Origin of the sequence: Tropicimonas isoalkanivorans (genome assembly GCF_900112335.1) — a bacterium.
GTDB lineage: Bacteria > Pseudomonadota > Alphaproteobacteria > Rhodobacterales > Rhodobacteraceae > Tropicimonas > Tropicimonas isoalkanivorans.
Genome location: NZ_FOLG01000007.1, coordinates 1 through 57,671, shown reverse-complemented (window position 1 = coordinate 57,671; position 57,671 = coordinate 1). Strand labels below are relative to the sequence as shown.

Here is a 57,671-nt window from a genome sequence, read left to right as displayed (position 1 = left end):
CGGCGAAGACCGGCAGGTGATTGACGATCCGCTCGATGGTGACGAGTTCGGACGTTCGGATGTTTTCGTCGCTGACCGAGGTGGCGATCATGAGGGCGGCGAGCACATCCTGCGGCGAAAGCGTTTTCGGATCGGGGGACATTCAATGCTCCGTGGCGGTCGTTGCTGGTTGCTGATTTATTGACGCAGGCTCCGCCTAGCAATAGGGAGTGGGCCCGGTCGGGCCGGATGCCCGGACGTAACGCGCGGCATGGGGTCGCGCAAAGACAGGAAAGACCCTCTCATGTCCGAATTGCGCGACGCAGCGATGACCTCCAAGGCCTGGCCCTTTGAAGAGGCGCGCCGAGTGCTGAAACGGTACGAGAAAGCGCCGCCGGAAAAGGGCTATGTGCTGTTCGAGACGGGCTATGGCCCCTCCGGCCTGCCCCATATCGGCACCTTCGGCGAGGTCCTCCGCACGACGATGATCCGGCGCGCCTTCGAGGTGATCTCCGACATTCCCACCCGGCTCATCTGTTTCTCCGACGACATGGACGGGATGCGCAAGGTGCCGGGCAACGTGCCCAACCAGGAGATGCTGCGCGAGCATTTGCAGAAACCGCTGACCTCCGTTCCGGACCCGTTCGGGGAATTCGAGAGCTTCGGCGATCACAACAACGCCATGCTGCGGCGGTTCCTCGACACCTTCGGGTTCGACTACGAATTCTACTCCGCCACGGAGTTCTACAAGTCCGGCCAGTTCGACGAGGTGCTTTTGCGCGCGGCCGAGCGGTATGACGACGTGATGAAGGTCATGTTGAAGTCGCTGCGCGAGGAGCGGCAGCAGACCTACTCGATCTTCCTGCCCATCCACCCGGAGACGGGCCGGGTTCTTTATGTGCCGATCAAGTCCGTCGATGCGTCGGAGGGTACGGTTACGTTCGACGACGAGGACGGCCGCGAGTGGACGCTGCCTGTCACCGGCGGCAACGTGAAGCTGCAGTGGAAGCCCGATTTCGGGGCCCGCTGGGCGGCGCTCGGTGTCGATTTCGAGATGTACGGCAAGGACCATTCAACCAACACGCCGATCTATGACCGGATCTGCGAAATCCTTGGCGAGAAGGCGCCGGAGCATTTCACCTATGAGCTGTTCCTCGACGACAAAGGGCAGAAGATCTCCAAATCCTCTGGCAACGGGATCTCGATCGACGAGTGGCTGACCTATGCCTCCACCGAGTCGCTCAGCTACTTCATGTTCCTCAAACCAAAGACGGCGAAGCGGCTCCATTTCGACGTGATCCCGAAGGCGATGGACGAGTACCACCAGCAGCTCCGCGCCTACGTCGACCAGGATGCCAAGGGCAAACTCTCGAACCCGGTCTACCACATCCACACCGGCGATGTGCCGGCGTCAGATATGGTGGTGAGCTTTTCCATGCTTCTGAATCTGGCGTCCGTCGCCGGGGCGGAGGACAAGGAGGCTCTTTGGGGCTTTATCCGGCGGTATGCGCCGGACGCGACGCCGGAGGCCAATCCGCAACTCGATCAGGCTGCAGGCTTCGCGGTGCGCTATTACAATGACTTCGTGAAGCCGACGAAGACCTTCCGCGCGCCGGACGAAAAGGAGCGCCTGGCGCTGGAGGACCTCGCGGCGCAACTTCGCACGTGGGACGGTGGTCTCGATGCGGAAACGTTGCAAAGCGCGGTGTTCGCCGTGGGTAAGGCGCACGGGTTCGAGCCGCTGCGGGATTGGTTCAAGGCCCTCTACGAAGTGCTGCTCGGCGCGAGCCAGGGCCCGCGTTTCGGTGGCTTCATCGCGCTCTACGGAACTGACGAGACCGTCGCGCTGATCGAAAAAGCATTGGCGGGCGAGTTGGCGACCGCGTGAGTTGATCGGGGTGCCGCCTGGGCTAGAGCGCACAGGCGGTTCCCGTGACGATGGCAGGCGTTGGCATCAGCCGTGCAGCATAGTTGGCCGCCCGCTTACGAGGCCATGTCCCGTTTCACGTGCCAGTATGGCGCGTCGGTTGGCGGGACTCCGGGCACCCGTGTCGAAGCGGGGGCGGGGGTCGCATTCGACTCCCCAAGTTCGGATAGGCCGCGAGCGACGTCCCTGAAGGCCCGGTCTACGGCCCTGCGGGCGTACTCCTCACGTCGTCCGGCCCCGCGAAGCAGTCTGCGCAGCTTCGTGTAATTACGGCGAACCTGATCCACCGTCCTCCGAAGTATCTCGCTGGATGCGTCCGCCGTGCCGTCGTCACGGTCCGTCCGCCTTTGAGCGTTGCAAGAGGGCCTGGCACCAATATTCGTCTCGTTTGTACTATAACCATGTGTCATCGCGCTTCTCCTGCCGGCGGCTGTTGAAATTGGTCACCGGCTCGATGGTATAACGCGTTGCTCTCGCAAATGTTTCACGGCTCGCGCGAAGGCGCCGTTGCACCCGTTTCAGTAATGCGGGGGGCGTTCGTCGCCGAGGACGACACCGCCCGATCCCGCGGCCTCCTCCTCGGCGGCGCGGCGCAGCAGTAGCTCCACCTGCCGCACCAGTCGCTCGATCTCCGCACCCTGTCGGGCGACGATCTCGGACAGGTCGTCCGTCGCCGCCCGCAGGTGCGCCAGTTCCTCTTCGATCCGCTCTACGCCCATTGATTTCCCCTTCTTTCGTTGCGCCTTTTCCCCGTGTCGCTTGCGGGCCACTGCCCCTTCCGCTAGACGCTGCCGCGACGACTTACCCGAGGATCGCCAATATGGCCAAGGACAAGAAGCCCCGTCGCCCCCGGGCCGAAACGCCCAAGGGCTTCCGCGACTATTTCGGCGCGGAAGTGGCAGAACGCAACGAGATGCTGGCTCGGATTGCCGAGGTTTACCATCTCTACGGCTTCGATCCGCTGGAAACCGCCGCAGTCGAAACGGTGGAGGCCCTGGGGAAGTACCTGCCCGACGTGGACCGGCCCAACGCCGGTGTATTCGCTTGGGAGGAGGAAGGCGACTGGCTTGCGTTGCGCTATGACCTTACGGCGCCGTTGGCCCGTGTGGCCGCGCAGTTCCGCAACGATCTGCCGAGCCCCTATCGACGCTATGCCATGGGGCCGGTCTGGCGCAACGAGAAGCCGGGGCCGGGGCGCTTTCGACAGTTCTACCAATGTGATGCCGATACAGTCGGCGCGCCCTCCGTGGCGGCGGATGCCGAGATCTGCGCCATGCTGGCCGATACGCTGGAAGCGGTTGGCATCCCGCGCGGTGATTACCTGGTGCGGATCAACAACCGGAAGGTGCTGAATGGGGTGCTGGAAGCGGTGGGTCTAAACCCGGCGGAGGATCGTGAGACCGCCGACGCCGTGCTTCGGACCATCGACAAGTTCGACAAGGTTGGTCCCGGCGGCGTGCGGGAGCTACTGACAACCGGTCGGGAGGACCAGAGCGGAGCCTTCATCGACGGCGTGGGTCTTGGAAATGACGTGGCCGACACGGTTCTGGCCTTCATGCAGGCCAAGGGTGCGGACGCCGGTGCAACGATCGGGACCCTCCGCGAAGTCGTCTCCGGCTCCAACATCGGTGCCACCGGTGTTGATGAATTGGAGCAGATCGGGGACCTGCTTGCCGCGCAAGGGTACGCGGCGGACCGGACGGAGATCGACCCGTCAGTCGTGCGCGGCCTTGGCTATTACACCGGCCCCGTCTTCGAGGCGGAGCTGACGTTCGAGATCACTGATGAGAAGGGCCGCCCGCGGCAGTTCGGCTCCGTCGCCGGTGGTGGGCGCTACGACGACCTCGTGAAGCGGTTCACCGGGCAGGCCGTGCCAGCAACTGGTATTTCGATCGGTGTCGACCGGCTGCTGGCCGCGTTGCGGGCCAAGGGTCGGCTGGACGGCACCACAAAAGGGCCGGTGATCGTGACCGTCATGGACCGCAACCGTATGGCGGAGTACCAGGCGATGGTCGGCGAACTGCGGCAGGCGGGCATCCGGGCGGAGGTCTACCTCGGCAACCCGAAGAATTTCGGCAACCAGCTCAAGTACGCGGACAAGCGCAATTCGCCGGTCGCCGTGATCGAGGGCGAGGACGAGGCGGCGCGGGGCGTGGTGCAGGTCAAGGATTTGGTGCTTGGCGCCAAGATCGCCGAGAGCGCAAGCCTCGAGGAATGGAAGAGCCAACCGGCGCAGCGCGAGGTGCCGCGGGCCGACCTTGTGACAGAGATCGCCCGGATGATCGGGGCGGGGGACTGAGCCCGTGCAACCCAGCAAGGATCAGGTCCGCGCCGAGGCCGCGCGGCTACAGGCGATATTCTGTGACGCCGGTGCGCGGGCCGTCGACCCAGACATCCTTCAGCCCGCCGAGGTGCTGCTGGACTTGTACGGCGAGGATATCCGCGCCCGCGCCTACGTCACCGCCGACCCACTGAAGGGCGAACAGATGATGCGGCCGGACTTCACGGTGCCGGTCGTGCAGATGCACATGGCCTCCGGTCAGGGGGCGGCGCGCTACACCTACGCGGGCGAGGTGTTTCGCCGGCAGGAAGTGGCCGAGCCGGGGCGCTCCAACGAGTACTTCCAGGTCGGGCTGGAGATCTTCGACGCCGAGGATCCGGAGGAGGCGGAAGCTGAAGTCTTCGCCCGCTTTGCGGATGCCCTCGCGCCGCTCGGATTGCGCGCGGCGATGGGCGATTTCGGCCTCCTTACGGCGGCCGTCGGAGGGCTGAAGGCCAGTCCCGTGCGGAAGGCGGCGCTGATGCGCCATGCCTGGCGGCCGCACAGGTTCCGTGCTCTGTTGGACCGATACTCCGGGCGTACGCCGGTTCCGGCCGCGCGGGCTGACCTCCTCAAGCGGCTGACGCGGCTGACACCCGTGGAGATGATCACCGCCAGTGGGCCGTTGATCGGCCTTCGGACAACGGATGAGATTGCGGGCCGGCTGGAGCGTCTGCGGGCGGATGCGGCGGAAGCGCCGCTGCCCACGGCGCAGGTCACGCTGATCGACGATCTGCTCAGCATTCGGGAGACGCCAGCAAACGCGCTCGCCCGGCTGCGCGATATCGCTGTGGACATGCCCGCGCTGGACCCGGCCCTGCACCGGCTCGAACGTCGCCTGTCCGTCATGCGGAGACACGGCGTGGATCTGGATGCGGTTTCGTTCGAAGCGAGCTATGGCCGCACGACCATGGAATATTACGACGGCTTCGTTTTCGGCTTCTTCGCGGACAGGCGCCCGCATCTGCCGCCCGTCGCGTCTGGGGGCCGGTACGACGCGCTGACTCGGGTGCTCGGGCAGGGCCGGGAGATGCCGGCGGTGGGCGGGATGATCCGTCCCGGTCTGGCTCTCGAACTGGCCGGGGAGGGCGCGGCATGAACCTGAAACTCGGGGTGCCGTCCAAGGGCCGGCTGATGGAAAAGACATTCGCGTGGTTCGGCGCGCGCGGCCTCGACGTTCGACGAGCGGGGTCGGACAGGGAATATGCCGGCCTGGTGGGCGGGATCGACGGCGTGGATCTGGTCCTCCTCTCGGCCGGGGAGATTCCGCGCGAACTGAACGCAGGTCGCATTCATCTTGGTGTCACGGGGTCGGACCTCGTCCGGGAGCGCATCCCCGCATGGCGTGACCGCGTGGAGGAACTGGCCGGCATGGGCTTCGGGCAGGCCGATCTCATCGTGGCCGTGCCGAAGTGCTGGGTCGACGTGGAAACGCTTGAGGACCTTGACGCCGTCGCCGCCGCCTTTCGGGCAACCCACGGGTACCGCCTGCGGATCGCGACCAAGTATCACCGGCTGGTACGTGAGTTCCTGCGCCGTGCCGGCGTGGCGGACTACCAGCTCGTGGACAGCCAGGGCGCGACCGAGGGCACGGTCAAGAACCTGACGGCCGAGGCCGTGGCGGACATCACCTCAACCGGCGACACCCTGCGCGCCAACCACCTGAAGCTGCTGTCCGACGGGCTGATTCACCGCAGCCAGGCGACGTTGTTCCGCTCCAAGTCGGCAGCCTGGACCGCCGAGACGCGGGCCGCGTTCGATGCATTGTCCGATCGGCTGGGCGAGACCGCCGGGCGTTGAAGAGCGCGGTCAGCGGACGCCGATCTCCGCGAGCGCCATCTGAAGGTCGAGCGGCAGGTCGTCGTCTCCGGCGCGGCCCTCGGGCAAGTCGCGCGGCGCGTCCCCCGGCGCGAGGTAGCGCCAGCCCTGGAATGGGCGGCGCGGCGCGGACTCCGTCAGGTGGATCTGCGGGTCCAGCACGATGGCGCAGCGCGTAATCCCGTCTTCGCCGAGCGCCTCGTCCAGCCGCACCACCCGCTGACGGGCGAGGATCACACCGCGGAACACCCAGTAGAGCGAGCCGCCGTTCAGCAATTCCGCCTCCCGACGTGGCCACATACGGGTGACGTGGCGCGGCAAGCCGTCGGACCCGTGCGCCCGCCCGCTCGCCTGCCAGGTCCGCAGATCGTCGACCGAATCGGCGCCGACGCAAAGTTTCACGAGATTGACGTACGTTTCCAAAGAATCCCCCACGGGTATGGCCACATATCGTAGGGTCTTTTCGTGGTAGAGCAAATCCTTGTGGATTCCGCGACGGACCGGTATTCTGCCTTCCTGCCCGAGAACGCCGACGCCCGCGAACACCGAGGACCGCCATGACCCGCTTTGCCGCCCCCATCGCCGAGTCCATCTGGGACATGAAATATCGCCTGAAGCAGTCCGACGGCACGCCGCTCGACCTGACCGTCGAGGACAGCTGGCGGCGGATCGCACGCGCGCTGGCGGAGGGCGAGGCGGACCCGTCGGTATGGGAAGACCGGTTCTACGCCGCGTTGGAGGATTTCAAGTTCCTGCCGGCGGGCCGCATCACGGCCGGCGCGGGAACGGGCCGGGCGGTGACACTCTTCAACTGCTTCGTCATGGGCACTATTCCGGACAGCATGGGCGGCATCTTCGACATGCTGAAGGAGGCCGCGCTGACCATGCAGCAGGGCGGCGGTATCGGCTACGACTTCTCCACCATCCGGCCGCGCGGGGCGGATGTGAAGGGCGTCGCGGCGGACGCCTCCGGGCCGCTCTCCTTCATGGACGTCTGGGACGCCATGTGCCGCACCATCATGTCCGCCGGCTCCCGGCGGGGCGCGATGATGGCGACCATGCGCTGCGACCACCCCGACATCGACGCCTTCATCACCGCCAAGTCGGACCCGGCGCGGCTGCGGATGTTCAACATGTCGGTGCTGGTCACGGACGCCTTCATGGATGCGGTGAAGGCCGACGGGCCGTGGGAACTGGTGTTCGACGGCAAGGTCTATCACACGGTCGAGGCGCGGGACCTGTGGAACCGGATCATGCAGGCAACCTACGACTATGCCGAGCCGGGCGTGATCTTCATCGACCGCATCAACCAGATGAACAACCTCGCCTACTGCGAGACCATCGCGGCCACCAATCCCTGCGGCGAGCAGCCCCTACCGCCCTATGGCGCCTGCCTGCTCGGCTCCATCAACCTGGCGCGGCTGGTGGACCGGCCGTTCGAAGATGCGGCAGAGGTCGACGAGGCGGCGCTGGACGATTTGGTCGCGACCGCCGTCCGGATGATGGACAACGTCGTCGACACGTCCCGCTTCCCGCTGCCGCAGCAGGCGGAGGAGGCGCGCACCAAGCGACGGATCGGCCTGGGGGTGACGGGGCTGGCCGACGCGCTGCTGATGGTGGGGCTGCGCTACGGCTCCGAGGAGGCGGCGCGTCAGACCTCGCGCTGGTTGCACCGGATTGCCCGCGCCGCCTACATGGCGTCGGTGCAATTGGCGAGGGAGAAGGGGGCGTTCCCGCTCTTCGACGCCGAGAAGTACCTGGCGAGCGGCACGCTCCAGCACATGGACGAGGACGTGCGCGAGTCGATCCGCACCCACGGCATCCGCAACGCGCTGCTGACCTCCATTGCACCGACCGGCACGATCAGCCTTTACGCCGGGAACGTGTCCTCGGGGATCGAGCCGGTGTTCGCTTACAGCTACACCCGCAAGGTGCTGCAGAAGGATGGCTCGCGGACCGAGGAGGAGGTGGTCGACTACGCGGTGCAGCTCTGGCGGGAGACGTTCGGGGACCGGGAGTTGCCGGAGCATTTCGTGAATGCCCAGACGCTCGCTCCGGCGGACCACGTGCGGATGCAGGCGGCGGCGCAGCAATGGGTGGATTCATCGATCTCAAAGACGATCAACGTGCCGGAGGACATTCCCTTCGACGCCTTCAAGGACGTGTACCTGCAGGCCTGGGAGACAGGCTGCAAGGGCTGCACGACCTATCGGCCGAACGCTGTGACGGGGTCGGTTTTGTCGGTTAGCGATCAACCGGAAAAAACCATCGGCGATCGTATTAGGGATGCCCGTAAGGCTGCTGGGCTGACGCAGACGGATCTCGCGGTCTTGGTCGGCTACAGCAAGTCATACGTGAGCGAATTCGAGGCTGGAAAGAAGAATTTGCAATTGCGCCACGCGGAGAAAATCGGATCAGCGCTACGGGTGGATGCCAAGTGGTTGTTGTTTGGCGATGGAGGGCCCGCACCTGATATCGTTGTAAAGGGAGAAGCGGAACCCCTCACCCCCCATGGTGACGTGGTCTACCTGTCCGAACCGCTCGACCGTCCGCAGTCCCTGGAAGGCGCGACCTACAAGGTGAAGTGGCCCGACAGCGAGCACGCGATCTACATCACGATCAACGACATACTGCTGAACGGCACCCGGCGCCCCTTCGAGGTGTTCATCAATTCCAAGAACATGGAGCACTTCGCCTGGACGGTCGCGTTGACCCGGATGATCTCGGCTGTGTTCCGGCGGGGCGGCGACGTCTCGTTCGTGGTGGAGGAACTCAAGGCGGTGTTCGACCCACGTGGCGGCGCGTGGATGCAGGGCAAGTACGTGCCGTCGATCCTGGCGGCCATCGGCGGGGTGATCGAACGGCACCTGATCTCCATCGGCTTCATCGACGGCGAGGGTCTGGGGCTGAAAGCCGACCCGGAGGCCGAGCGCATGGCGGTCGGCGAGCGCCCCAGGGGTCCGGCCTGCCCGGCCTGCGGTCAGTACGACTTGCGCATGGTCGAAGGCTGCATGACGTGCATGAACTGCGGCCATTCCAAGTGCTCGTGACGGACGGCTAAGGCACGAAAAAACCGGCCGCATTGGTGCTGAAAACAGCCGATTGGGGCTGAATGACTGGATGACGGCCCAAAATCGGCGAGGTTTCTGCGCGGCTGACGGTATTTGCAGCGACGCTTCCTATCAGCGCAAACCCATTGGACAGGGAACGGTGAGTTGTTCATCGGCTGACTCGCCCCTTTTCCTGAACGGATCCGCGACTCCTGAACGCGTTCGATTGTCTCAACGGGCGAGATGAACGTTCTGCCCCGGCGTCTGGTACGGACCATGCCTGTACCAGGCGCCTCCAGTCGGACATCACATCGACCTCATCCCAAACTGCCCAATCCAAAGACGGACCCCGGTTTTTGTGACGGGTCTCTGAGCGTTTGTATGGCCGCTTACAACTTAATATTGACTTAAGTCATGTGTATATTAAGTGTATTTTTGTAATTTTGGCGCGTCCCCTGTGTGCCGCGCCCGAAGCGACAACAGGAGAATGAAATGGCAACAGTGGCAATCTTCGGCAGCGCCGGAGTGGTCGGGCTCGAAATTGCGCGCACCATGATTTTTCAGCCCGACGTGACCCGGTTGGTTCTCGTCGACATCGCTGAAGAAAAGATGCGCACCGAGGCGAACGACTGCATGATGCTGGCCGAGAAGATGCGGCTTGAAAGCGTCGAGGTGATCCCGGTCGTCACCGACCTGACGCGTGACGGGGCGATCCAGGAGGTTCTGGAAGTATACGCACCCGACGTTTCAATTCAGGCGGCAATTCCCATTTCGTGGTACACTCTTGCCAACTCCGTGCCGAAGGAGACCTGGAAGCGGGTCAATTTCGAGGCCCGCATCGGGCCGTTCCTTCCGCTGCTCCTGTCTTTCCCGATCAAGTTCATGGAGGCTTGGCGAGCGGCGGGCTCTCCGGGTGAGGTGATCCAGCTATCGTTGCCCGATGTGGTGAATCCGGTGCTGAAGGGTATGGGTCTCGCTCCGTCGTGCGGGTCCGGCAATACCGAGAACCTGTGCTCGACCCTGCGCCTCGAAGTCGCGGACCGTCTGAGCGCGCCGACCCGCGAAGTGGACGTGAGGCTGATCTCGCATCACTACCATTCGTGGTTTATGCATTCGCCCTCGGACTTGTCGGATCTGGATGATCGCATGTTCTACTTCCGCGCGTTCTGGAACAGTTCGGACGTCACGGACGAGATTATTGCCCAGGAAGATTTTCTGCCGAAGATCCGCAAACGCTATCCCTACCAGCGCCCCCGGTTCGCTGCGACTTCAGTTGTTAAGAACACGGTCAAGATGCTGCGGGGCGATAGTGTGATCACGCATGTCTGCTCCCCCGCGAGTCTGGGTGGAGGCATGGATGCCCGATTCACCGCCAACGGCTGGGAACCGGTCGTTCCCAACGGCCTGACGATGGCCGATGCGGAAGCGATCTACGACGTTGGGCGCAAGGCGGACGGCATCGAAACGCTGGCCGCCGACGGCACGGTGACCTTCACCGACAAAGCGCACGGTGCCATGCAGGAGCTGCTCGGCTTCGATTGCAAGGTGCTGCGTCCGGAGGACGTGCACGATCGACGTGACGAACTTTTGACGTGCATTCAGTCGCTTCGGAAGGCCGCGGCCTGATCATGAACCGGCCGGGCCGTGGACCGCAACATATTGGCAGTCAGACCGGCCCGGCGTAGGGTCCGCCAGTACCGGAGCCGACGCGGGCAGCAGCGAGAGACTAGCGTATTGGGAAAACTGCATATTCGACAGATCGAAGCGTTTCGTGCGGTGATGACCTACGGCAGCATGAAAAAAGCGGCTCAGATCCTCGGAATCTCTCAGCCTGCGATCAGCCGTCTCATCACCAGCCTGACCGAAAGCATCGGCTTCACGCTGTTCAACCGCCAGCAGGGCGGGGTAGTGCCCACGGACGACGCCAAGATCTTTATGGCCGACGTGGAACGGATGTTTTCCGGGACGGAGGAACTGGGGCGCCGGGCGGATGCGATCCGCCGGAAGGAGGCTGGTGTCGTGCGTATCGCGGCGATGTCCCATTACGCCAACGATCTGTTGCCGGAGCCTCTGGCCCGTTTCTCCAAGGCGCATCCCAAGATGAGCATCGTGCTCGAAACCCGGAGCAGGATCGAGATTGGCGACGCCGTGACCATGGGCCTGTGCGATATCGGCATTACGTCCCTGCCCATTCCGATCCTGTCAGCCGATGTCGTAACGCTTGCTTGCGAACCGGCGGTGGCGATCCTGCCGGTTGGGCATCCCCTGGCAGAAAAATACGAACTCGTACCAACCGACTTCGAGGGCCTGCGCTTCATCAGCTTCGAGAGTGGCACGCCGCTCCGTTTCGAGATTGATGCGGTGTTCGACGAACAGGCCGTACGGCGGGACATGGTGCTCGAGGCGGGCGCCCCGGAGGGGATCGTACGGTTCGTCGCCGCCGATGCGGGCGTGTCGATCATCAGCCCATTTTCGTCCGAGGTTGTCGAAGACGAGCGCATCGTGGCGCGGCCATTCGTGCCGCCCATCTTCGTGGAGGTCGGACTGATTTCGGCAAAGCGGGCGCTCACCACGGGCGCGCTGGCGCTGGTTGAATTTCTGAAGGAGGACTTTGCCTCGGGCGCGGCGACTGCGCGTTATGGAATTCAGGTTCTTCCTTTTGACAACGGCAGTTGAGCCACGAAGACAAGCAAAGATCGCCGTGCGTAGGTCGACCGGTTCGACCGGACGTTAACGCAGGTTGAGGTGCCCACCGCACCGCCCCTTCTGGCCAATCCAGATCTCTCAGAGCGCGACGATCGCTTCGCGTTCTTCCGCCGCGACGGCTGCGTGGACGACACGGGCGACCGCCATCACCGCTCTGTCCGCAAAGCGGGGGCCGGTGACGGTCAGCCCCACAGGAAGGCCCGAGGTCCCCTGCATCACCGGAACGGTGACGCAGGGAACGTGCAGCAGGGTCCAGAGACTATTGAACGCCGCGCTCCCATTGTTGCTGAGTCCGCGCGGCGCTTCGCCCGGAACGGAATAGGTCAGCACCGCATCGTAGTCTGAAGCAATCATGTCGAACCGTGCTCGGCACTGGGCGGCATGATCGTAGGCGCGGCGCAGGTCGTCGTCGCCGATCCCCTCGACGTTTTCGACCAACGCCCGGAAATGATCGTTTAGATCGGCATAGTCCGTGCGGTACTCCGGCAGGAAGGCCGCGCGCCCCTCGGCCCGCATCACCACGCGCGCACTATCGTCGATCCCGTCGAACTCAGGGGGCAGATCGAGCGTAGACACGCTGACGCCGCAAGCTTCAAGCAGAGCGCCCACGCGGGCGAGGCCGCGCCGAGTGGCCAGGTCGGCGCAGTCCGGGAAAGGGGTGTGACAGATGGCGATGCGCAGCTGGCCGGGCTCTGGGGCGTCAAGCGGCAGGGCCGGGTCGGGGACGAGACTGTCGTAGACAAGGGAGAGGTCGTCGACCGAGCGGGCGAACCATCCCAAGGTGTCGAGCGAGGGGGCGTACATCTTGATGCCTTCGCGGCTGATCCTGCTCCACGTCGGCTTGATCGCGCAAATCCCGCAGAACGAAGCGGGCCGGATGACCGAGCCGCCGGTCTGTGTGCCGAGCGCGACGGGCACATGCCCGTCAGCAACCGCTGCGGCCGATCCCGAGGAGGAACCGCCCGGCGTATGGGCGAGGTTCAGCGGGTTGTGTGTGGGTGCGAGGCGTACGGCAGCCGCGAATTCGACCGTCTCGGTCTTTCCGATTGGAATCGCGCCGGCTGCGCGAAGCAGGGCGACACAGGCCGCGTCCATATTTGGGACGAAGCCTTGGTAGATAGGTGAGTTGTATTCGGTCGGGAGGTCGCGGGTTAGGATCACGTCCTTCACACCCAGAGGCATCCCGGCAAGTGGCTTGGTGGACGGGTTGGCGCGGTCGAGCGCGCGGGCCTCGCAGAGGGCGCCTTCCTGACGGAGCGAGGCCCATGCTCTGACCTCCGGCTCTCGCTTCGTGATCCGGTCAAAACAGCTGGTATGCCAGGCTTCAACGGTCGAGGTGCCGGCGTGGATGGCGGCAATGGTGTCGGTGGCTGTGCCGATGGCCTGGGTCATATGTCTTCCGAGAGAACGAATGGGGGGTAGCGGCCGGGGCCGCTACCGGATCGGTGTCAGCCTTCGTAGGCGTCTGCCTGGGTCACAATGGCTTCATGATCGAAGTCGTTGCATTCCCGGAAAAACGAGGTGTCGTAGGCGCCCTCGGTCTCGTCTGATGAGAGAATGCCCGCAGCGACATACTTCTCAGCCGTGCCCGTCCACCGGGCGGTGTCAATTTCGCCGGTGCCGTGACCCTCCGGCAGGTTCTTGAGCGCCGAGGCCAGCCATTTGTCGAGGATGTTGACCTGAGCCGGAACGGCCTCCTCCTCAGAGATGCCGGCGGGCTTGGTGGTGGGGAAGACGTCGAACATGATGTCGATGGCGGCCTCCTTGTTGGCGAGGGTAAAGACCAGGCCCTTGGTCATCGCGCGGCAGTAGGCCAGCGCGAGATCGCGGTTCTCGGTGATGAAGTCCTGGCTCGCAACCAGGGACATCCCGGCAAGTTCGTCCTGAACGCCCAGATCGAGATACTTGAACTCGACCCCCTGGTTCTCCACCACGCCGAAGGCCGCGTCCCAGAGGACCGCGGCATCGACGCGGCCGTTCTCGATGGCAGCCGCCGCGGGGGCGCCCGAGCCGATGACCACGGGGGTGTAGGTCGGTTCCAGCCCGGCCTTGCGGAAGCTCTCGTCGATGATCATCGCCAGACCGCCGCCGGCGACAGGCACGCCGATGGTCTTGCCGACAAGGTCTTCGAGGGAAGAAATGTCGGAGCCGGCCGGAATGCCAACGGCGAACCCGTTGTTGCGCTTGAGTTCGTAAATCGCGGTCAGGTCGGCGCCTTGTTCGCGCAGTTGCAGCACGGCCTCGGCCATTGTGGTGGACAGGTCGCCCTCGCCGCTCATGACGATTTGCGCGGCCTGTGCCCCGCCCGAGGCGGCCTGCATATTCACGGTGATGCCTTCGTCTGCGAAGTAGCCCATTTTCTCGGGCACCGCATACATGAAGACCTCTTCACCCGGCGCCATGTTGGGGTGCGAGAAGATCAGGTTGACCGTGTCCTGAGCCAGGAGGGGAGAGGCCGCGCCGATTGCGGCAAGACTCAGCGAAATTAGAGTGTGCTTTACCATTTTAGACCCTGTTTTCAGTGATGTTTGTGAAGGAGCGCGCGGCAGCACTCCGGTTCGGGCTCAGTAGCTGAACCAGGCTTCCAGCTTTTGCATCGCGTAGTTCAGCAAAAAGCCGAGAACACCAAGAATGAGCAGCACGGCGAAAACACCGCCCATCTGCATCGAGTTGTTGTATTGCAGAAGCAGCAACCCCAGCCCCGCCTTAGCGCCCACGAATTCGCCGACGATTGCGGCGAGGAGCGAGATGACGGCGGCCATGTGCAACCCCGCAAAGATGAAGGGCATTGAACTGGGCAGGATGATGTGCCGGAAGATTTGCAATTCGCTGGCATTGCAGACGCGCGCCAGTTCGATCCGCTCCTCCTCGACCGCGTGGTAGCCGGCGATCGAGTTCACCAGCAGCGGGAAAAAGGTCATAACCACGACGATCAGTACCTTGGCGTCCAGCCCGAAGCCGAACCAGACCACCAGCAACGGTGCGATGGCGACCTTGGGTAGGGCCTGAAATGCGACGACGTAGGGATAGAGCACCCGTTCGGCCACGGGCCAATGGGCCAGCGCGAAGCCCATCGCGATTCCAAGGGCCGAGCCGACGACGAAACCAAGGAAGGCTTCCCACATCGTGACGCCGGTATGGTACCACAGGCTCGACGCGTCGGAGAGCGGCACGCGGAACCCTTCGATCAGCCACTGGAAAACGCTCTGCGGCGGCGGGATGACGTAGGCCGGGATTGAGCCGAAGTTTGTCAACCCGGTCCATATCAGCAGGATCGAAAGCAGAATCCCAAACGACATGGCGCGTTCGCGCCTGCGCGACGGCGTCGTCAGCTTGAGTTCCGGGTCTTTGGGCATGGAGGCATCGATGGCGCTCATATCGGTCATCCTCAAAAATCTCCCTCTGCTTCGAGCAACTTGCGGATCCAGCCTGAGTAGCTCCCGAAAGCATCAGAGTTGATCATGTCGAGCGTCCGGGGCCGGGGCAGGTCGATGTCCACGACCTCTGCCAGGCGCCCAGGGCGCGGCGTCATGACGAAGACGCGATCCGACAGGAAGACGCTTTCGACGATGGAGTGGGTGACAAAAATGATCGTCTTTCGGCTTTCCTCCCAGATGCGCAGGACTTCGAGGTTCATCTGCTCGCGCGTCATCGCGTCGAGGGCGCCGAAGGGTTCGTCCATGAGCAAGAGTTCGGGATCCTGCACCAGGGCCCTGACGATCCCCGCACGCTGCTGCATCCCGCCCGACAGTTCTTTCGGATAACGGTCGCCGAAGCCGTCCAGCCCCACAGTCGCGAGCAGGCTTTGCGCCCGTTCCCGCACCGCCGGCGTGATGTTCCTGCGGATCTTGTTGGGGAACAGCACATTCTGCGTGATCGTGAGCCATGGCAAAAGGGTGGGCGACTGGAACACGACGCCGATGTCCGGATCGGGACCGTCGATCGGCCGACCGTTCAGCGTGATGTCGCCTCGGGTGTGATCGAGCAGGCCCGACAGGATCTTGAGCAATGTGGACTTGCCGCAGCCGGAGCGCCCGACAATCGAGATGAACTCGCCGTCCCGCACATCGAAACTTACGTCGTCGAGCGCCCGCACCCCGCGACCGTCGCGGGTGGGGTAGATCTTGGTCAGATGGCGTGACGATATGAGCACGTCCGGCGTTGCTGGGGTGGCGGTGTCTGTCTGAGGGTTCGTCATCGCGGTCATTCCCCGAATTCCTTCCATGCGGCGGCGATCTCGCCCGTCGTGGCGACCCAGATTTCATCGCGTGCCGCAATCGCGGCGAGAACACGTTTGAGCGACGCGATGCGATAGGGTTGAGCAATGATCCAGGGCGTGAGGTTGAGCGAGGTTTGCCTGATCCCGCGTTTCTCGGCCTCCTGGCAAAGATACGCGATGCCAATGATCGACCGCCTCTCCCATTCGTCGAGCGGTTGGTTCTGCTCGAAAAGAAAACGTCGGTCCGACAGTTCGAGATTGAGCGGCATGGACACGATCCGGCCCGCACTGCTCGTCAGCCAATAGGCCAGATCGTCGTTCGCCCAGTCCGAGAGGTATTCGAAGCCCGCTTCGGTCACGAGCCTCTGGGTGTTTTTGGATTGTGTGTTTCCAGGTGAATACCAGCCGTGCACGGGCTGGCCCGACAGGTCGCACAGCACTTGGCGCGACTGCTCGATCAAGGCGCGTTCGCGGGCTTCGTCCATGTCGCCATAGTGCAACTGGCCCATATCCACCCCGCAGGCGGCGACTTCCCACCCGCGGGCCTTTGCCTCCTCCACGAGCATCGGATAGCGGCGCGCGGCCTCGGAATTGAAGGCGGCCGTGGCGCGCATACCGGCGCTGCCGAGCGCTTTCATCAACCGGAAAATCGCAACCCGGTTTCCGTAATCGCGCAGCGTGTAGTCCCAGAACGACGTGCCGGGCCGTTGCATGCCGCCGGGGGGCAGGATTGGCTCGCGGGGCATGTCCATCGGGAAGTATTCGACATAGATCGAGATCGACAGGGCGAGCAGCTTGCCATTGGGCCATGTGGCAGGCAGGTCGGTGCGCAGAAGCCGGCGGTAGTCGAAGCGGTCGTGGTCGAGACCCGGCCTGCGCTTGGAGTAGTCGAGATAGGTCCGGGCGAGCGTCATGCCGTGGCTCCCCGATCCATGCCGAGCCAGTCCCGGAACGACGCTTCGTGGTGATCTAAGAAATGGTCCGCGATCTCGCGTCCCGTGGCGAGCCAGACACCGGACTTGGAACAGATATAGTCGAGGATCTCGGAGAAGGCCTCGATCCGGTGGGGTTGGGCGATGACGTAGGGATGCAGAGGCAAGCACATTACCGTGCCGCTTTCCTCGCCCTCTTCCAGCAGCTGGTCGCACTGGGCCTTGCAGGCCGTGACGTATTCGGAGGTGGACAGCCCGCGGAAGTTAAAGAAAGGAACGTCGTTCAATTCGATGGCATAGGGTATCGAAATGAGCTTTCCCGCGCGAACGTTGAGCGGCGTCGGCTGATCGTCGTGCATCAGATCGAGCGTGTACTTGATCCCCTCTTCGGCCAGGACGTGCTGGGTGGTTTCGATGTTGGAAACCGCAGGCGACAGCCAGCCATCGAGTGTTTGCCCCGAGGCCCGCTTGATGGTGTCGCGGGCGTCGCGGATGACCTCGCGCTGCTGGTCCTCCGTCATGTCGTAGAGGTACCGGGTGTTGTAGATTCCGTGCGAGAACAGTTCCCACTCCAGCTCGCAGCAACGGTCGATAATGCCAGGCAGATGGTCACAGAGCGCGACGTTCAGCGAAACGCTGCCGCGCACGCCGTGGTCGGCCATGACATCCGCCATTCGGTCAAACGCGACCCGGTTGCCATAATCGCGGTGGGAGTAGTTCGTGATGTCGGGTTCCGGCTGATACCACACCGACCGGGTATTCGATGGCGGCGGAGCCCACTCATAAAACTCGATGTTTGCACCGACCCAGAACGCGAGGCGGTTGCCGCCCGGCCACGTGATTTTCGGCCGACCAGTGTAGGGCGCGTATGGATAGTGTCCCGGCTCTCGCATCGTCGATCTCGTCACCAGAGTTGATGTAAGTGAAAGTAACAACGCCGCGAAATAATTCTATGTTATTAGACGTGGGAGCTTGGCAATTTAGGAAATTCGTCGAGAATGCCAAGAATTTGGTCAGGCTCTCGCCGTGCAGACGGCGGTTGCTGAAGCAACGGGCAGTTCGATTCCGGCGAGTCGGGCACATATAGAGGCGCGACGGGGCTGGGCCTGGAACGCCGGCCCCATCGGCTCGGCGACCATCAGGTCGGACCGCCGCAGCCGATGGGACGCGGGTTTCGATGGCGAATGTCTGCCGATCCGTGACCTCAGTCGGAGATCGTTTCGGCGAAATGGCAAGCGACCTCATGGGTGCCGACTCGGCGCAATTCTGGTCGTTCGGCGGCACATTGCTGCCGGGCGAAGCGGCACCGGGTGCGGAAGGCGCAGCCAGACGGCGGACTCACCGGGCTGGGCACGTCCCCTTCGAGCAGTTCCCCGGTGTCGCGGCGCGCGGCCTCGTCCGGGATCGAAGCGGTGAGCGCGCGGGTATAGGGATGCAGGCGACCCCTCCACACATCTTCGGCCGGTCCGATCTCGACGATGCGACCCATATACATGACCGCGATACGATGGGAGACATACCGAACTACCGCGAGATCGTGGGAGATGAAGAGGTAGGACAGGCCAAGGTCCTTCTGCAGGTCGACAAGCAGGTTCAGGACCTGCGCTTGCACCGAAACATCAAGTGCTGAGACCGCCTCATCGCAAACCAGCAGCTTTGGATTGAGCGCGAGCGCCCGCGCGATCGACACCCGCTGACGCTGCCCGCCCGACAGTTCATGCGGCATGCGGTCGAGGTGGTAGTCGGACAGCCCCACTTCGCGCGCGATCTTCAGCGCCTTGTCGCGGCGCTCGGACCGGTCGCCCACGTTGTTCACGTCGAGCGGTTCGCGGATGATACGATCTACCCGCAGACGTGGGTTCAGCGCGCCGGACGGATCCTGAAAGATCATCTGAACAGTCTGTGCGCGGTCCAGTCGCGCCGCTCGCCCGCGCCCGCCCGAGACGCCCTGGATGGCGATAGAGCCGTCTGTCGGGCGAGAGATGCCGACAATGCAGCGGGCCAGCGTGGACTTTCCGCAGCCGCTTTCGCCGACGAGGCCGAGCGTCTCGCCCTCTGCGATGCTAAGGTCGATCCCGTCGACGGCCTTGAGCGTTCCGCGTGCCGTGTCGTGATGAACCTTGAGGTGGTCGGTTCTGAGAACGGGATTCATGATGGGACCTCCGAGGCGAGAGATGCCGCAGACAGCGGGAAGTGGCAGCGCACCGAGTGACCCGCATGCGCGGTCAGGAGTGGGCGGCGGCCCTCGCAGATCGCTTGGCCAATGGCACAGCGGTCCCGAAATACGCAGCCCGTCGGGCGGTTCTCGGGCGCAGGGACAGACCCGGGGATGTCGGCGAGGCGGCCAGCGCCTTCAGTCCGGCTGCCTTTCGGGCGCGCCGCGATCAGCCCGGCGGTATAGGGGTGCGCGGGATTGTCGAGAACGGTGTCGGTGTCACCCTCCTCCACGACAGAGCCGGCATACATGACGACAATCCGGTCGGCGACCTGCCGCACTACGCCCAGGTCGTGGGTTATGAGCAAAAGCCCCAGGTTCTGTTCCGTCTGAAGCTGCTTCAGGAGCCTCAGGATCTGAGCCTGCACGGTCACATCAAGTGCGGTCGTCGGTTCGTCGGCGATAAGCAGAGACGGCTGGCAAGCGATGGCGATCGCAATCACGACGCGCTGACGCATTCCGCCGGACATCTGGTGGGGATATTGCCCCATGCGCGCGGCCGGATCGGGTATCCGCGTCAGCGTCAGCAACTCGATGGCCCGCGCGTGCGCTTTCGCCCGGCTCAAGCCAAGGTGCGTTGTCAGGACTTCGCGGATCTGTGCGCCCACTGTCATGACGGGGTTCAGGGCTGTGAGCGGCTCCTGATAGATCATGCTCATCGACGGGCCGCGCAGGTGCCGCAACTTGCGTTGAGACAAGGCGTGGATGGGCGCGCCGTCCAGCCGGATTTCGCCCGCACGGACCCGAAGCGACCCCGGCAGCAGGCCCATCGTCGCCAGTGCCGTCATCGACTTGCCGCAGCCGCTTTCGCCCACCAGGCCGACGGTTTCACCCCGTGCCACGGTAAATCGGATGCGTTCCACGATCGGCGCGTTGTCGCCCTGGCCAATGGCAAGATTGTCGATCGAAAGAAGGGGGGGGGTATCGGTCATGTCCGCTCCTTCAGGCGCGGGTTTAGCACGTCGTTGAGCGCGTCGCCGATGAGATTGAGTGATAACACCGTCAACACGAGCGCGATCGCGGGAGAAATCGTGATCCAGCTTGCGCCGCGCAATTCCTGCCGGCCGGCATTCAGAATAGTGCCCCAACTCATGACATTGGGGTCGCCCAGGCCAAGGAAGGCGAGGCTCGCCTCCACGATAATGGCGTTGGCGACGAGCACCGATGTGGTCACGATCACCGGCGCCATGCAGTTGGGCAAGATTTGTTGGAAAATGATGCGCATGTCCGACATGCCGATGATCTTGCAGGACTGCACGAAGTCGTAGGTCCGGAGCCGCAGGACATCTGCCCGCACGAGACGGGCGATCATCGGCCAAGCCACGATCGCGATTGCGAATGTGATCGTAGAAAGCGATGCGCCGATGATGCCGACTATGGCGATCGACAACAGGAAATTCGGGACCGTCTGAAATGCGTCGGTAAGGCGCATGAGCGCGTCGTCTACCCAGCCTCCGAAATAGCCTGCGACAGCGCCCACAAGAATGCCGAGCGCAATCGACACGAGAGCGGCCGAGACGCCGACCATCAGGGATACGCGCGAGCCATAGAAGATCGCCGAGAGAAGGTCGCGCCCGAAGGTGTCGGTGCCCAGCGGAAAGCGCGGGTCGGAGCCGGGGGCCAGGCGCGGCGGACCGGCCATGGCCCAAGGGCCGTCGGGAAAGAGCAGATTGGCGCTGACGGCCATGCCGAGGACGAGGGCGATCAGCATCAGTCCCACGAACCCGGATGGATGGTGCGCGAGGCGGCGCAAGGTTTCGAAGGATCTGGTCATTTCAGATTAACCCTCGGATCGAGCACCATGTAGAGCATGTCGATCACATAGTTTACGATCACCACGCAAAGCGAGGACATGAACACGACGCCGAGGAGCAGGTTGGTGTCGCGCTGGAACACAGCGTCGAAAGCGGTGCGCCCCATGCCGGGCAAGCCAAAGATCGTCTCAATCAGGACGGCGCCGCCCATGAGGGACGAGACCTGAAGGCCGGCCATCGTGACCAGGGGCAACAGCGCGTTGCGCAGCGCGTGAACGTAGAAGATCCGGTGTTCCGTAAGGCCCTTCCCGCGCGCGGTACGTACGAAATCGAGCTTGAGGACCTCGAGCATGGAGGCGCGCCCGATCCGGCCATAGATTGCGATGTAGAAGGTGCAGAGCGCGATGACGGGCATTGTCAGGTGTTCGACCACGTCCCAGAACCGGGTCCAGCCCGTGTATCCCATGCCGACACTTTCAAAGCCCGCGATGGGGAGCCAGCCTAGGTGCACCGAGAAGACGAGGATCATGAGGACCGCGATGATAAAGCTCGGGGTCGCATAAAGCAGCAGCATGAAGATCGAGATCACCAGATCCAGAGGCCGACCCGCATTGCGCGAAGCGATGACGCTGAACACCGTGCCCACCACCATCGAAAGCGTCACGGAAGCCACGACGAGGATCGCCGTCACGGGCAGCCGGGCAAGGATCACGTCCATCACCGGCGCCGCGTTGATCGGAGAATACCCGAAATCGAACGTCGCCAGCAGCGACATGTAGCGGATCAGTTGAACGAACACTGGCTGGTCGAGGCCGTAGCGGGCACGCAACTCGGCGATCTGGTCGGCCGTCAGGTCCCGCGTGCCCGCCAGCGCGTCGACGAAATCGCCGGGCGCCAATTTCACCAGCAGGAAACTGCCCACCATGACCAGAACCATGACCAGCGCCGCCTGCAGAAGGCGGCGGAGGACGTAGCGTACCGTCGGAGAAGACAGGGCCGTGCGCGGCCCTGTCCCAGACGTGCCGTTCCCAGTTTTGGGTCCGGTGTCGGTCATTGTTCGATCCAGACCTGTTTCATGCTCCCGAGCGCGCCGAGCGCGTCGACGGTGTGGTCCTTCACCTTCACGTTCGCGATGGTTGCCATCGAGATGTCGGTAACCTTGATCACCGGCAGGTCGTCATACGCGATCCGCTGGAACTCCGCATATTGCTCGGCGCGCTTTGCTTCGTCCGTTTCGACCGCAGCGGCGGCGAGCAGTTCGTCCACTTGGGGATTGGAATAATGCGATCCGTTCGAAAACCCGACACCCGGGTTGAAGTTGTTGGAGTCGTAGAACCGGTGCACCCCAATCGTCGGATCGACGCCCATAGAAGCCGTGTAGAGCACGAGGTCATGAGCGCGGTCCGTCCAGACGGTCTTGACGAAGACGGCGAAGTCCTGCGTGCGCACCGTCACGTCGATGCCGGCCTGGCGCAGCACTTCTTTGATGTAGCTCGACGCCGTGATCGATTCCGTTCCCCAGGGCGACGGGTCCAGCATCAGCCCGAAGCGCATCCCATCGGCGCCGCGGGGGTAGCCTGCTTCATCCAGAAGTTCGTTCGCCCGGTCGAGGTTGAAGGGGTAGGACGGGACTCCGTTCGTCGTGAAATAGGCTTTCTGGTCGAAATGTAGTGGCGATTTGCCCGGCTGGCCCATTCCGTACCAGACGTTCTGGGTGATCCAGTTGACGTCGATCGCGTGGGCGATCGCGTGACGGACCAGCTTGTCAGCCAGGATCTCGTTGTCGAGGTTGAAGCTCATCTGTTGCGCGGATGGCATGGCCTCGAACCCATCGGTGGTCATTTCGAACTGACCCTGTTCGGCCAGTCTCAGGATGTCCTGGGCCGGGATCATGTTCAGGAAGATGGCATCCGCCTGGCCGCCTTCGAGCATGGCGGCGCGGGTCGACGGGTCGGCGATGTACTGCACAACGATCCGGTCGAGAAGTGGGTAGCCGTCGTGCCAATAATCCTCGTTCTTCACCATCACCACGTTGGCGCCGATTTCGTAGCTTGCCAGCTTGAAAGGACCAGTTCCCACCGGTGCGGTGTTGACCGGGTTTTCCATGATATCGGTGCCCTCGTAGAGGTGCGCCGGCATGATCGGGCTTTCCCGGCTGTCGAGCGCGCGCATCAGGGCGGGCGTTGGTTTGGAGAGGTTGAAGATCGCCGTATGGTCATCCGGTGTATCGACCGACTCCAGCGCCGCGAAGGTGGATTTGCCGCGGCCGTGATGGACCTTTAGAATCTCCATGAAGGTAAAGGCCACGTCATGCGCGGTGAACGGCTCGCCATCGTGCCATTTCACGCCATCGCGGAGCTTGAACGTGATGGTCATGCCGTCATCGCTCACCGACCACTCCGTCGCGAGCGAGGGCTTCGGCTCCATCCCGAAGGCGTATCCCAACAGGCCATCGTAGAACTTGGGCGACAGGAAGCTTTCGGGGCCCCCCGTGGAGATGGCGGAGTTCAGGTAGGTCGGCGCGGGCCACGCCGGCGTGCGAAGGATTCCGCCCGCGGTCTGGGCGAGCGCACTCCGGGCGCCGATCATGGTTGCCGGGATAAGCCCGGTTGCTGCCAGGCCGGCAAGGAATGTGCGGCGTTTCATGGTCATTGAATTGGTCATCTGAAGATCTCCGTTTGTGGGGTGCTCACGTTTCGTGTTTCGTCGGTGAGTCCGGATGATGTTGCTGCGAGATGGAGGCCGGTGTTCCTGACAACCGGAGTCGCCTCCTTGCGTCGCCTTATGTCGGCGCAGGGTTGGTCACGCCGTGTCCCCGGCGCTTGGAAGGAGTTCATTGAAGTGCTGTCCCCTTGCTCGATTGCTTTGCGGCCTTGGGACGTGCCGCGGACAAGATCGGGCCAAGCAGTGCGGCCATCGAGATGAGGCGCCGGTCGCTGTAGCGCGGTCCGGTTAAGGTCACACCGACGGGAAGTTGGGACGGTCCGGTCAGGCCCGGTACGTTGACACAGGGCATGTGAAGGAGGGTCCATATCCGGTTGAAGGTGGCGGCCCCCGTATCTTCGGGGCCGACGGGAGCTTCGCCCGAGGTGCTGGGGGTGAGCACGGCGTCGAACGGCGCTGCGATATCGTCGAACACGCACCGGCATCGCGCAGAGAGATTCTGCGCGGCTCGCAGATCCTCGCGGCTGTCGCCCGCCGCGTTCCTCATGATCGAAACAAGTTGCGGATAGAGCGCGTCACCCAGCCGGCGATAGTCGGCAAGAAAGGCGCTGCGCATTTCGGCCTGCATGATGACCCGATGCGCCTCGGTCAGCCCGTCGAATTCTGGCGGGAGTTGTAGGTCGGTGACGATGGCCCCTGCGGCCTCAAGGGCGGCGCGCGCTTGGTCCATCGCGGCGACGGTCGCAGGCTCGGCCATATGCCAGACCAGCGTCTTGCAGATGGCGATGCGTGCGCCATCCAAACTGCCGGGGCAGGGCTGGGCCTCGATGCCGAAGACTTCGGCGATAAGGTCCAGATCCTCTGCGCTGCGGGCATACCATCCGAGGGTGTCGAAGCTGGCCGCGCAGACCTTGAAGCCCTCGTGACTGACGAGGTTCCAGGTGGGTTTGATCGCATAGGTCCCGCAATAGGATGCCGGACGGATGACCGAGCCGCCCGTCTGAGTCCCGAGAGAGATCGGCACCTGTCCATCGGCCACGGCGGCGGCGGAGCCGGAGGAGGAACCGCCCGGCGTTCGCGTCCGGTCGTGCGGGTTCATCGTGGCGGCACGCCGGCCGTTGACAGCGAATTCCACTGTGTCGTTCTTGCCCATCATCACCGCGCCCGCATCGCGCAGAATTGCGACGGAGGCCGCATCGATGTTGGGGAAGTGCCCTCTGAAATGCGGCGAGTTGAAGCTCGTCGGCATATCGTGGGTGTAAATGATGTCCTTGATGCCGATTGGCAGGCCCCTGAGCGGGCCTGTGCCGGCAGCATCGGCCGCCTTGGCCTTGGCCATTGCGGCGGCGGGGACGAGATACGTCCAGGCGCGGACAACCGGATCGCGCCTCCGGATGCGCTCGAGACAGGCCGCGACCAGGTCGGCCGAACTCAGGGCGCCGCGAGCCATCTGCGCGAGAGCCTCCCGCGCCGTGAGCCAGTTCGCTGTATCCTCGGTCGCTATGCTCATTTCAGCCATCCAGCCCCAAGGCGACCCATTGGGCGCGCAGGTCTTCGCCGGTGGCCGAGCCGACGCCGGTCTCGTTCATGAAACGCGACAGCAGCCGCTCAAGCGCACCGATGCGTCCTGGCTGGGCAATGGCCCAGGGCGACAGCGACATGGACAGGATCCGCCCGCCACGTGTGCGGCTCTCGTCGCGCAGAACGTCGAAAGCGGCGCCGAGCTGGTACTCGTAGTCGCCGATCGGCATGTTCTGCAGCCCGATGATCTTGTGATCGGACAAATCGTACGACAGGGGCATCTGGGTAAGCGTTCCGGCCCGCGTTTTGAACGCGTAGGGCATATCGTCGTTGATCCAGTCACAGATGTATTTGGCCCCGGCCTCGGCCACGAGATCCGGGGTTGCGGCGGATTGCGAATGTGCGGGGGAATGCCACCCGGTGACACCCTGACCAGAGACCTTGCGCAGGGTGTCGAAGCTTTCGCCGACCAGCGCTGCTTCCTCGTCCTCCGACAGCTGCGAATGATGCAGGTGCCCCATGTCGACGCCAGCGGCGGCCACTTCCCAGTCGCGCTTCAGGATGTCGTCCATGAGTGTCGGATAGCGGGTTGCGAGGACCGAGTTCATCGCGGCAGTCGCACGGATTCCGTAACGGTCAAGCACGTCGAACAGGCGATAGATCCCCACGCGGCTTCCGTAGTCGCGGGTCGAAAAATCCCAGACCGAGGGATAGGGGCGATCCATGCCGCCGATGGGCTTGACCGGCGAGGCGGGCATATCCATCGGGAAGTGCTCGAGATGCACGCACACCCAGAGTTTGAGCGTGTCGCCCCCATCCCATTCGAACATGGGCAGATCACGCAGATAGCGCGCTGTGTAGCGGTCGTGATCGTAGCCTTTGCCCCGCAGGGGATAGTCGAAGTAGCTGTCGGGAATAGCACTCATTGCTGTGCCTCCGCGTTGAATGGACCCATCCAGTCCACATAGGCGTCGTAGAAATTGGCCTCGAAATGCGCTGCGATCTCGCGCCCCGTGGCGAGCCAGACCTTGTCGTGCGAGGTGACGTAATCGAGCGCTTCGTCGAGGATCGACAGCCGGTGCGGTTGGCCGATCAGGTAGGGGTGCAACGGCACGCACATGACCGTGCCGCTTTTCTCGCCCTCGGCGTAAAGCCGGTCGAAGTTCATCTTGATGATCTCAATGTAATTGCGCGGCGAGATATTCTTGAAGTTCAGAACCGGCACGTCGTTGCACTCCATCATGTAGGGCACGCTGACGAGTCGATTGGACGAGCGTGTCTTCACCGGCATCGGTTGATCGTCGTGGAACAGGTCGAGGGTGTACTTGATGCCTTCCTCGGCCAGCAGATCCTGCGTCGTCTCTCCGTTCGAGATTGCCGGGCTGAGCCAACCATCGAGCTCCTGACCGGAGGCCCGCTTGATCGTCTCGCGGGCGTGGCGGATGATCTCTCGCTGCTGATCCTCGGTCATGTTGTAGAGGTAGCGGGTGTTGTAGACGCCGTGGCTGAACAGCTCCCACTCCAGTTCGCAGCAGCGTTCGATGATCTCGGGGAAGTGGTCGCAGACCGCCACGTTCAGCGAGACCGAGCCGCGAACCCCGTACCTGGCCATCACGTCGGCCATCCGGTCGAAGCCGACACGGTTGCCGTAATCGCGCATGGAATAGTTCAGGATATCTGGCTCGGGCCGATACCACACCTCGCGCGTGGGCGAGGGCGGCGGGGCGAGTTCGTAGAACTCGATGTTCGGAGCCACCCAGAAGGCAATTTGCGCCCCGTTCGGCCATTCGATCCTGGGGCGGTCGGCATAGGGGGCGAAGTCGTAGCTGTAAGGTTCACGCCACAAGGCCATGTCAGTTTCCTTCCTGGAGGGCCGCGAGTTGCGCGAGCACCGCGTCCGCCGGCTTCACATCGCCGTATTTGAACGCAATGTCGTAGAGGTTGGCGTAGTGGGCGCCTTCCTCGCGGTCCGCGACCGTCTCCTCTGGCACGCACACATGATAGCCGAGCGAGAGAGCATCCATGACGGTGCCCCGAACGCAGCCGGACGTCGCGCCGCCGGTCACGATGACGGTGTCGACACGGTGCCAGTTGAGGTAGCTGGGCAGGTGCGTTTCGAAAAAGCAGCTGCTCATGCGCTTGTTCAGCTTGAGGTCGGTTTCCTCGATCTCCAGGCGAGGGTCGAGTTCGGCCTGCGGGCTGTCGTGGCCCACCTTATGCAGGGCCCATTCCGTGTTCGACAGGCGCGACCACATACCAGCGTCGGAGCCGTCCGGAAGGTAGGCGACGTAGGACCACACAACCGGGCCACCCAGATCGCGCACGGCCCGGGCGAGCGCGTTCGTCGCTTCGAACTGGCGCGGGTGGCCGGCGTAGGCGGTCGGGAAGGTCTCCGTATCCGTGTAGCGGCGCTGAAGGTCCACGTTTATCAGCGCGATCCTCTTGCCAAGGCCCCGTTCCGGCACACGCGGATTGGCCTTGTACTCGAAGAAAATCTGCTTCGACGTCTTGTCGGTGGGCTGCATGTCAGGACGCTTCCATGCGCATAGGCGCGCCGTGGGAGAGGGCTATGTCGAAGGTCCGGGACACGGGGCCGGTCAGGACCGCTTCCACCATGCCGCCGCCAGGGCGACCCTGCGGGGTGTCGATCGGCGCGACGGTTACGGAGACCTCGCCGAAGACGAAATGACCCTTTGCGACTTCCGTTCCGCCGAGGGCGGCGAGTGATTTGACCACGGCCTCCGGGCTCTCGGTCGAAAGGGTCAGGGACTTGAGGCCGGTCGCGCCATTGCGGTGCGGCTTGGGCGACGGGATGCGCGCGGCGCGGCCCTCGACGTCCGAGACCACGAACGGCAGACAGACATCGCCGTTGGCGCCGCGCCCGCACATCAGAAGGTCCAGCGCCCAGGGTGCGCCGTCGGCAATCACGTTCGACACGCGCACAGGTCCCTTGGAAGGCAGGTTCGCTGCATCGAGGCGGGCACGGACATCCTCGGCGTCAGCAACCGCGAAGCTCCAGTCCGCCCACCCCTCGCCGGCGTCGAGAACCTCACCAAGCCGGTGCGCGGCCTGAGCCTCCGGCGAGGTGTAGGAGGTCAGCAGGATGTAGCTGCCATCCTCGAAGGGCACGAACTTGAACCGCGTCTTGCCATGCTCGGTATCGGCGCGGTCCTGGACCGTGAAGCCAAGAGCCTCAAAGTCGCGCTGAGCGGCGTCGAGATCGCGAACAAGCAGAACGAAATGGTCGAAGGCAAGTGTCATCTTGTTTCCTTGAGTGGTTCAATCGGGGAAGGCGTGGCGACCTTGAGTGGGGGTAGCGCCGCGTCGTGGCGCTCAATATCGACGAGACAGGACTGCGCGGCGCATCCCTGACCCAGGGTCGAGGTCCCGATGTCGCGGGTCAGCACATTGGGGTTGGAGTTCCGGTCGCAGGTACCGTCCGGGTCATAGGTCGCGCCCGTCGGCAACAGCACCACGCCGGGCATCAGGCCGTCGTCGACCTCGGCGACGGCGAAACAGGCACCCCGGTCATTGAAGACGCGCAGGACGTCACCCGTCTTGATGTCGCGCGCCGCTGCGTCTTCCGGACCGATCCGGAGGCACTCTCGGTTCTGGACCTTTCCTTCCAGCGAATAGGCGGAAAAATCCATCTGCCCGTGGAGTTTGCGCGCAGGCTGCGGCGACAGCATATGGAGCCGTTCGCCCGCACCGGCGGCGCCCAGCCATTCCTCGGGGTCGAGCCAGGCTGGATGGCCAAGTTGGTCGGGCTCCTCCGCGATCCAGTCGGAATAGAGTTCGATCTTGCCGGAGGGTGTGGAGAGCGGGTTGGCCACCGGATCAGCGCGGAACGCCGACATCATGACGAAATCGTCTTCGGGCTCGGGCATCTCGAGGTATCCCCGCGCCTGGAACTCCCGATAGGCAGGTACATCGATCCCACGCGACTGCAACTGTCCGGCTATCTCGCCCCAGGCCCAGTCGACCCAACCCTCCGCGCTGCGCCCGTCGGTGAAGGTCGCGGCCTCTTCCGGGCCGAGGCGCGCGGCAAGGTCAGCGAAGATGGCATAGTCGTCGCGGGCTCCGGCGTAAGGCTCGACCAGCTTTTGCATGGCAAGCAGGAAGCGGTCGCGCGAGGCGCCTCCGATATCGTCGCGCTCGAGCGTCACTGTCGTTGGAAACACGATGTCAGCGTGGCGTGCGGTTGCGGTCCAATATTGTTCGTTGACGATGACCGTCTCCGGCTGGCGGAATGCGTCGCGCAGGCGGTTGAGGTCCTGATGGTGGTGGAACGGATTGCCGCCGGCCCAGTAGACCAGTTTGATTTCAGGATAAGTGCGGGTCGCCCCGTTGAACCGGTAGCTCTCGCCCGGTTTGAGAAGAAGGTCAGAGAGGCGTGCACAGGGGATCGAAAGGCCAGTCGGATTGCGGATGGACGGAAGACCCTGGAGCGGAGTCCGGTAATTTGGGTTGCCCATCCCATTGGTGGAGCCATACCCGAAGGCGAAACCGCCACCGGGCAGACCGATCTGGCCCAGGACTGAGGCGAGCGCGATGGCGGCCCAATAGGGTTGCTCCCCGTGGCGGGCGCGTTGCAGGCTCCAGTTCGCCGCGACCATGATGCGCTTGCCGGGCAGATCACGTGCCAAGGCGCGGATCTCCTCGGCAGGAATGCCCGTGATCCCGCTGGCCCAGTCCGCCGTTTTCGGCGTGCCGTCCACTTCGCCCGCAAGATAGGCGAGATACCGGTCCGCACCTGCAGTGTGGCTGGTCAGAAACGCCAAATCGGCCCGCCCCATCGCGACCACCTCCTGCGTCAGCGCCATCATCAGGGCCACGTCGGTGCAGGGGCGAACCGGCATCCACTCGACCCCAAACTGGTCTTCGACGTCTTTGCGGTAGGGCGAAATGTTGATCGTGCGCGTGGTCTCGGTGACGCCGGCCATGAAGCTGTCATAGCGATGCTCGCCGATCCCGCCGGACTGGATCTCCCAGTTCTTCGCGGGCACCCCCCCGAAGGCGAGGAAAATGTCGCAATGCGCGCGTATGGAGGCAAGCGACGTGACCGACGAGCCAATCATTCCGTTGCCGACGATACGGGGCAAGAAGGCCATCGCGGCCCCATAGGAATAGTTCGTCTCCTGATCGACGTGGCCGCCGATGGATGCAAAGAACCGGCGTACCAGGGTGCGGGCGTGATGCACGCGGCCCGCGCTGGACCAGCCGTAGGAGCCGCCGAATAGCGCGCTGTTGCCGTAATCGGCGCGGACCCGGGCGATTTCCGCGGCTGCGAGGTCGAGCGCGTCGTCCCAGCCAATCCCTACATACGTGTCGTCCCCGCGCGCTGCGCCGCCGTCACGCTTCAGCCAGCCCTTTCGGACCACGGGCTGCGCAATACGGAGGGGTGCGGTCAGCATGTCCTCCCATGCTTCGTTCATCCGGCTCGGTCTCGGGTCGTGTTCGAAAGGCAGGACGCGGGCGATGGACCCGTCCACGACCTCGGCCCGAAAGGCACCCCAATGGGAAGCGTTCAGCGGAATGGAAGCGTCGGTCATGGTGCCATTCAATCTCGTTCAGGGCCTTGGCTCGGCCGCGGCGGTCATGCGGGACGCCGCGAAAAGAACCCCTGTTTGCGTTCAGTGAGTCGACGCTAGGAAATAATATTTTGGGCGTCAATGAAGCTATTGACTACAAGGATGTTATGTCTAACCATCAGGTGGGTTGGCAGGGTCGACCGTCAAAACTCTGTGCGGATGCGCCTAATAAAAGTGCAGAGATGGAAAGGAGAGCATCCAGGTGAAGCGGTTCAACGTACGGCAAATCGAGGCGTTTCGCGCCGTCATTTCACTCGGAAGCATGACCAAGGCTTCGGAATCATTGGGAATTTCCCAACCTGCCGTTTCGCGACTTATGACCGACTTCCAAGAGGCCGTTGGGTTCAAGTTGTTCCGCCGCTCGCGCAATGGTGCCGAGCCAACTGCTGACGCCCGCCGACTTTTCGAGCTGGTGGACAAGTTTTTCGTCGGCCTCGAAGAGATGAATGACGAAGTCCAGGCCATTCGCACGGTCAAGAGCGGGTCGGTCGCGATCGCGGCGATGGGTCCCTACGATTACGGGATCATTCCGGAACTCGCCGCGCAGTTTCGTCGGACGCACCCGGGCATCTCGCTGAAACTGGAAAGCCAGCCGCAAGACCGCGTCGCGGATTGGGTCGCGTCGCGCCGGGCTGATATCGGCATATTGACGCTGCCCGTTCTCAACTCGTCCGTGGCGACGCGCGAGCTGCTCACGATGCCGGCGTTGTGCGTCATGCCAACGGGCCACGCGTTGGCCGAAAAAAATGAAATCCAGCCCGAGGATCTGAACGGAGAGAGCTTCGTGGGCTTTCCCCGCGGCACCCCGTTCCGGTTCGAAACCGATTCACTTTTCGACAAACGCGGAATCGAACGCCAGATGATGACCGAGGCGTCGACCCATGAAGCGGTCTGCAACCTCGTCGCCGCCGGGCTCGGCGTGTCGATCGTCAGCCCCTTTTCCCCCCACTTCCGCCGGAACCCGAGGCTGGTGTTCCGCCCCTTCAAGCCTGCGCTGCCGATAACGCTCGGCGTTGTGGCGGACGAAGAGACCCTCTCCGTCGCAGCCAAAGCGTTCTTCGATTTCCTGCTCGAACGGACGCAGGACTACGGAGAAAACCTCAAGTCGGCAGGCGGCCGTTCCCCAAGCTAGTGACAGGACGTCAAATGAACGCTCAGACCATGATTGTGAATGATTTCGATGTCGTGCCGTCGGAGACCGAAGTGGTCATCGTCGGCGGCGGTATCGTCGGAGTTTCTACGGCCCTCTTCCTTGCGAAAAAGGGCGTTCCCGTTGTTCTGTGCGAAAAGGGGTCGCTGGGCGAGGAACAGTCAAGCCGAAATTGGGGATGGGTCCGCAAGATGGGCCGCGATCCCCGTGAAGTGCCATTGATGAAACACTCAATGGACCTTTGGGGCGGCATGGCAGAGATGGTGGGCGCAGACGTCGGCTTCCGGGTGCGCGGGATCACCTACTTTGTCGACCACGAAAAGGATCTTGTGCGCTACGAGGCCTGGATGAAGGAGGTCGAGCAATTCGAACTCGACACCCGCTGGGTCGGCAAGGACGAGATCGGCACCTTCGCACCGGGGGCCACGCGCAGCTTTGGCGGCGGTCTGCACACGGCGTCGGACGGTTTTGCCGAACCCCACATCGCGACGACCCTGATCGGCAACGGCGCCCGTAAGCTGGGCGCGAAGATCGTCGAGGCCTGCGCCGTGCGCGGGTTCGAAACCGAGGGCGGTCGCGTGAGCGAGGTGGTAACCGAAAAGGGGCGCATCCGCTGCAAACATGTCGTGCTCGCGGGCGGTATCTGGTCATCGCTGTTTGCCCGGTCGGTCGACGTGAAGATGCCCCAACTGAAGATGCTGAGCCAGACCATGCGGACGCGTCCGGTGAAAGACGGGCCGCGGGGCTGCGGGTCAGGTCCGGGCTTTGGGTTCCGCGAGCGTTTGGATGGCGGCTACAACGTGGGAATGCGTTCGGCGCACCCCGTGGATATCGTGCCGGACAGCTTCCGATATCTGAAGGACTACATCCCGGCGCTCAAGAACGAGTGGCGCGCGATGAAGTTCAGGGTCGGTCGCCGCACGCTCCAGGAAAGTGCGATGGAGAAGGGCTGGCGGCTCGACGGCCGATCGCCTTTCGAGAAATACCGCATCATGCGACCCGAGCCAGGTCACAAGATCCTCGACCAGGCCACGATCAACATCAAAAAGCTGTTCCCCCAGTTCAAGGACATGGTGGTCAACGAACGCGTCAGCGCCTGGATCGACGTCTCGCCCGATGCGATCCCGGTGATCTCGGCAGTCGATGCGATCCCGGGCTTCTACATTTCGACGGGCTACTCCGGTCACGGCTTTGGCATTGCGCCGGGAGCGGGGCAGCTCATGTCCGAATTGATCCTCGGCGAAACACCGGTCGTAGATCCGGCTCCGTTCCGGCACAGCCGCTTTATCGACGGGTCGAGGATCGTCCATTGGCCGATCGGCTTTTGAGGATCCAGGAGACATGGACGCGTATCTTGTAGAGCCAGACTGGCTCGCGACAGAACTGGGTTCCGCAGATCTCGTGGTGCTCGATTGTTCCTGGTATATCCCCGAGGCGAAAAAGAACGCACGCAAGGAGTTCGAGGCAGGGCACATCCCCGGCGCCCGGTTCTTCGACCTTGACGCGGCTTCCGACCAGGACACCCAAATCGTCAACATGCTGCCTCCCTCGGCGCTATTTGAGGCCGTCGCCCGAGACCTTGGGATCGGGGCAGACACGCGGGTTGTCATCTATGACAGCAGCTATGTTTCTGCGCGCGTGTGGTGGATGTTCCGCCATTTCGGGCACGGCAACGTTGCGGTGCTGAACGGGGGGATCAAACGCTGGCAAGCCGTGGGCCGTCCAATCGAAACGGGACCTGCCGAAAGACCGGAACCGGGCAGCTTTATCGCGACGGCCGCGTCCGGCGACGTGGCGGCGTGGACGGACGTGCGGGCGGCGCTCGGCGATGGTTCGGCCGTCGTTCTGGATGCGCGCACGCGGGAACGATTCACTGGCGAGCTTCCGTCCGGCTATCCGGGGGTCGCCGGGGGGCATATGCCGGGTGCGGTGAACCTACCTTGGGGCAAATTGCTACCGCAGTTGGGGGACCACACATTCCTCTCGCCCGAGGATGCGAGGGTGCTTTTCGACGAACACGGGCTGGACGGTCGTCCGGTGATCGTCACCTGCGGGTCCGGTGTGACAGCGGCCATCCTGCTGTTCCAATTGGCCCGCATCGGGCGCAGCGATGTCACACTGTATGACGGGTCCTGGCATGAATGGGGCCAACGCGATGATCTTCCTAAGGAAAACCTATGAAAACTGCGACGAAACTCGTCTCCGTCGGGCGTTCGCACGCGCATGCCGCGGCGCCAGTGAATCCGCCGGTGATCCGGGCCTCGACGTTCCTGTTCAACAAACTCGAGGAATTCGAGACCGCCCAGAGAACCCCCTTTGACGGGGCCTTTTATGGCCGGGTCGGCACGCCCACGACTTTCGCCTTCGAACAGGCGATTTGCGCATTGGAGGGAGGGCATCGCTCCATCGCGACGGCGTCCGGCCTCGCTGCAATCACGGCCACGCTTATGGCATTTGCCGAGGCCGGGGCGCACATGCTGGTGGTGGACACCGTGTATGACCCGGTGCGCCGGCTCTGCAATCGGACGCTGGCGCGGATGGGGGTGTCGGTGACGTATTACGACCCAGCGGTCGGAGCCGGGATCGCTGATCTCATCCGAGACGAGACGACGCTGATCTACATGGAGAGCCCGGGCACCGGCACATTCGAGATTCAGGACATTCCTTCGATTGTGGCAGCGGCCAAGTCGCGCGGCGTGCCGACAGCAATCGACGCCACCTGGGCCACGCCCCTATTTCTTCGCCCGATCGAGATGGGGGTGGACGTGTCGATCCATGCAGCGACGAAATACATCGTCGGACATTCGGATGGTATGCTTGGCGTGCTTACCACGACGGCCAAGATGTATGACCGGTTGCGCGCGGCCACGCAAGATTTGGGCGGATGCGCCGGGGTCGAGGAATGCAACCTGGCGCTACGCGGCTTGCGCACGCTGCAGGCGCGTCTCTCGCAGCAGGGTGATACAGCCTTCGCGCTGGCGCAGTGGCTCGAGTCACGCGATGAGGTTGCGCGGGTGTTGTACCCGGCCTTGTCCGGATTTCCCGGGCACGACCTCTGGAAGCGGCATTTCGACGGCGCGTCTGGCGTGTTCACGATCGAATTGACAGACCGGGACCCAGAGGCCGCCCGGCGGTTCATCGACGCGCTCGCGCTCTTTTCCATTGGGTTCAGCTGGGGTGGTTACGAAAGCCTCGTGCTACCGGTCAACACGAAGAGCAGGACGTTGCCCAACTGGCAGAATCTCGGTCCGATGGTGCGACTTCAAATCGGCATGGAGGACCCCGAAGATTTGCGGGCGGACTTAGAACAGGCGCTCGCTGCGATCTGACGGGCCTGATCCGGTGAGCGCAGACCGGCCGGATCGGTGATGTCGGGCCGAGCGAGAGCAACGCGTTGGCGGGAGTCTACGCGGTCATGTCGATGTCCGTGCGGAGTGCCGCGACCATCTTCATGTACGCTGCCGTCAGCTCTTCACAGGTTCGGCCGTCGATCGTCGCGCCCCCCTGCTCCTCGGGGCGGAGTTCCAGGCCGCGGGTTTCCAGATCGTGCCTACGCTCCTTCTGGGTGCGGCCTCGGGCCTCGCGCCAGGATGGGTTGTTGGCCCACCGACCCCAGTGCTTGAACCAGACCGCGGCGCCGCCGTGGTGCGCCTTGCCGATGACCTCGCGCACCCATTCGGCTTGGCAGGGCCGGGCACGCGGACCGGATTCGCCGCCGATACCGACCCAGTCGATGGTGCCATAGTCATGGCGGTCCACCCTCGCCAGCAGCGGTTCGACGTTCACGTAGGCAGTGAAGGGGCCGACCGACTGCCGTAATGCACGCAAATCGTCGATACGGGTCGCCGCGCGGTTGTTCTCGGCGGACACGCCCAGCCACAGGTTCTCCGGCACGCCCTCGCTCCAGCGCCGTGCGCCGTAGCTGAGCATCCGAGCGGACCGCTTAGTGAGTACGATGAAGATCGTCCGGGGGCGTGCGGCGATGACGTCAATGACCTGATCGATAAAACGGTCCGGGATGCCTTCGTGGAAGAGATCGCTCATCGAATTGACAAAGACGCGCCGGGGGAGCGGTCCGTCCGGTGTCTGGATCGGGCCGAACTTGCGGACGTCTGTCAGTCGCTCGGGGTGCAGCCGAAGGTGGAAGCCTCCGTGGAACCGCCGGGCGATGGCCTCTGCATAGCAGTTGGCACAGCCCGCCGAGACCTTGTCGCACCCAAAGGCCGGGTTCCAAGTGGTGTCAAAGCAGGAGATGCGCGTTTTGAGGACGGTCATGGTCGGGAACCCCGTCACTAGGCCTAAACCTCGCGGACCTTTGGGGTCAATACGCGGGCTGCCGGGCGGAGTTGTCCTCGTTTTCCTCCGCGTGGTCGACGAAGACATACCCGATCCCGTGGATCGTGATGATGAGTTCGGGGTCCTTGGGGTCCCGTTCGATCTTTTTCCGCAGCCGGCCGACAAGAACGTCGATGGTACGGTCGAACGGGTCGCGCTCCCGGCCGCTCAGCGTGCCGAGCAGGGTATCGCGCTGAAGCACCCGGCCGCGATTGCGGACCAGCGCAACGAGGAGTTCGAATTCGCCGCGCGTGAGATGCACGTCCGTGCCCTCCGGCGCCGTTAGCCGGCGCGCGGCAGGATCGATGGTCCATCCCCGGAAATGGAACCGGTCGTCGTCGTCCGCCTCCGCCCGGGGCGTGCGGCCGACCCGCCGGAGGATATTGTTGGCGCGCGCCAGAAGTTCGCGTGGGTTATACGGTTTGTCGACATAATCGTCCGCGCCCATTTCCAAGGCGACGATCCGGTCGATGTCGTCAGTTTTCGCACTGATGACGATCACTGGCAGATCAGACGTGCGGCGCAGTTCCCTCAGCAGGCTGAGGCCGCCCTGGCCCGGCAGGCGCAGGTCCAGGCAAAGCAGGTCCACCGCGAACTTTCGAAGGGCCACCTGCATTTCAGCGCCGTTCCCGGCGCGCAGCACGCGAAAGCCCTCGGCCTCGAAATAGGCGGCCGCGAGTTCCAGACTCGTGGGGTCGTCCTCCACGATGAGCACGCGCTTCGGAACGTCCAAACGTCTCTCCTCAAGTTGTTCACACGCCGTTTACAATTTTTTACACACCGTTCTAATCCCCTCAACAGCGGATTTACAGCGGGGAGCTATTCCTGCGGCGACACGGCTCGCGTCGACCGGGCCAGGAAAGGTGTCGTTGCCAGCTGGAGACGTATCATGGCGAAATTTCGGAACTGGCTTCGCGGCCCCTCGGGGGCCCTTGCGACCGTTCTTATCCTCCTCGTTGGCATCGTCATCGGGGCCGGTGCGCTCTTCGGTGCACATACCGCAATCAAGTCGACGGAGAACACGGAATTCTGCGTCTCCTGCCACGACCTGGCCCCGGCCTATGCAGAGTACAAGGAGTCCCCGCACTTCTCGAATGCGTCCGGCGTGCAGGCCGGATGCCCCGATTGCCACGTCCCCGAACCCTTCGGTCCCATGGTGATCGACCATTTCCAGGCCCTCGGAGAGCTTTACAGTTCGTGGAAGGGCACCATCGATACGCCTGAAAAGTATGACGAGCACCGTTTGGAAATGGCCGAGAGAGTCTGGGCCTATATGGAGGCGACCGACTCGCGGGAGTGTCGCTCCTGCCATGCTGAACACGCGATGAATTTTGCTTTGCAAGCGCCGGAGGCGGCCAAGCGGATGCAGGAGGGCTTCGCGAACGGAGATACCTGCATTGACTGCCACAAGGGCATTGCACACAAGCTGCCGGACATGTCGCAGGGCTACAAGAAGACCTTCGAGGAATTGCTCGCCGCGTCCGAGGAGCAGGGCGCGAAGGCGGATGACCTCTATGTCTTGCAGACCAAACCCTACTACGGCAGCGCCAAGGATGCGAAGTCGGGCGAGGGTGCCATCGGTCAGATCCTCGCTGCGACGCACCTGCATGTGCTGGACCGCGACGGCGACGCCCTGAAGGTGAAGATCGAGGGATGGCAGCAGGACGGTGTCGACAAGGTCATCTACGAACTCAGAGGCCAACGCATCTTCTCCGCCACAGCGAAGGCGGATGCAGTCGAGTTGATTTCCCGCGAAGGCACCGAGACGGATTCCGATACCGGCCTGGTCTGGCACGACGTGAGCCTTGAAGGGTGGGTGGACCGGACGGACCTGGTCGACAACCTTGAAGACCTGTGGGCATATGGAGCCGAGATGAACAACGCGAGCTGCGGCGTCTGCCATTCCGCCGTGCCGGCGAACCACTTCCTCGCGAACCAGTGGATTGGCTCCCTCAAAGCGATGGAACGGTTCATCACGCTCGACAAGGAACAGTATCGCTTCCTTCAGAAGTACCTACAGATGCACGCCAGCGATACGGGCGGGGCAGGCGAACATTGAGGGAGCGACCCATGGAGCTGACTTCTGAGGACCGCAAACAGATCGACAGGTGGCTGGCGGGGTTTTTCCTCCGGGAGCCGGATGCGGCGTCGATCCAGCTATACCGAAGCGAGGAGGGCACGGCCCTCCTCGACCAGTTGGCCAAGGTTCCGGCGTTGGAACCGCTCGTCTCAACCATGCGCGCCACTTTCGCGCCTCCTGTCGATCCGGAAACGCTCCGTCTCGACCTCGCGGCGGCCTATGGCCGGCTGTTCCTGACCGGCGGACCCCGAGGCGTGCCGCTCCATGCCTCCGCCTACCTCAGTGAACGTGGCCTGCTCAATCAGGCACCAACCCGGGAGACCGCGGCGATCCTTGCGAGCCTCGGTTTGACTGCGCCGCCGGGGTTCAAGGAACCGGTCGATCACATCGGGCTGCAGTTGAGCATACTCGCCGAGTTGGCGGGCGGCGCTGAGGCCGATGGCTTGTCCGAAGAAGCGTACCTCCGGTCTCACCTCCTGACGTGGGTGCCCACCCTTGCGGCTCTCTGCGCGCAGCGATCCACGGTGCCGTTTTATCGTGATCTGGCGACGTCGGCGCTCGCCTGGCTGAGGGCGGTGGAGCAGCAACTTTCCGTCGCGCCTGCGGGGGCTTAAGGGCCGTTTACACGGCATTTACAGAATTTTACACTCGGTTCACCGCCTGCCAGAACCCTGTTTACACCCGCGAAATACCTTCTCGCCATAGGCGCGGCGGGCGCTTGTGGGGCGGAGCACCGTCCCCACGCCCGATGACGCGGCATGCCACGACACCTGTCAGCGGAGGGCGGACCATGTCCGGAAAAGAGTTCACCAATGTAACCAGACGCGGCGTTTTGCAGGGCGCCACAGCCCTCGGAGCGCTCGGCGTTCTGGCGCCTGCATGGCTCCAGGCCGGTGCGGCCCACGCCGCGGGCATGGACGGCGAGGTGATGACCGGCTCGCACTGGGGCGTCTTCTACGCCAAGGTGCAGGACGGCACCTGGACCGAGATCCGTCCCTGGGAGGGCGATCCGCATCCCTCGCACCAGCTTCCCGGCATCATGGACTCCGTGATGTCGCCGTCGCGCATCAAGTACCCGATGGTCCGCCGCGCCTTCCTCGAAGGCGGCGCCGGTGCGAGCCCGGAAACCCGTGGGGCCGGCGATTTCGTCCGCGTCAGCTGGGAGGAGGCGACGGAACTGGTTGCCAATGAGCTGAAACGCGTGTCCGAGACCCATGGACCCACCGGCATCTACGGCGGCTCCTACGGCTGGAAGAGCCCGGGCAAGCTGCACAACTGTCAGAACCTCATGCGCCGGATGCTGAACCTCGGCCTGGACGGCGCCTTCGTCAACGCCTCCGGCGACTATTCCACGGGCGCGGCGCAGATCATTATGCCGCACGTCGTGGGCACCTTGGAGGTCTATGAGCAGCAGACCGTGTGGCCGGTGGTGATCGAGAACACCGATGTGCTGGTCTTCTGGGGCGCCGACCCGGTCCGCACCAACCAGATCAGCTGGACCGTCAGCGACCACGACAACTTCCCCTACATGGAGGAATTCAAAAACACCGGGAAGAAGGTCATCGTGATCGACCCGTGGCGGAACGAGACCGCGCGTTTCTTCGACGCGGAGTGGGTCCCGATCCGGCCGCATACGGACGTCGCGCTGATGCTGGGCATGGCGCACACGCTCTACACCGAAGAGCTCCACGACGCCGATTTCCTCAGCGAATACACCACGGGCTTCGACGAGTTCCTGCCCTACCTGACCGGCGAAAGCGACGGCACGCCGAAGACGGCGGAATGGGCGTCCGACATCTGCGAGGTGCCGGCCGAGCAGATCAAGGAACTCGCGCGTCTCTTCCAGTCCAGCCGGACGATGCTGTCGAGCGGCTGGTCCATCCAGCGCCAGCACCACGGCGAGCAATCGCACTGGATGCTGGTCACGCTGGCCTCGATGCTCGGTCAGATCGGCCTTCCGGGCGGCGGCTTCGGCCTGTCCTATCACTACGCCAACGGCGGTGCGCCCTCGGCCAACTCGATCGTCCTGCCCGGTATCAGCGACGGTGGCGCGGCAGTAGAAGGCGCGGCCTGGCTGACGGAAGCCGGCGCGGCGTCCATCCCGGTCTCGCGGGTCGTCGAAATGATCCTGAACCCCGGCATGGAGTTCGACTTCAACGGCAAGCGCCAGAAGTACCCCGAAGTCAAAATGGTCTACTGGGTTGGCGGCAACCCGTTCAGCCACCATCAGGACCGCAACCAGATGGTCGAAGCCTGGAGCAAGCTCGAGACCGTCGTGGTTCAGGACTTCCAGTGGACGGCGACAGCCCGTTTCGCCGACATCGTCCTGCCCGCGACATCGGCCTACGAGCGCAACGACATCGAGAACGTCGGGGACTACTCGTCGCGGGCGATCGTGGCGATGAAGAAGGTCATCGACCCGGTGTTCGAGGCGCGGAACGACTTCGACATCCTGGCCGATATCTCCGAGAAACTTGGCGCGCGCGATGCGTTCACCGAGGGCAAGGACGAGATGGCCTGGATCAAGAGCCTCTACGAGTCGGCTGCGGAGCAAGCGCCGGCACGTGGTATCGAGGTTCCGTCGTTCGATGAATTCTGGGAAGCCGGCATCCTCGAATTCGAGATCCCCGAAGAGAACCGCCAGTTCGTGCGTTACGGCGACTTCCGCGAAGATCCGCTGCTCGAACCGCTCGGGACGCCCAGCGGGCTGATCGAGATCTACTCGCGCAACATCGAGAAGATGGGCTACGACGACTGCCCGCCGCATCCCACCTGGATGGAACCGGTCGAACGGCTTGGAGGCGCAGATACGAAGTATCCCTTCCACGTCGATACGGCACACCCCAATTCGCGCCTCCACTCGCAACTGTGCGGCACGTCCCTTCGCGAGACATATGCGATCGCGGGCCGGGAACCGTGCCTCATCAACACCGAGGATGCTGCGGCGAAGGGCATCGCCGACGGCGACATCGTGCGCGTGTTCAACGACCGGGGACAGATCCTGGCCGGCGCGGTGGTGACCGACGACATCCGCCCAAGCGTCATCAAGGTGTCCGAAGGCGGGTGGTACGATCCGGTGCCGGGCGGCGAACTCGGCGCACTCGATGTCTATGGGGACGCCAATAACCTGACCGTCGGCATCGGCACCTCGAAACTGGCGCAAGGCAACTGCGGTCACACGGCCATGGCGGACGTTGAAAAGTACACCGGCGATGCGCCGGAACCCAACGTCTTCACCGCTCCGGCCGAAGGCTGAACATCACCGGACGGGGCCGATTTCCGGCCCCGTCCGCACCGACCGGCTCGAAACTCAGATGGGCAAGGTCCACGCACCACTCACACCACTCACGAAGGTCCGGCGGCGCTGTCGGCGCGTTTTGCTATGCGTTCTCTTGTCGGCAGCGCCTGCGGCCGCCGAGACCGCCTTCGTGGCCGAGCCGGCGGAGCTATTCGAGGCGGCATCGGCGCTCCCTCCCGCGATTGCGCAAGTCTCCGTTGCGGCAAAGCTCAACGTGCAGGAACACGGCGCGCAGTCCGACAAGGTCGTTCTCAGCGGATGGACGCGTCCCGGAGCCGAGCGCGTGCTTTTTGCCTATCCCGGAAAGCAGATCCTTGTCGCACGTTTGTCGCCTGAAGCTGCCGAACGCCTCCGCCTCCAGGAAAGCATGACCGACCCGGAGACGGGCATCGCGTGGAACCTCATGCAGATCGACGGCTGGATCGCGGCCGATAGTCTCGTGCCGAGCCTCGACCCGATCTGGGACGCGGCGTGGGAGCTTTTCGCAGACCGTTGCACGGCCTGCCATGAGCGTCGCGTGCCCTCCAACTACACGGCGAACCAGTGGCGGAGCTAACTGAAGGTGATGGGCCCCCGCACCGGACTGCCGAAAGCGGACCAAACCCTTATTCTGACCTTCCTGCAACACCACGCAAGCGATACGATCGCTCAACCCGTCGGGGAGTGAGCCATGAAGGCACTGGAAGCCCTCATCGAAGAGAACGAAAACTGGCTGGTCGACCGCGTGGTCCATTACGCACTGGTGGAAGGCTTCTCAGCATACACCTCCACACTTCGCGAAGCCTGGCGCGCGTCCATTTGCGGGCTGTCGGGGCCGATCCTTCAGGCCCTCGCAGCCATCGACACCGATGCAGGCCCCCGACCGAACGACGGCTTCGGCGAGGCGCGGAAATCCATCGTCGCCTTCGGTGTCGAACAGGCGGCGCGGCACCGCGCGCGCGGCGTGCGATTGGCGGAGTTCCTGGGACTGCTGAAATACTACCGACGGGCCTATCTCGACCTGATCGACGAGAATTTCGTGAAGGCGGAAGATGCGCGGCGCTATCGCGGATGTATCCTGGAATTCTTCGACCAGATCGAAATCGGGATGTGTACGGAATGGAACGCCATCCCGAACGAGGACCGACTACGCGACCTTCAATACCAGAACCAGCGCCTGACGAACGAGAAGAACAAGTACCTCACCATTTTCGAGAGTATCGACGAGCCTGTGATCCTGCTGGACGTCGGCGGAACGCCCGTACATCTCAACGATGCCGCGCACAGTCTCTTCTGCGGCGACGTGGCACCGGGTGCCTCTTATTACGGCGCCCTGCGTAGCCCGTTGCTGAATGCGCAGATCACGGAGATCCTGAAAGGCAGCAGCAACGGCCGGGCGGACATGGTGGTCGAGACACTCGCCGGAGAGCGGGATTTCAAGGTCAAGGTCCAGCGGATGCTCGATGTGAGCCGGAAGTTCGATGGCACCGTGATCATCCTGAACGACGTGTCCGAGTACAAGCGGGCGTTGCGGCAGGCGCGGGCGGCCGACCATGCCAAATCGACCTTCCTCGCGGCGGTGAGCCACGAGATCCGCACGCCGATCGCCGGCGCGCTCGGGCTGTCCAAGCTCCTGCGCGACACGCCGCTGACGCAGGAACAGGTGCATTTTCTCGACGGCATCATCTCCTCGGCGGAATTGCTGGAGGGGGTTGTCGGCGACATTCTCGATTTCTCGCACGCTGATCTCGGATCGCACCCGCCGGCGCCGCAGGATTTCGATCTGTCGCAACTCGTCCGCCAGGTGATGATGGTGGTTGAGGCTTTGGCGAGGGAGAAGAGCATTTCCCTCTCCGCCGACATCGCTCCGGAGCTGCCATCCCGCCTGCATGGCGATGCCTCCATGATCCGGCAGGTACTGCTTAACCTGACCCACAACGCGGTCAAGTTCACCGACGTCGGCTCCATTCGGATCGCAGTAAGTGCCCATGAGCAGCGTCTTCGGTTTGAAGTGCAAGACACTGGTCTCGGGCTGCCCCCCGGATCCAAGGAGCGGCTGTTCGACCCCTTCTGGCAGGGGGATAGCCATGGCGACAGAGCAAGTGCGGGGCTCGGACTCGGGCTTGCGATCTGCCGCAAGATCGTCGTCCGAATGGGCGGCACCATCGATTGCCGGGCCAATCCCGCCGGCGGCAGCATATTCCGTTTCGAAATTCCGCTCGTTCAGGCGCGCGACGAAGAGGTCGTTCCTGTGTTGCCTCGAACGACCAGATCGCTGCGGGTGCTGGTGGTGGATGACGACGACGTAAGCCGCATGGTGGCAGAGGGCTTTCTGGCCCGGCTTGGCCATACGTCCCTGGCGGTCTCATCGGCCGCGGAAGCTCTCCGGATCCTGGAAGAGAAGCGCTTCGACCTTGTCCTTACAGATAACCGAATGCCGGACATGTCGGGGCTCGATCTGGTCGACCGACTGCGGGCGCTGGCGGATGGGCCGAACGTTGGCATACCGGCCATCGTGGTGACGGCATCCGCCGACGATTTCGCGACGGATCATGGTCAGGGAGGCCGCCCCGGCGCGTTCCTGACCAAGCCCTATGACGCCGAGGCCTTGTCCGCGGAAATCGCGCGGCTGTTCCTTCAGATCGGCGACGGGCCTGAGCAAAACAGTCCGCAAGAGCATTCCACGGATATGCCGGTGGATGATCTCACTGTCGTCTCCCGGCATATCGACAGTGTCGGTCGGGACAGGGCTGGCCGCGTCATTCAAGCCTTCCTCGAAAGCGCGCCGCGCCTCGTACGGTCGATAGAAACAGGGCTCGCCGGCAATGATCGCGAAGCCGTCGCCGCCGCGGCCCACAGCCTCGCCGGGGCCTCCAGCCTGCTGGGCTTGGCCTCCGTGGAAAGCCTCGCCCGAAGGATCGAAACCTGCGCAAAGGATCCCGCCGTGGCCGTCCCCCCCGATCTGTCGGCAAACCTGAAGGAGAGGGTCGCACAGGCGTCCCGGAGCCTGCGGACATTTTGCTGACGCCCGCCCGGCTCCGAGCCGACCGGCATCATGGCGGACCGGGGATTGCTCCTTCGCGCTGGAGAACGCTGAGGATTGAGAGGATGGTACGGGTGCTGACGTCGACCGATCCGCTCACGGAAATGCCGAGGCCACCGTCGCCGATTTCGCGTGGGCCGACGGTGTCGTAACTCGGCGCGAGCGGCGCCAGTTCGGGCGGCAAGTCGAAACAGAGCGGCCTGTCGGCAAGCACGAGATTGACCGCTTCTCGCAGCAATGTCCGCGCCGCTGCGAGGTTCTCGCTATCTTCCGTGCCTTCTGTAATGTGCTTCAGCGGACGGAGGTCCATTTCGACGATATTGAAAACGATGCAATCGTCCGCGATCCGTGTCGTGACCTCCCCGGTGAAGCCGAGATCGAGTTCCGACTTTAATTCGCCCCGCTCGAAGCCGGTATCGCTTGTTCTGCCGCAGTGAAAGAAGCGCGTGTTCAGCGTTCCGGACACGCCGACGACGGAGTCGCGCGCCGTGACCGTGATTTCCTCGAGCACCGTCGTGTTGCCGCATCCATCGCTGACCGGCTCGCCAGCCAGCAACTCCGGCAGACGCTCCTGGAAATCCCTTAGATCCAACAGGGCATCGACGCGGACGCGGGTGGGGGCAACGGCGCTCAGGCCAAGATCGAGCCGGTAGGCGACCTCCGTTTCACCGAGTGTCAGCGTGTCGTCGAGGCTGAGATCGACCTGTTGCGCGCCGGCAGCCGATGCCAGCGCGAGCAGGGGAAGGGCCAGCAGGCGTGTGCGGTGCGTCGTCATCTCTGACCCTCCACCAGACCGCGGTCCTTGAGGACGCCGACCAGCCCCACGAGCGTTGCCGCGCTGGTGTCCACGGACCCACTGAGGGCCACTCCGATCCCGCCGTCGCCGAGGTCCCGCGGGCCGCCTTGCGAAAAGCTGGGGTCGAGCGATGCCAGATCGGGCGGCAGCGTCGGGCAAACCGGGTTCTCTGCGAGGAACGCTCCGCCTCGTGTCAGGATTGCGTTGCGGGCGCTTTCGGTGAACCCGAAGAAGGTCGCAAGGCCCCCAATCAACCCGTACGGATCAAGGTAGATGTCCTTCAGGTCAAACGCGATGCAATCGTTCTGGATGCCAGCCGTCGCCACCGCGATCGCCTCCAGCCTCTGCGTGAAGATGCGATGGCCCCGTTGCTCCTCCGGCGTGCCCTTGTTCCGGCACCGATAGAACCGGGCCTCCACGATACCCCCGGCTCGCAGGTTGCCGCCGTCCGCTTCGACGCCCGCAAAGTCCAACAGGATCTCCTGCCCACACTCGTCCACAATTGCGCGCGACAGGATCTCGGGCAGGCGGAGCTGCAGGAGGCGCAGATCGACGAACGCATTCGCGGCGAGGCGGGTGTCCGTCTCGGGGCTCAGTCCGGCATAGAGAACGATGGGGATGGGGCCGGTCTTTGATGGCAGATCCTCGGTGAACTTGAAGGCGACCTCTCCGGCATAAGAGGACGGATCGATCCCCGCCGACCGCGTGACGGCCGCGCGAACGGCGTCGGGGTCAATGGTGGTAGGGGCGTCGCCGGATGCGTCGTCGTCGCCGCACCCAGAGAGGGCAAGTGCAACCACAGCTGCAAGAACGGCCGGAAGACCTCTGGTAGTGCCCATCACCGCCCTCCTCTTCCGGTTCAGGTCCCTCGGCGAGGCTGTTCGCAAACGCGTGGGGACCTTTGGCATCCCAAACTCATCCTATCGGCGCGCCTGCGTGCATCAAGATTTTCGAACCATGCATTGAGGTAGGCTTGGCGGAGGCAAGACGTCGCATCCACCCCGTCAACTCCCAATCGCCTTATTCAAGAAATCCGTTCCGCGCGAGATCGCGTCGGCTGCGGCGGCTGGAAAATAGTCCAATGTCGAAAGCGGCGCCTTGTCCCGCTGGTCGAATCCGTGGGTGACGCCGGAATAGACATGGGTCTCCACCGGGAGGCCATTTCGCGCTGCTTGCCGGACCATCCGCAGGCAGGGCTGCTCATTCGTGATGGTATCGCCTTGCGCCAGCAGCAGCATCACGGGGATGTCGCTGCTCCACCCGCGCCGCGGGGCCTGCGCAAGCTCGCCGCAGTACGGGTAGAGAGCCAGCACAGCCGCCACACCGTCGAGGGGCTTGGCGCCGAGCGGCCATGCCGTCAACGTCGGCGGCACGTCGTGGTGATCGGCGGACGACAAATATTCGAGCACTGCCCATCCCCCATGCGAGGCCCCGATGAGGGCGAGACGCGACGGGTCCACCTTCGGCATCCTGCGGGCGTCGGCGAGGGCCACGGCAACATCTCCCGCCCGCTCTTCCCCGGTCAGGATCTGCCCCATGCAGACCAGCCGCCAGCGTTCGAACTCAGTCAGACCGCGCGGCGAGTGGCTGTCCACGATCAAGGACGCCCACTCTGCCTCGGCGAGCGCCTGCGCCCAGGTTTCAAGGTTGTCGCGCGGCCCGTCGCAGCCGGAGAAGAGGAGCGCGGTCGGGAATGGCCCCTCGCCCCGTGGTGTCGTCAGCCGGTAGGTCGGCGCCAGTTGCGCAGACAGTGCGGTCGGCGTCACCGGATCGGCGCCAAGGCCAGCGTTGTACAGCACCGTGCTGCAGGCGGCGGCGCCCAGAAGGAACGCGAGACCGGCCGCGATCCCCCGCCGCACCGATCCCGTGCCGGTCATCGTTCGCACGTTGCCCGGTCGGAACGGTCGAATCGCCGAGGGTGCCGTAGCCTTGCATCCCTGCCGAGGTCGCTCAAACGGGCACGCTCGGTTCTCAAGTGGGCGATCATCCGTTGTTGCAGCCGTTCTGGAACCCGGTGTCGCAATGGGCTTTCAGGCGCTCCGTGTCGTCCTGCGTCCAGCCCTCGGGGGCAGTCACCTGGACCCATGGTTCGATGTAGTCTTGCGAGTAATAGGCGTGCCCGTACCCCGCCGGCGCCGTGGTGGCCAACGCCATGTCGAGCGCAAGCTGGAACTGCGTCACGATCGGAACGAAACGCATATTGGGCGAGACGCCATCCCCCGGCGGTTCCCGCATCCAGACCGGCCGGCGCCAGAGCGAGAACGGATCGTAAAAGACGATGGCGTCGCTCGGATATTGCAAGAACATCAGCCGCATGGAGCCCCACGGAGCCCCCTCCGACCCGTCCGTGACGTGACTGGCGTAGCGCACAAGCGACCCGTCCTCGACCTCCGGCAGAACCCAGGGCGATCCCTCGTTCCGGTTGTTCTGGACGTAGTTCCAGAAGGCCGACGGGAATGGCGGCCCTGCCCAGAGCGCGCCGTCAATCCCGTCGTTCACCAGCCGGAACAGGTTGGTGGCGTACATGGACGACCACGCGCCAAGGCTCAGCCCGTGAATGTAGAGGCGCGGGCGGTCATCCGGGGGAAGCGTCTTCCAGTAGTCGTGGATCGTCTTCACCGTCTCAGATGCCTGATCGAGGCCGGTCTGGGTCTCGAAGATCAGGGCCAGCGGCGACTGGAGATAGGAATACTGCACCGCGACGGTCGCGATGTCGCCGCCGTGCATGTATTCCAGCGGGTCGTGCGAGCCCGGATCGAGCCAACCGGTGCCCGTGGGGCTGGCCACGATCAGGATTTCGCGATCGAAGGCGTCGAGGCGCAAGAGCTCCTCCAGGGCGAGTTGAGCGCGGGCCCTGGCGGTCTCCCCGTTGGCGCGTCCCACGTAGACGCGGATCGGGTCGAGTGCGTCCTCCCCGGTGAAGGCTGTGATGGCGGCGGCGTCCGGCCCCTTCAGGACGAAATCGCGACCGGGCTGCCCCATCTCGTCCCACCGGATCACGGACGCCGGGCTTCCGGCAAGGCGCGGCTCCGTTGGAGCCGGGGGCGCGTCGCCGAACAGGTCCTGCGCGGTCTCGTATGACTCGTCGAGAAAGGCCCACACCGAGGGAACGAGGCTGTCACGCGTGAGAATGAAGAAGGCAAGCGCAACGATCAGCACGCCCAGCACATTGGCACGTCGCGGCGGCATGACGCGGTAAAGGCCGGCCCTGACCAGCTTGAAAAGCAGCCCGACAGCCGTGCCGAGGATGTAGAGAACCGCGAAGAGGACAATGACGAGCAGGATCACCCGCAGCCAGTGGCTCTGTTCGGCAAGCTCCATGCCCATCCGCATCCTAAGGTCGTTCTGCCATTGGAAGCTCGCGAAAAACGACCAGCCGAGCACGGCGAGCACGACGGCGGTGCTAAAAGCGGTTCCTATGGCGGCCGCACGGCCAGTGAGGTGCGGAAGGTCCGCCGCCTGCCAAATCAGTTCCAAAATGCGCCCCGTGAGGTAACCGAGCGCCATCATGACCCCACCGAGCACACCCTGAACGATGGGTCCGCGTGGCACGAGAGACGGTGTCAGGGAGACGGCGAGAAACAGCAGGGCCAGAAGCAGACTGGGGACGGAAAAGGCGGACCCAAGGGCGCGGAGAAATCTCATGGCTCACTCCTGTCTTCGGGCGCCCGGACTGGGCGCCGCTCCGATCTTTTCCCTTGCAGAAAGCCGGACTGGGACCGTCCGCGTCAAGGAAAGACCGCCTCGCCGCGTGGTGGAAGCCTGAAGCCGAGACGGAGCGAAACAGAAAGGAGCCGGTGCGCGCGGTTTTCCGGGTGTTCCTGATCGGGGCAACGCTCCGCTACCCGGCGACAGGGTTGCCGTCGCGTTATTCCGGCGCGCCGGATTACCCGTCCGGTTTCTCGGTAACGCCGCGTTTAGGAGCGCTTCGGCTCTGTGGGTTGTGGATGTGACCATGGCGGCGCCCGACATGACCGCGCAAGTTCGGTAGAGCGACGCCAAATAGCACGCGGCCGACCGGATGTTGCCAGGGGATCAGACGAAATCGAAATTTGCTGCTGTCAGGTCCACGGCCGTCACTCCGTCGAGGCGGATATGGAACCCTTGCCAGCTGACGTCGGCATAGATCGCGCCGTCCTCGGTCCCGTCCGCAATCGTCAGATCTTCCACAGCGGACGCGCCCGAAATCTGCAGCACGTCCCGTTCGGTCTCGAAATCCCTTACCCGGTCAGTTTCTCCCTCGGCGACTTTGGCAAAGACGAACAGGTCGGCGCCCTTGCCGCCCCGCAGCACGTCGCTGCCAGCGCCGCCGTCGAGCGTATCCCGGCCGAGGCCGCCATTCAGCCGGTCGCGTGAATGCCCGCCTTCCAAGGAATCCGACCCCACCCCGCCGCGAAGGACATCGCCGCCGCCACCGCCGACAAGCCTGTCGTCGCCGGCATTGCCCGCAACGGTGTCTTTTCCGCGACCAGCCCAAACGTAATCATCGCCGCGCCCACCTGTCACGACATCGTCACCACCGCGCGCCCGGATGACCTCGTCGATCTGCAGGCCAGCGATCCGGTCGTCGCCGCCGGTTCCGTAGAAAATGCCGTCCTTCGGCGGCTTGACGTCGCCCACGATGGTTTCCCAACTGGAGAAGCCGAGGAAGTCGTCGCTGTCCGTGCCGGATGGGAGCAAGTCCGTCGGCGTGCCGCCAGCCGCGTGCAGCAAGGCCCCGATAAAGGCGTTGGAGTTTTCGTTGAGCAGATCGTAGTCGTAATTGGCGCCTTCGATCATCCGGGCGTATTTGACCATGATGGCCCAGGCCGCGTCATCGGTCAGGCCGGGAAAATCGAGGGGGGTGCTGGACCTGTCGGCGGGTGTGTCGCCGTCGCGGACGTCGGCGGAGTCCGCGATGGGCACGTTCACCTCGATCTCCATCTCCCCGAACGGCCAGAAGCTCTGCTCAGGGCCGGAGCGCAGGACGTATTCGTCGCCGTTGGTATCCCTGAAAACCAGATAGAGGTGCTCGCCAACCGTAACGCCAAGCGCGCCCACATCGCTGGTTTCGATGAAAATCTCTCCGCTCACCGTGCCGCTCTCCCTGTCCGCCCCGGTCTCAGGTTACTCCATCCCGAACGTTCCCAGAAGATCTTGCACGGCGCGCGGCCGTTTCTCGCCGAGGTATCTAGCCGTCCGAAGGACGGACCACGCCCTTGGTCAGGATCAGGTTGCCGTAGAGCCGCCGCTCGCCGGTTTGAACGATCGCATATGCCTCGCGGGCGCGCGCGTAGAAGTCGAACCGCTCGAGCGAGGCGATGGCCACCGGATGGTCGGCGGTCCTGTCGATGATTGCCTGGAATTCCGCCACGGCTTCGGGAACGGTGTCGGGGTTCCCGACGACCTCCATCGCATGTGCCGGCTCAGCCACAAAGTCGTCCAGCGGCATCACCGTCAGGATAGCCTCGACAACGGCGGTGGCACTCAGGCCGTCGAGCCGGATCATCCGTTGTCCGCAGCTGTCGCCGGGAAAGTTGGCGTCCACCACGGCGATCTCGTCGCCGTGTCCCATGGTCGCGAGCGTGAACAGCAGGTCGGGCGACAGGATGGGATTGAGGCCGATGAGCATTGCAGATCCTCCGTTTCAGCCATGGCCCGGAAGGGGCCGGCGTCCTCCTGCCAAGCCCCGAAGACGGGCGGATATTTCGTTTCACCTTCCGCCAACCTTGCCGCCAACGCAACGGGCGACCGTTGGCGCACGGCACGCGGTCTCAGGCGGCGCCGGGGTCGTTCGGATCGAGATCCACCACGATCGCGGCATGGTCGCTCGCATGGGGGCGGTGCGCGCCAACGCCGTGCAGGCGCGGCCCGGGATAGGCCGCCGCCTCCCGCCCCATGCCCTCGCGCACCAGACGCGGCATCGCATGTGGAAAGGCGGCGGCCAGCGCCGGGGAGGCCAGAAGCGCATCCGGGCGGGAATAGGTGTCGTGCTGCGTCTCGTAATAGGACCACCGCTGCCCCTGCGGCCGGCGTTCCAGCAGGTCGACCGCGAAGCCGTTGAGCAGGGGCGCGATGGCCTTGTCCGAGAGCGGGGCCCGTGCATCGGGCTCGTTCAGGTCCCCCAGGATCAGCCACATTGCCTCCAGCGGAGACGCGAAGCGCCGCTCGATCAGGGCGCGCAGGCCGAGCGCCTCCGTGCGCCGGGTGGGGAAGGCGGCCGCGGCGTCCGGGTAGGGCGCCTTGAAGTGGCAGATGTAGAGGGTCAGGCCGGGCAGATCGACCTCAAGGCAATCGCGGCAGAACACCGGCCGCTCGGCGGGCTGGTCCGCAGCCGGGGGGAGGCCGAGGTCGGCCGGACGGAGCGCCGCGTGGCTTCGGATCGACACCGGCGCGATGCGGCTCAGCAGGGCCAGGTTGCGTCCCTTGCCATCGTTGCCTGGCAGGCAGGACCGGTGCGGATAGGGCGCAAGCCCCGTCCGCATCAGAAGGCGGTCGTGGAAGTAGTCCAGCGTGGCCTGATCGTGGACCTCCTGCAAAGCCACGACGTCGGCGTTCATGTCATGGAGCACGGCAGCGGTCAGCCGCCGGTCGGCCAGGTCAAAGGACGGCGCGACCGCGTCGTTGTCCCCAGGCACATCGCCGTCGCGCGCACCGTCGAGCCGCATGTGGCCGTCGTCCGACGTGCGGAGTCGCAGGTTCTGAACGTTGAAGGTTGCGACACGCACGTCGTCAGCGCGTCAGGCCGTCGGGGCGCATTGCTGCACCGACAGGTCTCGAACCGGGTCCGCCGGTCCGCAATCCTCACCTGAAAGCGGATAATGGTGTGTGTTCGTACAGCCGGTTCCCATCAGGGCGACACCCAGGACGGCCAGAAGGATCTTGAGACTCACCGCGACCTCCATTTCCGCGCCAGCCGAGACGGTCGGCGCTCATCCTACCCCGTGGCACTGCCCGCCGCGCGGCGAATGCCGTGCCCGAACTAAAGGATACCGCAGTCCGCCCTACGGTCCATGACCGGAATCAAGGCCTTGCGGACGTGCCGCAGGGTCAACTTGGAAACCTCCCCGTTGACACCGGCAGGCCTGCTGGCGCATCCCGTGCCGGTTGCCCACGAGAAAGGTCCGGTTCTGTGTCTCCGAACGCCCGCGGGGCGTTGTTCATGTCGGCGTCGATGGCGTCCTTCACGCTGAACGACGCCATGCTGAAAACGCTTTCCGACGAGATGTCCATGTTTCAGGCGGTGTTCCTGCGCGGCATTGGCAGCACGGTGCTGCTGATCGCGCTGGCTGCCGCGATGGGGCTATTGCGGTTGCGGCTGTCGCCCCGTGACCGGGTGATGGTGGCGGTGCGCACGGTGGCCGAGATCGGGGCAGCCTACTTCTTCATCACGGCCCTCTTCCACATGCCTCTGGCAAACGCCAACGCGATCATGCAAGCCCTGCCGCTCGCCGTGACGCTGGCGGGTGCGGTGTTCCTTCGGGAGCCCGTGGGGTGGCGGCGCCTGTCGGCTATTCTCGTAGGCTTCGTTGGCGTAATGCTGATCGTGCGGCCCGGCGCGGAAGGGTTCTCCATCTATTCGGTATATGCGCTGGCGGCGGTGCTCAGCGTCACGGTGCGCGACCTGAGTTCGCGTATGGTGAGTGCGGAGACGCCATCGATGACGGTGGCAATCGCGGCCTCCGTGGGCGTTCTCGTGTTCGCAGGACTGGGATGCCTGGGGGAGACCTGGCAGCCCGTGTCAACCGCCGGCTGGGCCGCCCTGCTGGCCGCCTCGACCTTCATCGTGGGGGGCTACCTGTTCTCGATCCTCACGATGCGGGTGGGCGACATCGCCTTTATTGCGCCATTCCGCTATACATCTCTGCTGTGGGCGCTGCTGCTCGGGCTGGTAGTGTTCGGCGACTGGCCGGACCCGCTTACGCTCGCCGGCGCGGCCATCGTCGTGGCCACCGGCATCTTCACGTTTCACCGGGAGCGAAAACTTGCACGCGTTCAGGTCGTGGTCCCCCATGCGGGTCCGCCTTCTGCGCCCGCCTCTGTTGACAACCCCGGCGATTCTCTCTAGAGCACGCCCACTCGGTCGCGGGGAATCCGTTTGACCGGCCCTACAGGACTGAAGTGGTCAAGATCCAGGCCTATGGCCTCGATCCTCTGTAATCCCACCCGCGTCGTTTCCGCGATCGAGGAAACGCCTGCGGTTTTTCGCGCTTTGCGGACGCGTGAAGTGCCTACGACGAATAACCCCTCGCGGATCGCGCGAGACGAAGAAGAAAGCTAGACTGGGGAACCGGAATGCCGACGATCCAACAGCTGATCCGCAAACCGCGGCAGCCCAAAGTGAAACGATCCAAGTCGCAGCACCTCGAGGGCTGCCCGCAGAAGCGTGGGGTTTGTACCCGCGTTTACACGACGACGCCGAAGAAACCGAACTCGGCCATGCGGAAGGTGGCGAAGGTTCGTCTTACCAACGGCTACGAGGTCATCAGCTACATCCCCGGCGAAAGCCACAACCTGCAGGAGCACTCGGTTGTGCTGATCCGCGGCGGTCGTGTGAAAGACCTTCCCGGCGTGCGCTATCACATCCTGCGCGGTGTTCTGGATACCCAGGGCGTCAAGGACCGGAAGCAGCGTCGCTCGAAATACGGCGCCAAGCGTCCCAAGTAAGGAGAGACAGAGATGTCCCGTCGTCACGCTGCTGAGAAGCGCGAAGTTCTGCCCGACGCCAAATACGGCGACACGGTGCTGACCAAGTTCATGAACAACCTGATGATCGACGGTAAGAAGTCGGTCGCCGAGCGGATCGTGTACAGCGCCCTCGACCGGGTGGAGAGCAAGTTGAAGCGCTCCCCGATCGAAGTGTTCACCGAAGCGCTCGATAACGTCAAACCGTCGGTCGAGGTTCGCTCCCGCCGGGTTGGCGGTGCGACCTACCAGGTTCCCGTCGAAGTGCGCACGGAGCGCCGCGAGGCGCTGGCGATCCGCTGGCTGATCGAAGCCAGCCGCAAGCGCAACGAGAACACGATGGAAGAGCGTCTGGCCGGCGAGCTGGTCGATGCCGTGAACTCCCGTGGTACCGCCGTGAAAAAGCGCGAAGACACCCACAAGATGGCCGACGCCAACAAGGCGTTCAGCCACTACCGATGGTAAATCCACTCTACGCCTGAGGACCCTCCTATGGCCCGCGACTATCCCCTCGAACGGTACCGCAACTTCGGCATCATGGCCCACATTGATGCCGGCAAGACGACGACGACCGAACGCATCCTCTACTACACCGGCAAGTCCCACAAGATCGGCGAAGTCCACGACGGCGCCGCGACGATGGACTGGATGGAGCAGGAGCAGGAGCGCGGTATCACCATCACCTCGGCTGCGACGACCACCTTCTGGGAGCGCACCGAGACCGGTACCGAAGCACAGACCCCGAAGCATCGCTTCAACATCATCGACACCCCGGGCCACGTCGACTTCACCATCGAGGTTGAGCGGTCTCTCGCCGTGCTCGACGGCGCCGTTGCGCTGCTGGACGGCAACGCCGGTGTCGAGCCGCAGACGGAGACCGTGTGGCGTCAGGCTGACCGTTACAAGGTTCCGCGCCTCGTGTTCGTCAACAAGATGGACAAGATCGGTGCCGACTTCTTCAACTGCGTGAAGATGATCAAGGACCGCACCGGCGCGACCCCCGTTCCCGTGAACTTCCCGATCGGGTCCGAGGACAAGCTGGAAGGCATCGTCGACCTGATCACGATGGAAGAGTGGGTCTGGCAGGGCGAAGACCTTGGTGCCTCCTGGGTGCGCCAGCCGATCCGCGACGATCTGAAGGACACCGCCGAAGAGTGGCGCGGTCACATGATCGAGCATGCTGTCGAGATGGACGATACGGCGATGGAGGCCTACCTCGAAGGCGAGGAGCCGGACGTCGAAACCCTGCGGAACCTGATCCGCAAGGGCTGCCTGAGCCTCAGCTTCGTGCCGGTTCTCGGTGGCTCCGCGTTCAAGAACAAGGGTGTTCAACCCCTGCTCAACGCTGTGATCGACTTCCTGCCGGGTCCGCTCGACGTGGTCGACTACATGGGCTTCAAGCCGGGCGACGAGACGGAAACCCGCAACGTCGCGCGCCGCGCGGACGATGCCATGCCGTTCGCCGGTCTGGCGTTCAAGATCATGAACGACCCCTTCGTGGGCTCCCTCACCTTCACCCGGATCTACTCCGGCGTGATGAAGAAGGGCGACTCGATCATGAACTCCACGAAGGGCAAGAAAGAGCGCATCGGCCGGATGATGATGATGCACTCCAACAACCGCGAGGAGATCGAGGAAGCCTTCGCCGGCGACATCATCGCGCTCGCCGGTCTGAAGGAGACGACGACCGGCGACACGCTCTGCGCGGTCAATGATCCGGTCGTGCTCGAAACCATGACCTTCCCCGATCCGGTGATCGAGATCGCGGTGGAGCCCAAGACGAAGAACGACCAGGAGAAGATGTCTCAGGGTCTGGCCCGTCTGGCGGCGGAGGACCCGTCCTTCCGCGTCGAGACCGATCTGGAATCCGGTCAGACGATCATGAAGGGCATGGGCGAACTTCACCTCGACATCCTGGTCGACCGCCTGAAGCGGGAGTTCAAGGTCGAGGCGAACATCGGTGCACCGCAGGTGGCTTATCGTGAGACCATCTCCAAGGAGATCGAGCACACCTACACCCACAAGAAGCAGTCGGGTGGTTCGGGCCAGTTCGCCGAAGTGAAGCTGATCATCACCCCCACCGAGGCGGGCGAGGGGTACTCCTTCGAGTCCCGTATCGTCGGCGGTGCGGTGCCGAAGGAATACGTCCCAGGCGTCGAGAAGGGCATCAAGTCGGTCATGGACTCGGGTCCGCTGGCGGGCTTCCCGGTGATCGACTTCAAAGTGGCTCTCGTCGACGGTAAGTTCCACGATGTGGACTCCTCCGTTCTCGCCTTCGAAATCGCTGCCCGCATGTGCATGCGCGAAGGCATGAAGAAGGCGGGTGCCAAGCTGCTCGAGCCGATCATGAAGGTCGAGGTCGTGACGCCTGAAGAATACACCGGCAGCATCATCGGCGATCTGACGTCGCGTCGTGGCCAGGTGACCGGCCAGGAACCGCGCGGCAACGCCGTCGCGATCAACGCGTTCGTGCCGCTCGCGAACATGTTCGGCTACATCAACAACCTGCGCTCCATGTCTTCGGGCCGCGCGCAGTTCACGATGCAGTTCGACCACTACGATCCGGTGCCGCAGAACATCTCGGACGAAATTCAAGCGAAATACGCATAACGGGGCGGCGGGGAGAACCCCGCCCTACCCACCACCGTAGGGTGGGGCGTGTCCCCACCGACCCGAAAAAGACAAGGAGGCCACCATGGCAAAGGAAAAGTTTGAGCGTAACAAGCCGCACGTGAACGTTGGCACGATCGGTCACGTTGACCACGGCAAGACGACGCTGACGGCTGCGATCACGAAGTATTTCGGCGACTTCAAGGCGTACGACCAGATTGACGGCGCGCCGGAGGAGAAGGCCCGCGGGATCACGATCTCGACGGCGCACGTCGAGTACGAGAGCGACGCCCGCCACTACGCCCACGTCGACTGCCCCGGCCACGCCGACTACGTGAAGAACATGATCACCGGTGCCGCCCAGATGGACGGCGCGATCCTTGTCGTGTCGGCCGCCGACGGCCCGATGCCGCAGACCCGCGAGCACATCCTGCTGGCCCGCCAGGTCGGCGTTCCGGCGCTGGTCGTCTACATGAACAAGGTCGACCAGGTGGATGACGAGGAGCTTCTGGAGCTCGTCGAGATGGAGATCCGCGAGCTTCTGAGCGACTACGAGTTCCCCGGCGACGACATTCCGATCGTCAAGGGCTCGGCGCTGGCGGCGATGAACGGCGACAACCCCGAGATCGGCGAGAACTCGATCAAGGAACTGATCGCGGCGGTGGACGAGTTCATCCCGACGCCCGACCGTCCGGTCGACCAGCCGTTCCTGATGCCGATCGAGGACGTGTTCTCGATCTCCGGCCGCGGCACCGTGGTGACCGGCCGTGTCGAGCGCGGCGTGGTGAATGTGGGCGACGAACTGGAGATCGTGGGCATCCGCGACACCAAGAAGACGACCTGCACGGGCGTTGAGATGTTCCGCAAGCTGCTGGACCGCGGCGAGGCGGGCGACAACATCGGCGCGCTGCTGCGCGGCATCGACCGTGACGGCGTGGAGCGGGGCCAGGTGCTCTGCAAGCCGGGTTCGGTCAAGCCGCACACCAAGTTCGAGGCCGAAGCCTACATCCTGACGAAGGA

51 protein-coding genes (1 of these 51 running past the window's edge) are annotated in these 57,671 nt (G+C 63.9%); 21 read left to right on the top strand and 30 right to left on the bottom strand.

What is annotated here, in order from left to right:
* Window positions 1–142 carry the 5' end (the start) of a tellurite resistance TerB family protein gene (locus BM075_RS12650; protein WP_093361059.1) on the bottom strand. Its footprint begins 281 nt before the window's first position, so 142 of the gene's 423 nt are visible here — the first part of the coding sequence; it begins with the start codon at window positions 140–142; the stop codon falls past the left edge of the window.
* A 141-nt stretch (window positions 143–283) separates the two neighbouring features.
* Here BM075_RS12650 and BM075_RS12645 point away from each other — a divergent pair, with 141 nt between their 5' ends.
* Window positions 284–1,867, top strand: a complete 1,584-nt coding sequence (locus BM075_RS12645) for a lysine--tRNA ligase (RefSeq protein WP_093361058.1) — start codon at window positions 284–286, stop codon at window positions 1,865–1,867.
* Between the two features lie 557 nt (window positions 1,868–2,424).
* Here BM075_RS12645 and BM075_RS12640 read toward each other — a convergent pair.
* Window positions 2,425–2,676, bottom strand: coding sequence for a SlyX family protein (locus BM075_RS12640; RefSeq protein WP_342741248.1), 252 nt, complete (start codon window positions 2,674–2,676; stop codon window positions 2,425–2,427).
* A 50-nt stretch (window positions 2,677–2,726) separates the two neighbouring features.
* On the opposite strand from BM075_RS12640, the gene hisS reads away from it, so the two are divergent.
* From hisS to hisG, 3 genes are read left to right on the top strand one after another with little or no spacing between them, the layout of a single operon-like run.
* Window positions 2,727–4,205, top strand: a complete 1,479-nt coding sequence (hisS, locus tag BM075_RS12635) for a histidine--tRNA ligase (protein WP_093361056.1) — start codon at window positions 2,727–2,729, stop codon at window positions 4,203–4,205.
* Between the two features lie 4 nt (window positions 4,206–4,209).
* The gene (locus BM075_RS12630; protein WP_093361055.1) at window positions 4,210–5,325 is read left to right on the top strand and encodes an ATP phosphoribosyltransferase regulatory subunit; all 1,116 of its coding nucleotides are present in this window, start codon (window positions 4,210–4,212) and stop codon (window positions 5,323–5,325) included.
* Window positions 5,322–6,026: an ATP phosphoribosyltransferase gene (hisG, locus tag BM075_RS12625; RefSeq protein ID WP_093361054.1), complete on the top strand. Its 705-nt coding sequence runs from the start codon at window positions 5,322–5,324 to the stop codon at window positions 6,024–6,026. The genes BM075_RS12630 and hisG overlap by 4 nt, the downstream gene beginning before the upstream one ends.
* A 9-nt stretch (window positions 6,027–6,035) precedes the next feature.
* Here the strand turns inward: hisG and BM075_RS12620 are convergent, their stop codons facing one another.
* Window positions 6,036–6,467, bottom strand: coding sequence for a DUF1489 family protein (locus BM075_RS12620; protein ID WP_093361189.1), 432 nt, complete (start codon window positions 6,465–6,467; stop codon window positions 6,036–6,038).
* Between the two features lie 134 nt (window positions 6,468–6,601).
* Here BM075_RS12620 and BM075_RS12615 point away from each other — a divergent pair, with 134 nt between their 5' ends.
* The 3 genes from BM075_RS12615 (at window position 6,602) to BM075_RS12605 (ending at window position 11,770) form a co-directional block, all read left to right on the top strand.
* On the top strand, window positions 6,602–9,094 hold the full coding sequence (locus tag BM075_RS12615; RefSeq protein ID WP_093361053.1) for an adenosylcobalamin-dependent ribonucleoside-diphosphate reductase: 2,493 nt from the start codon (window positions 6,602–6,604) through the stop codon (window positions 9,092–9,094).
* 492 nt (window positions 9,095–9,586) lie between these two features.
* The gene (locus BM075_RS12610) at window positions 9,587–10,720 is read left to right on the top strand and encodes a Rossmann-fold NAD(P)-binding domain-containing protein (RefSeq protein WP_093361052.1); all 1,134 of its coding nucleotides are present in this window, start codon (window positions 9,587–9,589) and stop codon (window positions 10,718–10,720) included.
* A gap of 108 nt (window positions 10,721–10,828) precedes the next feature.
* Window positions 10,829–11,770, top strand: a complete 942-nt coding sequence (locus tag BM075_RS12605) for a LysR family transcriptional regulator (RefSeq protein ID WP_093361051.1) — start codon at window positions 10,829–10,831, stop codon at window positions 11,768–11,770.
* 108 nt (window positions 11,771–11,878) lie between these two features.
* Here the strand turns inward: BM075_RS12605 and BM075_RS12600 are convergent, their stop codons facing one another.
* The 17 genes from BM075_RS12600 to BM075_RS12520 all read right to left on the bottom strand — a co-directional run bounded on the left by BM075_RS12600 (window position 11,879) and on the right by BM075_RS12520 (window position 30,657).
* Complete coding sequence (locus BM075_RS12600) at window positions 11,879–13,192, bottom strand: amidase (RefSeq protein WP_093361050.1); 1,314 nt, start codon at window positions 13,190–13,192, stop codon at window positions 11,879–11,881.
* A gap of 56 nt (window positions 13,193–13,248) precedes the next feature.
* Window positions 13,249–14,304: an ABC transporter substrate-binding protein gene (locus tag BM075_RS12595; protein ID WP_093361049.1), complete on the bottom strand. Its 1,056-nt coding sequence runs from the start codon at window positions 14,302–14,304 to the stop codon at window positions 13,249–13,251.
* 60 nt (window positions 14,305–14,364) lie between these two features.
* Window positions 14,365–15,186 carry an ABC transporter permease gene (locus BM075_RS12590; RefSeq protein ID WP_093361048.1) on the bottom strand — a complete coding sequence of 274 codons (822 nt, stop codon included), beginning with the start codon at window positions 15,184–15,186 and terminating at the stop codon, window positions 14,365–14,367.
* A 2-nt stretch (window positions 15,187–15,188) separates the two neighbouring features.
* Window positions 15,189–16,007, bottom strand: a complete 819-nt coding sequence (locus BM075_RS12585) for an ABC transporter ATP-binding protein (RefSeq protein ID WP_245758834.1) — start codon at window positions 16,005–16,007, stop codon at window positions 15,189–15,191.
* Complete coding sequence (locus BM075_RS12580; protein ID WP_093361047.1) at window positions 16,004–16,933, bottom strand: polysaccharide deacetylase family protein; 930 nt, start codon at window positions 16,931–16,933, stop codon at window positions 16,004–16,006. Before BM075_RS12580 ends, BM075_RS12585 begins: the two co-directional genes overlap by 4 nt.
* Window positions 16,930–17,844, bottom strand: coding sequence for a polysaccharide deacetylase family protein (locus BM075_RS12575; RefSeq protein WP_093361046.1), 915 nt, complete (start codon window positions 17,842–17,844; stop codon window positions 16,930–16,932). Before BM075_RS12575 ends, BM075_RS12580 begins: the two co-directional genes overlap by 4 nt.
* Before the next feature lie 311 nt (window positions 17,845–18,155).
* A complete protein-coding gene (locus BM075_RS12570) occupies window positions 18,156–19,103 on the bottom strand; it encodes an ABC transporter ATP-binding protein (protein WP_093361045.1) in 948 nt (315 codons plus the stop codon).
* Window positions 19,100–20,098 (bottom strand): ABC transporter ATP-binding protein, encoded by a 999-nt coding sequence (locus BM075_RS12565; protein ID WP_093361044.1) that lies wholly within the window; start codon window positions 20,096–20,098, stop codon window positions 19,100–19,102. The genes BM075_RS12570 and BM075_RS12565 overlap by 4 nt, the downstream gene beginning before the upstream one ends.
* Window positions 20,095–20,940, bottom strand: a complete 846-nt coding sequence (locus BM075_RS12560) for an ABC transporter permease (RefSeq protein WP_093361043.1) — start codon at window positions 20,938–20,940, stop codon at window positions 20,095–20,097. The genes BM075_RS12565 and BM075_RS12560 overlap by 4 nt, the downstream gene beginning before the upstream one ends.
* Complete coding sequence (locus BM075_RS12555; RefSeq protein ID WP_093361042.1) at window positions 20,937–21,974, bottom strand: ABC transporter permease; 1,038 nt, start codon at window positions 21,972–21,974, stop codon at window positions 20,937–20,939. The genes BM075_RS12560 and BM075_RS12555 overlap by 4 nt, the downstream gene beginning before the upstream one ends.
* A complete protein-coding gene (locus BM075_RS12550; protein WP_093361041.1) occupies window positions 21,971–23,584 on the bottom strand; it encodes an ABC transporter substrate-binding protein in 1,614 nt (537 codons plus the stop codon). The genes BM075_RS12555 and BM075_RS12550 overlap by 4 nt, the downstream gene beginning before the upstream one ends.
* Before the next feature lie 169 nt (window positions 23,585–23,753).
* Entirely contained in the window at window positions 23,754–25,094 is a 1,341-nt protein-coding gene (locus BM075_RS12545; protein WP_218152853.1) for an amidase, read from the bottom strand.
* 1 nt (window position 25,095) lies between these two features.
* Window positions 25,096–26,031: a polysaccharide deacetylase family protein gene (locus BM075_RS12540; RefSeq protein WP_093361040.1), complete on the bottom strand. Its 936-nt coding sequence runs from the start codon at window positions 26,029–26,031 to the stop codon at window positions 25,096–25,098.
* Entirely contained in the window at window positions 26,028–26,957 is a 930-nt protein-coding gene (locus tag BM075_RS12535; RefSeq protein WP_093361039.1) for a polysaccharide deacetylase family protein, read from the bottom strand. Before BM075_RS12535 ends, BM075_RS12540 begins: the two co-directional genes overlap by 4 nt.
* Before the next feature lies 1 nt (window position 26,958).
* A complete protein-coding gene (locus tag BM075_RS12530; RefSeq protein WP_093361038.1) occupies window positions 26,959–27,630 on the bottom strand; it encodes an isochorismatase family protein in 672 nt (223 codons plus the stop codon).
* A 1-nt stretch (window position 27,631) separates the two neighbouring features.
* On the bottom strand, window positions 27,632–28,366 hold the full coding sequence (locus BM075_RS12525; RefSeq protein WP_093361037.1) for a VOC family protein: 735 nt from the start codon (window positions 28,364–28,366) through the stop codon (window positions 27,632–27,634).
* Window positions 28,363–30,657 (bottom strand): molybdopterin-dependent oxidoreductase, encoded by a 2,295-nt coding sequence (locus tag BM075_RS12520; protein ID WP_093361036.1) that lies wholly within the window; start codon window positions 30,655–30,657, stop codon window positions 28,363–28,365. Before BM075_RS12520 ends, BM075_RS12525 begins: the two co-directional genes overlap by 4 nt.
* 241 nt (window positions 30,658–30,898) lie before the next feature.
* On the opposite strand from BM075_RS12520, the gene BM075_RS12515 reads away from it, so the two are divergent.
* Genes BM075_RS12515 through metC form a run of 4 tightly spaced genes read left to right on the top strand, consistent with a single transcriptional unit; the run spans window position 30,899 to window position 35,175 of the window.
* Window positions 30,899–31,828, top strand: coding sequence for a LysR family transcriptional regulator (locus tag BM075_RS12515; RefSeq protein ID WP_093361035.1), 930 nt, complete (start codon window positions 30,899–30,901; stop codon window positions 31,826–31,828).
* A 14-nt stretch (window positions 31,829–31,842) separates the two neighbouring features.
* Complete coding sequence (locus BM075_RS12510; protein ID WP_093361034.1) at window positions 31,843–33,174, top strand: NAD(P)/FAD-dependent oxidoreductase; 1,332 nt, start codon at window positions 31,843–31,845, stop codon at window positions 33,172–33,174.
* Between the two features lie 13 nt (window positions 33,175–33,187).
* Window positions 33,188–34,027, top strand: a complete 840-nt coding sequence (locus BM075_RS12505; protein ID WP_093361033.1) for a sulfurtransferase — start codon at window positions 33,188–33,190, stop codon at window positions 34,025–34,027.
* Complete coding sequence (metC, locus tag BM075_RS12500) at window positions 34,024–35,175, top strand: cystathionine beta-lyase (protein ID WP_093361032.1); 1,152 nt, start codon at window positions 34,024–34,026, stop codon at window positions 35,173–35,175. Before BM075_RS12505 ends, metC begins: the two co-directional genes overlap by 4 nt.
* A gap of 76 nt (window positions 35,176–35,251) precedes the next feature.
* On the opposite strand, the gene BM075_RS12495 is transcribed toward metC, so the two are convergent.
* Both BM075_RS12495 and BM075_RS12490 read right to left on the bottom strand, forming a co-directional pair.
* The gene (locus BM075_RS12495) at window positions 35,252–36,121 is read right to left on the bottom strand and encodes a DUF5131 family protein (protein WP_177208336.1); all 870 of its coding nucleotides are present in this window, start codon (window positions 36,119–36,121) and stop codon (window positions 35,252–35,254) included.
* 46 nt (window positions 36,122–36,167) lie between these two features.
* The gene (locus BM075_RS12490; RefSeq protein WP_093361030.1) at window positions 36,168–36,914 is read right to left on the bottom strand and encodes a response regulator transcription factor; all 747 of its coding nucleotides are present in this window, start codon (window positions 36,912–36,914) and stop codon (window positions 36,168–36,170) included.
* A 156-nt stretch (window positions 36,915–37,070) separates the two neighbouring features.
* On the opposite strand from BM075_RS12490, the gene BM075_RS12485 reads away from it, so the two are divergent.
* The 5 genes from BM075_RS12485 (at window position 37,071) to BM075_RS12465 (ending at window position 44,563) form a co-directional block, all read left to right on the top strand.
* Complete coding sequence (locus tag BM075_RS12485) at window positions 37,071–38,240, top strand: NapC/NirT family cytochrome c (protein WP_093361029.1); 1,170 nt, start codon at window positions 37,071–37,073, stop codon at window positions 38,238–38,240.
* Window positions 38,241–38,251: 11 nt separating this feature from the next.
* Window positions 38,252–38,875 carry a TorD/DmsD family molecular chaperone gene (locus BM075_RS12480; RefSeq protein WP_093361028.1) on the top strand — a complete coding sequence of 208 codons (624 nt, stop codon included), beginning with the start codon at window positions 38,252–38,254 and terminating at the stop codon, window positions 38,873–38,875.
* Between the two features lie 176 nt (window positions 38,876–39,051).
* Window positions 39,052–41,517: a trimethylamine-N-oxide reductase TorA gene (gene torA / locus BM075_RS12475; protein ID WP_093361027.1), complete on the top strand. Its 2,466-nt coding sequence runs from the start codon at window positions 39,052–39,054 to the stop codon at window positions 41,515–41,517.
* Window positions 41,518–41,653: 136 nt separating this feature from the next.
* On the top strand, window positions 41,654–42,115 hold the full coding sequence (locus tag BM075_RS12470) for a hypothetical protein (protein WP_177208335.1): 462 nt from the start codon (window positions 41,654–41,656) through the stop codon (window positions 42,113–42,115).
* 114 nt (window positions 42,116–42,229) lie between these two features.
* Window positions 42,230–44,563 (top strand): hybrid sensor histidine kinase/response regulator, encoded by a 2,334-nt coding sequence (locus BM075_RS12465; RefSeq protein WP_093361025.1) that lies wholly within the window; start codon window positions 42,230–42,232, stop codon window positions 44,561–44,563.
* Window positions 44,564–44,591: 28 nt separating this feature from the next.
* Here the strand turns inward: BM075_RS12465 and BM075_RS12460 are convergent, their stop codons facing one another.
* From BM075_RS12460 to BM075_RS24435, 8 genes are all read right to left on the bottom strand, one after another.
* Complete coding sequence (locus BM075_RS12460; RefSeq protein WP_093361024.1) at window positions 44,592–45,356, bottom strand: hypothetical protein; 765 nt, start codon at window positions 45,354–45,356, stop codon at window positions 44,592–44,594.
* A complete protein-coding gene (locus BM075_RS12455; RefSeq protein ID WP_093361023.1) occupies window positions 45,353–46,216 on the bottom strand; it encodes a hypothetical protein in 864 nt (287 codons plus the stop codon). Before BM075_RS12455 ends, BM075_RS12460 begins: the two co-directional genes overlap by 4 nt.
* 165 nt (window positions 46,217–46,381) lie before the next feature.
* Entirely contained in the window at window positions 46,382–47,254 is an 873-nt protein-coding gene (locus BM075_RS12450; RefSeq protein WP_093361022.1) for a dienelactone hydrolase family protein, read from the bottom strand.
* A gap of 106 nt (window positions 47,255–47,360) precedes the next feature.
* Window positions 47,361–49,022: an alpha/beta hydrolase gene (locus BM075_RS12445; protein WP_093361021.1), complete on the bottom strand. Its 1,662-nt coding sequence runs from the start codon at window positions 49,020–49,022 to the stop codon at window positions 47,361–47,363.
* A 390-nt stretch (window positions 49,023–49,412) separates the two neighbouring features.
* Entirely contained in the window at window positions 49,413–50,450 is a 1,038-nt protein-coding gene (locus BM075_RS12440; RefSeq protein WP_093361020.1) for a calcium-binding protein, read from the bottom strand.
* A gap of 97 nt (window positions 50,451–50,547) precedes the next feature.
* The gene (locus tag BM075_RS12435) at window positions 50,548–50,988 is read right to left on the bottom strand and encodes an RbsD/FucU family protein (protein ID WP_093361019.1); all 441 of its coding nucleotides are present in this window, start codon (window positions 50,986–50,988) and stop codon (window positions 50,548–50,550) included.
* A 142-nt stretch (window positions 50,989–51,130) separates the two neighbouring features.
* A complete protein-coding gene (locus tag BM075_RS12430) occupies window positions 51,131–52,084 on the bottom strand; it encodes an endonuclease/exonuclease/phosphatase family protein (RefSeq protein WP_093361018.1) in 954 nt (317 codons plus the stop codon).
* A 12-nt stretch (window positions 52,085–52,096) separates the two neighbouring features.
* A complete protein-coding gene (locus BM075_RS24435; RefSeq protein WP_177208334.1) occupies window positions 52,097–52,249 on the bottom strand; it encodes a hypothetical protein in 153 nt (50 codons plus the stop codon).
* 239 nt (window positions 52,250–52,488) lie between these two features.
* Between BM075_RS24435 and BM075_RS12425 the strand changes: the two genes are divergently transcribed.
* From BM075_RS12425 to tuf, 5 genes are all read left to right on the top strand, one after another.
* Complete coding sequence (locus BM075_RS12425) at window positions 52,489–53,424, top strand: DMT family transporter (protein ID WP_281244945.1); 936 nt, start codon at window positions 52,489–52,491, stop codon at window positions 53,422–53,424.
* Window positions 53,425–53,651: 227 nt separating this feature from the next.
* Window positions 53,652–54,023, top strand: a complete 372-nt coding sequence (gene rpsL / locus BM075_RS12420; RefSeq protein WP_074257494.1) for a 30S ribosomal protein S12 — start codon at window positions 53,652–53,654, stop codon at window positions 54,021–54,023.
* A gap of 12 nt (window positions 54,024–54,035) precedes the next feature.
* Window positions 54,036–54,506, top strand: a complete 471-nt coding sequence (gene rpsG, locus BM075_RS12415) for a 30S ribosomal protein S7 (RefSeq protein ID WP_093361017.1) — start codon at window positions 54,036–54,038, stop codon at window positions 54,504–54,506.
* Between the two features lie 27 nt (window positions 54,507–54,533).
* Window positions 54,534–56,651 (top strand): elongation factor G, encoded by a 2,118-nt coding sequence (fusA, locus tag BM075_RS12410; protein ID WP_093361016.1) that lies wholly within the window; start codon window positions 54,534–54,536, stop codon window positions 56,649–56,651.
* Window positions 56,652–56,736: 85 nt separating this feature from the next.
* On the top strand, window positions 56,737–57,671 hold a 935-nt coding region (gene tuf, locus BM075_RS12405; protein WP_093361015.1), incomplete at its 3' end, for an elongation factor Tu.

Excerpts from the sequence above, each read along its gene's own strand:
- BM075_RS12645 (WP_093361058.1), top strand. The coding sequence starts at position 284 with ATGTCCGAATTGCGCGACGCAGCGATGACCTCCAAGGCCTGGCCCTTT.
- hisS (WP_093361056.1), top strand. The coding sequence starts at position 2,727 with ATGGCCAAGGACAAGAAGCCCCGTCGCCCCCGGGCCGAAACGCCCAAG.
- hisG (WP_093361054.1), top strand. The coding sequence starts at position 5,322 with ATGAACCTGAAACTCGGGGTGCCGTCCAAGGGCCGGCTGATGGAAAAG.
- BM075_RS12615 (WP_093361053.1), top strand. The coding sequence starts at position 6,602 with ATGACCCGCTTTGCCGCCCCCATCGCCGAGTCCATCTGGGACATGAAA.
- BM075_RS12610 (WP_093361052.1), top strand. The coding sequence starts at position 9,587 with ATGGCAACAGTGGCAATCTTCGGCAGCGCCGGAGTGGTCGGGCTCGAA.
- BM075_RS12600 (WP_093361050.1), bottom strand. The coding sequence starts at position 13,192 with ATGACCCAGGCCATCGGCACAGCCACCGACACCATTGCCGCCATCCAC.
- BM075_RS12595 (WP_093361049.1), bottom strand. The coding sequence starts at position 14,304 with ATGGTAAAGCACACTCTAATTTCGCTGAGTCTTGCCGCAATCGGCGCG.
- BM075_RS12590 (WP_093361048.1), bottom strand. The coding sequence starts at position 15,186 with ATGACCGATATGAGCGCCATCGATGCCTCCATGCCCAAAGACCCGGAA.
- BM075_RS12585 (WP_245758834.1), bottom strand. The coding sequence starts at position 16,007 with ATGACCGCGATGACGAACCCTCAGACAGACACCGCCACCCCAGCAACG.
- BM075_RS12580 (WP_093361047.1), bottom strand. The coding sequence starts at position 16,933 with ATGACGCTCGCCCGGACCTATCTCGACTACTCCAAGCGCAGGCCGGGT.
- BM075_RS12575 (WP_093361046.1), bottom strand. The coding sequence starts at position 17,844 with ATGCGAGAGCCGGGACACTATCCATACGCGCCCTACACTGGTCGGCCG.
- BM075_RS12570 (WP_093361045.1), bottom strand. The coding sequence starts at position 19,103 with ATGAATCCCGTTCTCAGAACCGACCACCTCAAGGTTCATCACGACACG.
- BM075_RS12565 (WP_093361044.1), bottom strand. The coding sequence starts at position 20,098 with ATGACCGATACCCCCCCCCTTCTTTCGATCGACAATCTTGCCATTGGC.
- BM075_RS12560 (WP_093361043.1), bottom strand. The coding sequence starts at position 20,940 with ATGACCAGATCCTTCGAAACCTTGCGCCGCCTCGCGCACCATCCATCC.
- BM075_RS12555 (WP_093361042.1), bottom strand. The coding sequence starts at position 21,974 with ATGACCGACACCGGACCCAAAACTGGGAACGGCACGTCTGGGACAGGG.
- BM075_RS12550 (WP_093361041.1), bottom strand. The coding sequence starts at position 23,584 with ATGACCAATTCAATGACCATGAAACGCCGCACATTCCTTGCCGGCCTG.
- BM075_RS12545 (WP_218152853.1), bottom strand. The coding sequence starts at position 25,094 with ATGAGCATAGCGACCGAGGATACAGCGAACTGGCTCACGGCGCGGGAG.
- BM075_RS12540 (WP_093361040.1), bottom strand. The coding sequence starts at position 26,031 with ATGAGTGCTATTCCCGACAGCTACTTCGACTATCCCCTGCGGGGCAAA.
- BM075_RS12535 (WP_093361039.1), bottom strand. The coding sequence starts at position 26,957 with ATGGCCTTGTGGCGTGAACCTTACAGCTACGACTTCGCCCCCTATGCC.
- BM075_RS12530 (WP_093361038.1), bottom strand. The coding sequence starts at position 27,630 with ATGCAGCCCACCGACAAGACGTCGAAGCAGATTTTCTTCGAGTACAAG.
- BM075_RS12525 (WP_093361037.1), bottom strand. The coding sequence starts at position 28,366 with ATGACACTTGCCTTCGACCATTTCGTTCTGCTTGTTCGCGATCTCGAC.
- BM075_RS12520 (WP_093361036.1), bottom strand. The coding sequence starts at position 30,657 with ATGACCGACGCTTCCATTCCGCTGAACGCTTCCCATTGGGGTGCCTTT.
- BM075_RS12510 (WP_093361034.1), top strand. The coding sequence starts at position 31,843 with ATGAACGCTCAGACCATGATTGTGAATGATTTCGATGTCGTGCCGTCG.
- BM075_RS12505 (WP_093361033.1), top strand. The coding sequence starts at position 33,188 with ATGGACGCGTATCTTGTAGAGCCAGACTGGCTCGCGACAGAACTGGGT.
- metC (WP_093361032.1), top strand. The coding sequence starts at position 34,024 with ATGAAAACTGCGACGAAACTCGTCTCCGTCGGGCGTTCGCACGCGCAT.
- BM075_RS12495 (WP_177208336.1), bottom strand. The coding sequence starts at position 36,121 with ATGACCGTCCTCAAAACGCGCATCTCCTGCTTTGACACCACTTGGAAC.
- BM075_RS12485 (WP_093361029.1), top strand. The coding sequence starts at position 37,071 with ATGGCGAAATTTCGGAACTGGCTTCGCGGCCCCTCGGGGGCCCTTGCG.
- BM075_RS12480 (WP_093361028.1), top strand. The coding sequence starts at position 38,252 with ATGGAGCTGACTTCTGAGGACCGCAAACAGATCGACAGGTGGCTGGCG.
- torA (WP_093361027.1), top strand. The coding sequence starts at position 39,052 with ATGTCCGGAAAAGAGTTCACCAATGTAACCAGACGCGGCGTTTTGCAG.
- BM075_RS12465 (WP_093361025.1), top strand. The coding sequence starts at position 42,230 with ATGAAGGCACTGGAAGCCCTCATCGAAGAGAACGAAAACTGGCTGGTC.
- BM075_RS12460 (WP_093361024.1), bottom strand. The coding sequence starts at position 45,356 with ATGACGACGCACCGCACACGCCTGCTGGCCCTTCCCCTGCTCGCGCTG.
- BM075_RS12455 (WP_093361023.1), bottom strand. The coding sequence starts at position 46,216 with ATGGGCACTACCAGAGGTCTTCCGGCCGTTCTTGCAGCTGTGGTTGCA.
- BM075_RS12450 (WP_093361022.1), bottom strand. The coding sequence starts at position 47,254 with ATGACCGGCACGGGATCGGTGCGGCGGGGGATCGCGGCCGGTCTCGCG.
- BM075_RS12445 (WP_093361021.1), bottom strand. The coding sequence starts at position 49,022 with ATGAGATTTCTCCGCGCCCTTGGGTCCGCCTTTTCCGTCCCCAGTCTG.
- BM075_RS12435 (WP_093361019.1), bottom strand. The coding sequence starts at position 50,988 with ATGCTCATCGGCCTCAATCCCATCCTGTCGCCCGACCTGCTGTTCACG.
- rpsL (WP_074257494.1), top strand. The coding sequence starts at position 53,652 with ATGCCGACGATCCAACAGCTGATCCGCAAACCGCGGCAGCCCAAAGTG.
- rpsG (WP_093361017.1), top strand. The coding sequence starts at position 54,036 with ATGTCCCGTCGTCACGCTGCTGAGAAGCGCGAAGTTCTGCCCGACGCC.
- fusA (WP_093361016.1), top strand. The coding sequence starts at position 54,534 with ATGGCCCGCGACTATCCCCTCGAACGGTACCGCAACTTCGGCATCATG.